This is a genomic window from Bradyrhizobium sp. CCBAU 45321, assembly GCF_028128975.1.
Classification (GTDB): Bacteria; Pseudomonadota; Alphaproteobacteria; order Rhizobiales; family Xanthobacteraceae; genus Bradyrhizobium; species Bradyrhizobium yuanmingense.
In genome coordinates, this window is the sequence record NZ_LFKZ01000016.1 from 283,451 (window position 1) to 339,537 (window position 56,087).

Sequence of the window (56,087 nt, forward strand, 5' to 3'; positions counted from 1 at the left end):
TATCCTAATACTTGAATTACGATACCATGCAGTGTCCGAAATGTCCAAGCCAATGGGTAGGTCTCGACCTGTCCTCCAACGGAGCTTATCCCCATGGATGACGTCATCATCATCGGCGGCAGCTTTGCCGGTCTCGCCGGCGCCCTCCAGCTCGGCCGTGCGCGGCGCAAGGTCACCGTTCTCGACACCGGCCTGCCGCGAAACCGCTTTGCCCACCACTCGCATGGCCTGCTCGGCCACGATCACAAGCCGCCGCTGGATATCCTGGCCGAGGCGCGGCAGCAGCTGGCGCGTTATCCCACGATCAGGCTGGTCAATGCCCGGGCCGACAGCGTCTCCGGCGCCATCGACAATTTCTCCGTCCTCACGTCCGGTGGCGAAAGCTTTCGGGCGCGACGCCTGATCCTGAGCTATGGCATCACCGACCAGATGCCTGATGTTCCGGGCTTTGCCGAAGGCTGGGGCACGTCGATCGTGCCCTGCCCGTATTGCGACGGCTTTGAAGTCGCCGGCCAGCATTGGGGCCTCGTCTGGTCCGGCCCGCAGTCGCACAATCAGGTCAGGCTATTCCGCGATTGGACCGACAGGTTGACGCTCTTCGCCGATGGTCACGATATTCCGCCCGATATCCGGGCCGATCTGGCGCGACGCAACATACCCGTCGTCGATGGCCGGATCACCGGGATCGCCCAACGCGGGGCCCATAACGCCACCGTCAAGCTCGATTCCGGCCCCAATGTCGCAGTCGACATCCTGTTCGCGCATCCGCGCAACAAGCCGTCCGCAAGCCTGCATGAATCACTGGGCCTCGCCACGGTCAAAACACCCCTCGGCATCATCCTCAAGGTCGACGAGCGCCGCGAAACCAGCATGCACGGCATCTACGCCGCCGGTGACCTCGCCAACCCCATCACGCCGCCATCGGTCACCCTGGCATCATCGCACGGCGCGATGGCGGGTATCTTTGCCCAGCAGTCGATGGTGGTTTGAGAGCACAGATGCAGGATGAGCATGGCCGTCGAACGAGACAGCGCGGGTGTGCGCTTCCCTCCGCCCTTCGTCTATCTGGGAGCGCTGCTGTTGGGGCTGGCGGCGGAGCGGTTCGTCACCCAGCGTTCTTTCGGCATCGACTGGCGGTTGCTGGTCGCGGCGGGCGCGCCGCTGTTCGTTGCCGGCGCGGCGATGATGCTTGCGGCGGCGGGGTTGTTCCGGCGGCTGGGCACCAACGTTCCGCCGTCGCAGCCAACGACCCTCATCGCAACGACCGGCCCTTATCGGTGGACCCGCAATCCCATGTATCTCGGCATGGCGCTTATCTATGCCGGCCTTGCGATCAGCTTCGACGGGCCGATCGCCTTCGCCTTGCTCCCGTTGGTGCTGATCGCGATCCAGACGCAGGTGATCGCCCGCGAGGAGCGCTATCTGGAAGCAAAGTTCGGCGACGACTACCGCCGCTACAAGGCCAAGGTTCGCCGCTGGCTCTGACTTCCGCCGCTGCCGCGTGTGGGGCCGGCCGTCAGCCAGCTGTCCCGACGGATCGCCGTCCTTACCCGGAGCAACTCTTCAGTGTCTGGAAAGTATCCATCCGTCTTGCAGGGCCGTCCAAACAACTGGAGGCATCAATGGTCTACAGTCAAATTGTCAAAAAAGAGATCCGCAGGAGCTTCGATCATGTCAACAACCAACGTTGGGATGATGCTGCAAAAGGCCTAACGCCAAACGCGTATCACTGGGTTGCCGGAGATCATGCGTTGGGGGGTGAGCGACATGGAAAGCAATCGGTGAAGCAGTGGTTCGAGCGCATGGGCCGTGTTTTCCCGAAGCTGCACATAGATATTGAACAGGTCGAGGTGACGGGTTGGCCATGGAACACCACAGTGTTCGTCAAGTGGCGGGCCAACGCGAGGCTACTTGACGGCCAAAGCTCGTATGTGAACAGGGGCGTCCACGTCTTCAAGTTGCGATGGGGCAAGGTTTATTCGATTGAGGAATACTTCGACTCGCAGGCTGCAGAACGAAGCCTCGCTATCCAGGCTCGTGCCGGTTTGGAGGAAGCTGCGGCTGGACCAATCGTGAGCTAACGCCGATCATTCGTGTGATGCCACCATCAGCTTGGCGTTAAACAGGCGTTGAGCACCTGAGCCGTTGCGTGGTGGCATTCGAAATGCAGAGTGACGCGCATTCCACACAAGGATGTACAGAGTATACTGTCACCATCGCGCCAAACCTATAGCTTGCGATACGTCACATGCGCCGTCGCGAACGGAATGCCCGCGCGCCCGGCGCTGCCCCGCACGATGCAGGCGTGGTCATCGACCGCATAGAACCAATCATCGAAGTTCAGCTTGAACGACTTGCCGTCGCCCTGGGGCGTGTCGCGCGTGTAGGTCCAATGGAATGCACAACCGGCCTGCTCGCCGGTGGCCTCGCCTTCCAGGCGGTTCTCATGGCCGGTGTATTGGCCTTCGCCCAGCTTGTGGATGGTCCAGCGCAGCGTGTCGCTGTGGCCGTCATCGAAGGTGTAAGTTTCGGTCAGGACGACGGTGTCGGTGTCCGCGTCCAGCTCGCCATGAGCGGCGATCGACGCGCGCTTCAAGAGCCCGCCGACGAGGCTCTCGACCACCGCCCAGCCTTCCAGGCGGCCGACGAAGAACTGCTCCGGGAGAAACACGGGCGTTGTGCCCGCGAACGCATCAATGGCCATGGCTTTTCCTCCGAAACCGGTGACGACATAAGCCGCCTCTCAGCACCAGGTTCCTCAGGAGGAAACTTGCCTGTATCGGCCGCGTGCTTGCAACGCGTGCAGACCCCGCGCCAATACCTCGCGTTCTCCACAGTCTGCCGGAACAGGTGGACAAGCCGAGTCCTGCCGTTTGGGAATCCCTGCCCCGTGCTAACCGCGGGGAACGAGTGGGTGGGCGGACGGATTCGTCCCGCAGGAGCGGCCTCGCATGCTGATGACCAGGGAAAGACGACCGGCGATCCGAACCCTGCGCGGCTGGGCCATCCACGTGCTGCACGAGGCCGGCGCGATCTGCGAATGCGAGGAGCACGGCTGGGCCAAGGATCGCGCCGACCCGCACGCTCGGAAACGCGCGGTCGAGCGTGCGCGCCAGGATCCGCCGGACGGCGTCTCGGCCGATGAGGCGATCGCGGAGATCAACGATGTCCTCGATTCGATCGGCGATACCTGTCCGGAGTGTCCTGACGAGGGCCTTTGAGGCCTGCTGCAAGGCGCTTCGCGTGCTTCATGCGGATTTCCGCCGCGCCCCTGAGGCCTGCTTCTTCGCGGACGTCTCCTTGGCGGCCGCCTTCTTGCCCGCGATCGGCATCAGCATCTCCTTCTGGCCGGCCGCCGCCTTCCTCGGCTTCTTCGCCGGCTTGTCCGCCTTCGCGGGCGCGGCCTGCTTCCCGGCGTCCTTGCCGACGCTGCGGCGCAGCGCCTCCATGAGGTCGACGACGTTCTCGCCCTTCGGCCGCTCCTTCGGCCGGATCACCTTGCCGGCGCGCTTCTCGTTGATCAGCTCGATCAGCGCGGTCTCGTAATGGTCCTCGAATTTCTCGGGCGCGAAGCGTCCGGCCTTCTGGTTGACGATGTGCCGGGCGAGATCGAGCATGTCCTTGGTGACTTTCACGTCCTGGATGTCGTCGAAATATTCCTGCTCGCTGCGCACCTCGTAGGGGTAGCGCAGGAGCGTGCCGACGAGGCCCTTGTCCATCGGCTCCAGCGCGACGATGTGCTCGCGGTTGGTCAGCACCACGCGCCCGATCGCGACCTTGTCCATCTCGCGGATGGTCTCGCGGATCACCGCGAAGGCATCGTGGCCGACCTTGCCGTCGGGGCGGATGTAATAGGGGCGGATCAGGTAGCGCGGGTCGATGTCCGATTTGTCGACGAATTCGTCGATCTCGATCGTGCGCGTCGATTCCAGCGCGATCTCCTCGAGCTCTTCCTTCGAGACCTCGATGTACTGGCCCTTCTCGAGCTCATAGCCCTTGACGATGTCCTCGTTCGGCACCTCGTCGCCGGTCTCCGCGTCCACCTTCACGTATTTGATGCGGTGGCCGGTCTGCCGGTTGAGCTGGTTGAACGAGATCTTCTCGCTCTCGGACGTCGCGGGATAGAGCGCCACGGGACAGGTGACGAGGGACAGTCTCAGGAAGCCTTTCCAATTGGCGCGCGGGGCCATGTACGCAGAACTCCGGTTCGAGGCGACTTGGATTCAAGACGAACGGCGGGCTCCGGTTCCGACATGGCATGGAACAGAAAATCGCGGGACTTCCGTTGACCGACCGCATCCTGCGATCGGCTCAATTCGGGCCGAAACGGCGCGAAACGCTTGTTTGGAAGCTTGAATAGCCGGAGCCTTCCATCCGGGCGCAGCCTCGCAAGGGCTGTCCAGCTCCGTCACCCCTCCACCCGCCACAGCCGCCACCGCTCCGGGACGCCCTTCAGCCGGTGCACGCCGTGATCCCGCAGTGCGATCGCCGCCTGCGCCGTCATCAGCTCCTTCACCGCACTCGACACCAGCACCTCGCCGGCGCGCGCTTTCGCGGCAATGCGGGTGCCGATGTGGAAGGCGAGGCCCACCATCTCGCCGCCGCTGATGGTGTATTCGCCGACGTGCAGGCCCACGCGGATTTCGAGGCCGAGCGTGCGCACGGCTTTCTGGACCGCGGTGGCGCAGGCGATGCCGGCGGCGGGCTTCTTGAAGGTTGCCAGCACGCCGTCGCCAGTGGTCACGACCTCCTTGCCGCCGCACGTCTTCAGCTCCTTGCGCACCGCCGCGTAGTAATGGCCCATGACCTTGGTCCAGCGCGCATCGCCGAGCTTGGCCGCCTTCGCGGTGGAGCCGACGATGTCGACGATCAGGATGGTGGCGAGCGCCTGCTTGAGCTCGGCCCCACGTGCGGCCGACGGCCGCCGGTTCGCGATCGTGCCGGTCAGCGGCTCATAGCGATGGCTGCGGCGCCGCGCGATCGCGGCTTTGGTGTAGTCCTGCGCGCGCTGCGCGGTGCCGCAACGAACGGTCTTCTCCTGCGGCAGACGCGACCAATAGACCTTGCGCGCCGCTCCGGTGCCATGCACCTCCACCGCGCCCCATTTCAGGAAGACCGCCGAGCCGACCCGCCTGACGCACCACGCCTTCGAGGTGTATCCGGAAACGTTCGACTGATGGACACCGATGCGGAGGAATTTGGGCATGAAGGCGCGGCCAGAGACCGTTTGGGCGTAGCTTCGGCAAAGCTAGTCGTACAATCCGGCCTTGGCAACCGGCCCCGGCCTGCTGACTCCAGCAGGACAAGTTCATCCGGGAGCGATGTCCAGATCGATGTGCTATCCTCTTGTGGGGCGGCAGATGAAGACCCGGAGAGAACCCATGGCAACGAGTGTCAAGCAAATGCTGGAAGCTGCGAACGCGGCGGTCCCGAAGATCACCTCGGAGCAGGCGGCCGAGATGATCAACCAGGGCAACACGCTAGTCGTGGACGTTCGCGATGCGCCGGAAGTCGCCGCCAGCGGCAAGATCGCCGGCGCCGTGAATGTCTCGCGCGGGATGCTGGAGTTTCGCGCCGACCCGGAGTCGCCCTATCACGACAAGGCGTTCGACAAGAGCAAGACCGTCATCCTCTATTGCGCATCCGGCGGCAGGTCGGCGCTGGCCGGTAAGCTCTTGAAGGATATGGGTTACGAGAACGTCTACAACGTCGGCGGCTTCAAGGACTGGACGGGCGCAGTCGAGAAGTAGCGAGATCAGCAGCGCGGTTCCGTTGACTGCGCTGCGAACTCCGATTGGCACTTTCTGCGGCAAGGCGCGTTGCGGTGTTGTCGAGGAGGCGCAGATGACCAAGACCAAGGCTGCCCACGCGCAAGACGCAAAGATTCCGACGCAAGCAGCGCTCAATCCCGGTGACGAAGCCCCGCCCGGAACCAAGGGCACCGGCGACGACGTCTGTCCCGATTGTCACGGCAAGGGACGCATCGACGGCGCGCCTTGCGCCACCTGCGGCGGGAGCGGCACCATCACGCGGGCAGTCGGCGGCGCCTGACGCCGCCTCGTCCAGCGGCTTCATCTTCGTAGCAACGATCGGCCCTTCACGTGTGTTTTCTCCAACTGGAGACAGTGAGGCGCACTATGAACAAGACGACCGGACTGACACCCGACGATTTTCCGATCGAAGTCGACAAGGACAAGCTGAAGACCCACAAGGGCGAGCCGGTGGGCTCGGCCGAGACCGAGCAGATTGCGGACGAGATCGCCGACCGGCTGAACGAGCACGCCCACCAGGAAGAGCAGGATCGCTGGTCGGCGTAGTTCAGCGGGGTTGCGACCGCCGGCAGGAATTGGAACGACCGCGCGTTCCCGCGCATTGGCCTTTCGCCGGCGTCTCACCATTCCGGCAAATGGCGGCCTCGGCTCAAGCCCCGCCCCCGGATGCCGGGCCGAGGCCGCCTAGAGAGCGATGCGATCAGGATGAACCGTCATCGCGCTCTAGGTTATTGTTTGAGCATGATCTTTTCGGAAAACCGCTGCGCACTTTTCCGGATCATGCACTAGGCCGAGCACAGGAGCGGACATGAAAGCACTCGTCATAGCAGGGCTCATCGCGGCGCTCGCCTCGTCTCCTTACGCCTTCGCGCAAAGCGGCGCGGGGCCGTCGAGGACGGGCTCCGGCATCAATTCGACCGGCACCGGCGGCACGACCGGCGCGGGCGCCTCCAGCCTCAATACGTCGTCGGACGCCAACAGCGGCGGCGCCAGTGCACCGGCGAAGTCGTCAACGATGAGGCCGGGCGACAACGATCCGGCCAGGCAGACCCAGGGCGGCCAGCAGGCCCTGCCGAACGCTCCCGGAACTAACCGGAAATAGCGCGAGCCGGATAGGCATACAGCTCGATCGGGGCGTTGAAGCCGCGGACCTCGTGCCGGCCGACATGCTCCAATGCGAACTCCTTTTCGACAAGCTCGGCGAAATCGCGTGACAACAGCACGTTCCTGCCGAGCGTCTTGGTCAGCGCCTCCAGGCGGGAGGCCATGTTGACGGCCGGGCCGATCACCGTGAAATCCAGCCGCTGGGCCGATCCGATATTGCCGTACATGACATCGCCGACGTGGACGCCGATGCCGTAGTTCAGCGGCGCGCGGCCGGTCGCGCTGTTCCGATCGTTGAGCGCGGCCATGGCTCCCCTCGCCTCTGCCACCGCGTGCAGAAGATTGGCGCAGGCGTTCGGCTGATGCAGCGGGAAGATGGCGAGCAGCCCGTCACCGATGAATTTCAGGATCTCGCCGCCGTGCCGCGCGATCGGCTCCGACATTGCGTCGAAATAGTCGTTGAGAAGGTCGATGACGTCATCGCGCGGCCAGTTGTCGGAGATCTTGGTGAAGTCCCTGAGGTCGCAGATCATGATCGCGGCGCGCACCGTCGTGCCGGTGCCGCGCCTTGTGGCGCCGGCCAGGATCAGCTCGCCGGCATGGGAGCCGACATAGGTCTCGAGCAGCGTGCGCGCCAGGCGATTCTTGATGCGAATCTCGCTGACCAGCGCCAGCACCGGCAACAGCTTCTTCAGACCGGCGACATGCGCGTCGTCGAAACCGCCGGGACGATCAGTGGCAAATGTGACGACGTGGCGCTTGCCGAGCGTGTGCAGCAGCGGCCAGGCCACATAATCGGTCATGCCCAGCGAGCGCATGTCGTCATAGAGAGCATGCTTGCGACCGAGCGAGGAATCCTGTTCGAGCTTTTCGCGGACCTCGTCGGCACCGTCATGGATCTCGTTGGCGGAGCTGCCGATATATTCGGACCGCTCGCGAACGTCATAGTCGGCCAGCGTGATCTCCGCCTCGCGCTTGCCGTCGGACCACATCATGCGGGCCCCCAGCCATTGCGGATGATGGATCATCACGTGAAGCGTCGATCGCTTGAGCGGGATGCCCGCCTGCTGCAGGCGGATGCACATTTGCGCGAAGATGTTGTCGATGAAGCGCTCGTCGCGCGTGCCGTTGGTCAGCCAGTCGATGACGCCGTCGGCCTGCGTGGGGGCGTATGTGTCTGGCGCGTTCATATTCTGCCCCTCGAGCTGACATCTTTAGCGAAGCAGATATCGTGTGCCGGCCGGGCGGCGTCAACCTGGCCAGTTGCATGGATTGTGCGCATCGGTCCGAGGTTCTAGACCAGAAGCCGGATCGACCCCAGCACCGCCAGACCCGCGACGAGCGCAAGCTGCGACGGCCCCGCCAGCTCGAGCTTCAGCGTGCCGGTGCGGGGAATCGCAAATTCCTCATTGTCGAGGCGGATGCGGCATTCGCCCCGCGGGGCGTAGACCAGATGCGTGCCGGCGGCGAGGTGCCGGTGATCGCCGGGCTGCTTCAGTGCGAGGAGATCGATCTCGGCCGCACCGCGCGCGCCATGAGGTTCACGACCTCGACGGGACCGGCCGCGAGCTCGGTCACGATCTCGAGCTCGCCGGTGAAACGCACCGTCGTAAAAGGTTCACGCTCGTCGAATTCCTGCGTCGGCGACTTCAGCACCAGCCCGCGCCCTTCGACGACCATCTGCAAGCGGTCGATGCCGGGCATGTGGGAGAAGGGACCGGGCGCAAAAATCGGCGTCGACGCAAAGCGCCAGAGCAGGCTGTCCCAGTCCTTGCGCGGCGCATCGGCCCGGTGCGCGTCGGCGATGTCGGTGAAGACGCCGCCGCCGTTCTTCCACGGCGAGCGGGTGTAGTTTTCAGGATTGAGCAGCGTGGTCTTCATGGAGATCCCCAATGCGATGAGGGTGCGGATCCAGGAACGGCTCGGCCTCCTTGCGCACCGTGTCCAGATGCGTGAACAGCGAGACGTGACCGCCATCGGGGAGCGCCAGCAGCTTCGCCTGCGGGATTGCCCGGCAGACGTTCTCGGCATGCGAGAACGCCACCACATCATCGGCGCGTCCGTGCACGACGAGAGCAGGCGCCGAGACCGTTCCTGCGGGCAACCGCTCGAGCGCGGCAAATTGCGCGATGTCGTTGACGGTCCCGGGGATCCTGGCGGCTAGATGCTCGAACACGCTCGCCTGCAAGGTGCGCAATAAGAGGCCTGCCTCGGGATGGCGCAAGGTTCGCTCGCGCATTGCGTCATCGGGAATCGCGCGGCGCGCACCAGCTTGCGGATTGCGTTCAGCCCGCCACTTCAGGACCCCTGGCAATCCGGGAAGACGCGCAAGATGGCGCATCATGCGCAGGCGCGCGGCGATGTCCGGCGGCGTTTGCAGTCGTCCCGTGCAGGCCGACACCAGCACCAACGCGCGGCAGCGCGAGGGATGCCGCGCGGCAAATTGCAGCGCCGAAGGGCCGCCGGCCGAGACCGCGACGACGGCCGCGCTGGAAATCCCGAGCGCGTCGAGCAGATCGCGATAGAGATCAGCCTGGTCATCGGGCGAGGCGCCCAGCTCCAGGCGCGAGCCGAGATAGCCCGGACGAGACACGGCAAGAACCCGCTTGTCGCCGAGCGTCGAAGTGAGTGCACGCGCGAGCAGCCACGATTGGTCGTGGCCGCCCATGCCACCATGGATGGCGAGGATCGCAGGCCCCTCGCCTGCGACCGAGCATTGGATGATCCCGCGGGAGGTCTGCACCGAGACCGGAGCAGGCCCGGCGAGCGGCAATGCGTCCGGATTTGCGGTCATGTTGCGCCTTCCACGCTTCCGGGTGCGCCGGCCTTGAGATGACGCAGAAGCTTCGCGGGACGCTGACGCCTGGGTGAACTGCAGACCCAGGCGATCCCTTACAATAGGCCCCCGGCTAGCTCAAGGGTTCGGCCTGCGGAATGCGCGGACGCGCGCATGACGCCCGCGGAATCCGCGCGGCTATTTCGACGCCAATGCCGCCACAGGCCGCCAGCTGACGTCGGGCGCAGCTGCAGCGAGCCGACGGCAGCGGTCGCGCATCAGCTCGGCCGGGCGATCGTCGCCGCGCTGCTTCAGCACCGCCTCGAAATCGGCGAGCGCATCGGCAAAGCGGCGGGCGCGATAGGCGGCGAGGCCGCGCTCGTAATCGGCGATCCAGCCGGTGCTGCCAACCGCCATCTCGTTCACCATCCCGATCAGCTCGTGAACGGAGAGTCCCTCCTCGCGTCCGTAGACCGCGATGCTGTCGACCTCGCGCGTGACGACGGCACCGTGCGCCAGACATTCGGTCGCCGCGCCGATCAGGATCTGCGTGCCGTAGGATTTGTTAGCGCCTTCGAGCCGGCTCGCAACGTTCACGGCATCGCCGATCACGGTGTAGTTCAGCCGCAGCTCCGAGCCGATATTGCCGACCAGCATGCGGCCGGAATTGATGCCGATGCGGATCTGGAGCGGCTGACCGAGATCGTCGACCAGGCCCGACTCGTCGAGCGCCCGGCGGCAGGCGAGCGCGGCGCGGCAGCATCGCGCGGCGTGATCGCCTTGCGGCTGCGGCGCACCCCAGAACGCCATCACGGCATCGCCGATGAACTTGTCGATCGTGCCGCCATTGGCGACGATGATCTCCGAGGTGAGGTCCAGATAGCGCGACAGCAGCGGCACGACGCGATCGCCGAGCCGCTCCGACAATCCGGTGAAGCCGGCAATGTCGATGAACATCACGCTGAGCTCCTGCACGCTGCCGCCGGGCTTCGCCTCGACGCCCTGGCGCAGCAGGCCGCGGACGAGATCGGCCGGGATGAACTTGCGGAATGCGGACAGGCCGGACGCCATCTCCGCGATTGCGCCCGATAGGCTTGCAATCTCCTTGAGCCGCGATGGATGGCGACGGACCTGCTCCAGCGCGAAGGCTTCGACATGGCGCAGTTCGCCGACCACGCGCGACAGCGGCGCCGCAATGACGGACCGCGCCATCATCGCCGAGGCCAGCGCCGCGAGCACCGCGCCGATGGCGAGGCCGAGGATCAGGCGATGCAATGTCGTCTCGACCGGTCCGAGAAATTCGGCCTCGGGGATCACGGTCGCGAGCGACCAGCCGGGAAACGGCAGCGGCGTCAGCGCGACCTCATAGGCCGCACCGCCCGAGGTGAGCCGACTTCGCCAGGCCTCCTTGCGGCCGCCTTCCCCCGCCTGGTCGAGCGCTGTGCGCGCCAGCGGCAGCAGCGCGGTGTCGCCGCGGGCCGGATGGAGCTCGTCGGCGTCCTTGTCCGGCGCTGCGACGAGCTCACCGCTGCCATCGACGATGAAGGCGGTGCCCGTGCGCCCGACCTCCAGCTGCGACAGGAAGCGCGCGAGCCTGGTATATTCGATGATGACGGCAAGCACGCCTTGCCGCTCCTGATAGACGTCGATCGGTCCGGCGAAGGCGATCGATGGCCGCTCGCCGGTCGCGTGGTCCATGACCCTGAACCATTGCGGGTCGTCCGCGCCGAGGCCGGCCTTGAACCAGGCCTGATCGGCGACGCGGAAATCGGTCGGCTCGAAGCGGCGGTTGGCGAATTCGATGTCGCCGGGCACCACGTCGTATTCGTCGACCCGGCGCTGGCCCGGATGATCCGTCAGCGAGATCTCCATCATCTCCAGACGACGATCGCCGAGCTTGTGCGCGGCGAAGAAGGAGCCGTCCGGCCAGCCGAACGCGACCCAGGAAATCGTCGCCTGCGATTGCAATTGCGAGAGAAAGACGAACTCGCGCTTGTCGGCCTCGCGGGTGTCGAGCACGTTCTGGAGGAACAGCGTGCGGATCGCGGTGTGGGCGGCGCGCGCCTCGTCGACGATGGCCGAGACCTCCTTGCGCACCGCCGCCACGATCTGCTCGTTGATGGTCGAGGCAAGCTGCCGGCTTGCGCCCTCCGCCGTGCGCCACCAGAGCAGGCTGGAGAGCGCCGCGGTCAGCAGGATCGCGGCCAGGACGAGCGCGGACACCGCAAGACGGATGCTGACCGTCAGCCCTGCAAGCGCACGAAGCTGGCGTCCGGGATCGACGTTCATGGTTGTATCCGCCTTTGGCTGGGTACGACTCTTGTGATCGCTACGCAGATGTCCTGCCGTCCGTTACCTCTGCCAACCTTGGTAGGAGGCATCCAATGCTCTCGCTCTAACGTGTCGATAGCGCCAAGGCATTGGATTTGGGCACCCACTTGCCCGCTAATCCCGTCCAAGCGCACCGCCCGTGCGCCCGATCCAACCGGTCTCACGTATTCGTGAGCAGCCCGCCGTAACGCGGGCGGCGCGCGCAGCGAAGGAGACCATGCGCGCATCCCAGGCGATGCCACCTCGAACAGGAGAACCTCGATGTCTGCCAAACATACCGTCACCTCCCTGGTCCTCGCCGGTGCGGTGTCGACCGCCCTCGCGACCCTTGCCTCCGCCGCCCCTCTGAGCAAGGCCGAAGCCGATGCCGCCGTCGCCGCCAAGAAAGAGAAGTGCTTCGGCGTCGCACTGAAAGGCCAGAACGATTGCGCGGCGGGACCGGGCACCACCTGCCAGGGCACCTCGACCGTGGACTACCAGGGTAATGCCTGGAAATTCGTCAAGGGTGGCACCTGCACCAGCATCGAGCTGCCGGGCGGCAAGAAGGGTTCGCTGAAGCCGATCTGACGGCCGGCGCAACGGCAAGCGCGAACGGAGCAGCACGATGAGCACAATCAAGCCGGCCCCGCCACCAGCACTGCCGCTCCGCTTCGCAACGCCGATCGGCGGCGTTGCCGGGACGAGCTTCAAGCCCGAGCACCTCCCGGCAATCCTCGAGGCAAAGAATCGGCGGGGCTTCTTCGAGGTCCACGCCGAGAACTACATGGGCGCCGGCGGGCCGCCGCATCGCGCACTGGAGGCGATCCGCCGCGATCATCCGCTCTCGCTGCACGGCGTCTGCATGTCGATCGGCGGGCCCCGGCCGCTCGACAAGGCGCATCTGGCGCGCTTCCGCGGCCTGGTCGCGCGCTATCAGCCGGCCCTGGTCTCCGAGCATCTCGCCTGGTCGACGCACGAGACCAGCTTCTTCAACGATCTGTTGCCCCTGCCCTATACCGCGGCGACGCTGGCTTGCGTCTGCGATCACATCGATCAGGTTCAGGAGGCGATCCGGCGACCGCTGCTGTTGGAAAACCCGTCGACCTATCTCGCCTTCCACGAATCCTCCATGCGCGAGACCGAATTCATCCGCGCCGTTGCGGAGCGCACCGGCTGCGGCCTGCTGCTCGACGTCAACAACGTGTTCGTCTCCGCGGCCAACCATGGATATTCGGCGCTCGACTACCTCGCTGATTTCCCGCTGTCGCGCGTCGAGGAAATTCATCTCGCCGGGCATGCGGAGCAGGCCGACGACGAAGGTGACCTGCTGTTGATCGACAGCCATGACGGCCCGGTGACCGATGCCGTCTGGAAGCTCTACGAGATCGTGATCCGCCGCCGCGGGTCGGTGCCGACGCTGATCGAATGGGACAGCAAGATTCCGGACTGGCCGGTGCTGCAAGCGGAAGCTGCTGCCGCCCAGGCGATCCTCGACCGCCATCAGTCCGCCGTGCCGGCAGGAGAGCGTCATGCCGCCTGAACCAGGTCTGTGCTTTGCCGCATCGTTCGCGCCGGCGCTGCTGGCTCCGGCGCGCAGCACGCCTGAGCTCGTGACCGGCCCGAACGGCAAGGCCGCCGGCCGGCGCTACGACGTCTACCGCAACAACGTCACGGTCAGCCTGATCGACGCGCTCGCCGCGATCTATCCGGCGGTGCAGCGCATCACCGGCATAGACTTCTTCCGCGCGATGGCGCGCTTGCATGTGCGCAGCAAGCCGCCGACATCGCCGCTGCTGTTCGAATACGGCCGCGATTTCCCGGAGTTCATCGAAGCTTACGAGCATGCGCAAGATATGCCCTGGCTCGCCGACGTCGCGCGTCTCGAGCGGGCCTGGCTCGATGCCTATCACGCCGCCGACGCCGTCCCGCTGTCGCCGGCCCGGCTCTCGGCGGTGACACCCGACCGCCTGGCTGATCTGGTTTTCATTCCGCACCCGGCCGCGCGATGCCTGCGTTCGGACTATGCTGCCGTGACGATCTTTACGGCTAACCGCGACGACGCACCGGTCATGCGGATCGACGCCTCGACGCCGGAAGATGCCCTGATCACGCGAGGCGAATTCGACGTCGCCGTGCGCCGCCTTCCACCCGGCGGCGCGGTCTTCGCCCACCATCTCATGTCGGGCCGCCCGCTCGGCGAAGCCGCGGCGGCGGCGCTGGAGGCGGCGAGCGAATTCGACATCGCCGCGAACATTGCCGGGCTGATCGAAGCCGGTGCCTTCACCTCGCCCTGTTGCGGCGACCCATCATGATCACGGAGCAACCCATGACGCCCGCCAGCGGCCTGCCGTCGCCCGGAGCAATCGTCGACAGAGCCAATCATCTGGTGCAGGCGCTCGCGGTGCCATCGCTGGTCCAGCTGGTGCTGCGCCTCGCGCTCGCCGTGCCGTTCTGGCGCTCGGGCCTGCTCAAATGGGACGGCTTCCTCAGGCTCAACGACACGGCAGTAACGCTGTTCAGCGACGAATTCATGCTGCATCTGCCCGGCGGTCCCTATCACTTTCCGGCCCCGACGGTGATGGCCTTTCTCTCGGGCTCCGGCGAGATCATGTTGCCGATCCTGCTGGTGCTGGGGCTGGGCACGCGGTTCGCAGCGCTCGGATTGCTGATGATGACAGTGATCGTCGAGCTCACGGTGCCCGACGGCTGGCCGATCCATCTCACCTGGGCGGCGATGGCGCTTGCCCTCATGGCTTACGGGCCGGGGCACATCTCGCTCGATCATCTGATCTGTCGCATCCGTAGCCCGGATGGAGCGCAGCGCAATCCGGGGCAGGTTGCACGGTGAGGCATCGGTCCCGGATTACGCTTGCGCTCCATCCGGGCTACAAAAGAGCACTTACATCCCGCTCAAGCCGCTATCGACCGCGAGTGTTTGTGCGGTGACGTAGACGCTTTCGTCGGAGAGGAAGAACAGCACGGCATAGGCGATCTCCCAGGCCGTCGCCTGACGGCCAAAGGGGATGTGGCCCTTGCCACGGCTGGGGCGCCCGGCGCCGGCTTCGCGGCCGTTGGGGGTGTCGACGAGGCCGGGATAGACGAGGTTGGCGCGGATGCCGCGGCGCGCTCCGAGATGGGCGATGTTGCGCATCAGGCCGCCGAGCGCGGCTTTCGAGGAATCGTACACCGCCATCTGCGAGCCCGCCTTCAGCGCCGCGATGGAGGAGATGAAGACGATGGCGCCGCCATCGTCGAACCTGGGCATCGCGGCGCGACAGCACAGCATGGGGCCGCGGACATTGACGTCGTAGATCTTGTTCCACTCCTCGGGGCTGACGGCATCGAGCCCGACCTTGCCGAAGGTGCCGATGTTCAGCACCATGCCGTCGAGCCCGCCCATGGCGCGGTGCGCCTCGTCGATCATGCGGACGACGTCGGCCTCTGAGGTGACGTCGGCCGCGATGGCAAAACCCTCGCCGCCTTCATCCGTGATGCGCTTCACCGTCTCTTCGGCGGAGCTGCGGTTGAGATCGGCGACCGCGACCTTGGCGCCCTCGCGGGCGCACAGGATGCTCATGGCACGGCCGTTGCCGATTGGATCGCTCGCTGCGTCGAACACGCGTTGGCCGCCGCCGACGATCAGGATGCGGCGCCCTTTGAGGCGCCCCCTGCCCGGCGCTTCGCCGGATGATTCCGCGCTGGGCGGACGGACATAGCGCTCCGGCTTGCCTTCGGTGTCCGCCATCTCAGCCGCCTGGCTTCTTGCCGCCGTCATAGACCTGCATGCCGGCCGCGGGATCGAGATCGGTTTCCGTTGCTTCGGTCAGGCGCGCCATCATCATGTAGAAGCCGAGCGCGACGATAGCCTCGACGATCTCCTGGTCGCTGAAATGCTTTCGCACGGCCGCGAAAGTCGCTTCCGCCACGCGGACGTTCTCGACCACCTCGCGGCCAAATTTCAGCAGCGCGCGCTCGGCCTCGCTCAGGCCGGCAGCGTCGTAGTGCTTGCGCTCGACCGCATCGATCTGCGCTTGCGTGCAGCCGACGCCGAGCGCGATCGGCACGTGCTGGCGCCATTCATAGGCGCCGCCTTCGAGCTGGGCGGATTGGAGGATCAGAAGCTCGCGGTTGACCGCGCTGAGCTTCTGCTTGTGCAGGATGGAATTGCCGAGCCGCATCGCCGGAATCATGTTGGCCTCGGCGTGGGCCATCATGCGGAAGATGTTGAGCTTGACCGGCATGCGGTCGAACGAGGCGCGGATATCGCCGCTCGTCGTCTCCGGATCAATCAGGGGCAGCCTTGCCACGCATTTCTCCCTTGGTCTTTCGTTTCTTGTTGTCGGCGTCACCGTCTGCCGCGATCAGCGACAGGAAGAAGGCAAGGTAGCGGTCGATCGCCTCGATCACCTTCGGCCGCGGCGACGGCACCGCGCCCATCACGTAATGCTCGAGGCGGATGTAGATCAGACCGGCGGCGAACAGCCGCGCGGTCTCGCGCGGGTCGGGTGTCGAGATCAGGCCGGCGAGCGCGAAGCCGCGGAAATAATCCGTCATCAGCCTCTGCTCGCGCGCGTAGAAATGATCGGCGAACTTGGCGCGGATGCCGGGCACGCGGTTGCGCTCGGCGGTGATGACCTTCTGGAACTGGTGCTCGCGCGGATCGGACCATTGCTCGACGAGGTCGAGCGCGAACTGCCGGCAGAACTCCGCCGGCTGCCGCGCCAGCTGCTTGTAGCGCGGCTCCTCCAGCCGGCTCGCCGAGCTGGCCGGACCGTGCTCGCTGACGATCGCCTCGAGGATCGCGGCCTTGCCGGAGAAATGGTTGTAGAGGCTGCTCTCGCGGATGCCGACGCGGCGCGCGAGCTCGCGCATCGACGCGCCGCCATAGCCGCTCTGCGCGAACAAATTGAGCGCTTCGGTGAGGATGCGCTCGCGCGTCGTGGGCGCAGCGGCTGCCGCCGCGCTGGAGGTATGGACAGCCATGATACTTGACTAACGAACGATCGTTCGCTAGTCAACCGCACGAACGATCGTTCGTTTCAACTCCGCTCGATAAGCGGAGAGCAATTGGGGGAAGAACGCCATGGCAAGCCACGCTCGCCTTTTGCCCGCGCAAACCATCGCAGCGCTTCGCATCGTCACATCATTGCTGCTGATCCTGTCTGCGGCGGCGTCCGCCCGCGCCGAGGATGCTGCCGCCTACCCCACCCGCAAGATCAGGATGCTGTTGCCCTATGCGGCCGGCGGCGGTGGCGACGTGGTCGGCCGGCTGCTTGCGGAGAGGATGGGCAAGACGCTCGGGCAGAGCATCTATATCGAGAACCACACCGGCGCCGCCGGCACGATCGGCACGCAGATGGTCGCGACTTCCGCGAATGACGGCTACACCATCACCGTCGGCGGCATGACCACGCATGTGCTGGCGCCCGCGATCTATCCAAAACTGCCCTACGATCCGATCAAGAATTTCACGACCATCGGGCGCGTCGGCGTCTCCGCCATCATGCTGGTGGCCACCAAGGACTTTGCCGCCAATGACATCAAGGATCTGGTCGCGCTGGCCAAGAAGGGCGAGCCGATCCAATACGGCAGCTGGGGCGTCGGCTCGACCGGGCAATTCTGCGCGGAAATCCTGATGCAGCAGACCGGCATCAGGATGGACCACGTGCCGTTCAACGGCATCGCAAAGCTGGCCGGCGATTTGCTCGGCCGCCACATTTCGCTCGCGACGCTCGACGTCGCCACCGCAACGCCGCTGGTGAAGGAGGGCTCGATCAAGGCGCTGGCCGCCTGCGGCGAGCGGTCGCCGAGCCTGACTGACGTCGCCAGCTACAAGGAGCAGGGCGTCGCGTTCGACCGCAGCCTCTCCTGGGCGATGTATGCGCCCGCCGGCGTGGCGCCGCCGATCGCGCAGAAGCTGTCGGCGGCGCTGAAGGAGGCCCTTGGCGATGACGTCGTGAAGCAGAAGCTGCTGGCGCTCGGCATCACGCCGCAATTCGTGCCCGGCGAGGAGCAACGCGACATCAACGCGCGCGACATCACGGCCTGGAAGCAGGTTGCCAAGGACGCGGGCATCGAGGTCAAGTGATCGACGTGACGAGGGGAGCGCGGGCATGAGCCGCATCTTCGGCGCGGTGCGCCAGAACGGATATGTGGTGCGGGACATCCACGCCGCGATGAAGCACTGGATCGAGGTGATGGGCGTCGGGCCCTGGTACTACATGGACCGGGTCAAGACCGACTGGTTCCGCCATCGCGGCCGGGATTCGGCCGTCGAGATGAGCATTGCGCTGGCGAATTCCGGCGATCTCCAGATCGAGCTGATCCAGCAGCGCAACGACGCGCCCTCGCTCTACAAGGAATTTCTCGATGCCGGGCACGAAGGCCTCCAGCATATGTCGTACTGGAGCCACGACTATCAGGCGCTCTACGACAAGGCGCTCGGGCTCGGCTACAGGCTCGGCCATGAGGGCCAGATCGGCGGCGAGAAGGGACGCTTTGCCTATTTCGACACGCAGGCGCATCCGGGCACGGTGATCGAGATCTCCGATATCAGCGGCACCAAGGGACCGTTCTTCGAAAAGGTGCGGCAGGCCGCGATGAACTGGGACGGCACGCGGCCGATCCGCGAGGTCGGCGGCGGGAGATCGTAGAACCGATTGCCCGCAATGTACGCCGTTGCTGGCTCTTGCGGGAAACCATGGTAACGTGGCCTCGTGTCCGAACCTTCAGCGAGGCTAGCATGCCCGACACTGACAAGGTCTTCGCCGGCTCGATTCCGAAAATCTACGACGAGTATCTGGTCCCGATGATCTTCGCCGTCTATGCGGAGGACATCGCAAGGCGCGTTGCCGCACGCTCTCCCGCTGTATTGCTCGAGATCGCAGCGGGCACCGGTGCGGTGACGCGGGCCGTGGCGGCGGCGCTGCCGCGCGGCGTTCGATACCTTGCAACGGACCTCAACGAACCGATGCTCGCGGTCGCAGCGCAGCGCCAGGCGAATGACGATCGCATCACCTGGCGTCAGGCGGACGCAATGGCCCTGCCCTTCGGCGACGCCGAGTTCGACGTGGTCTGCTGCCAGTTCGGCGCGATGTTCTTTCCGAACCGCATCAAGGCCTATGGCGAGGTCAGGCGCGTCCTGAAGCCGGACGGCACGTTCGTGTTCAACGTTTGGGATCGCATCGAGGAGAATGCACTCACGCATGAAGCAACGGTCGCGCTCGAGAAGCTGTTTCCCAATGATCCGCCGCGTTTCATGGTCCGGACGCCGCACGGCTATCACGACAAGGCCGTCATCAGGAGCGATCTCGAACGAGCTGGCTTCCGCGACATCTCGATCGAAACCCGATCCGAAATCAGCCGCGCGCCTTCAGCCGAAGATGTCGCCATTGCGCTCTGCCAGGGCACGCCACTGCGCAGCGAGATCGAGGCACGGGATGCCGGCAAGCTTCAGGCTGCGACCGATACTGTTGCGGAGGCAATCCGGGCCCGCCATGGATCCGGTCCGGTGGAGGGCAAGATCCAGGCGATCGTGATCGAGGCCCGCCCGTAGCAGGGGCGTTTGGCCGAGGCGGCGCGTCCTTTACCAGAAGCCGCGCTGGAACGGCTGCGCCGGCTGATAGTACTGATACTGGCTGCGCCGGCGCGGGTTGGCCGGCTGGACGTAGGGATCGCGGTAGAAGAAGCCGAAGCCGTTGTCCCAGCCGTCGTCGCTGGCGACCATGGCGGGCGCGGTCGGCTTGCGCGTGATGAAGCCGCCTTGCGGCTCGTTGCTCAGCACCGCGACGAACTCGGTCCGGTAATTGGTCTCGCTGCTCAGCGGCTCGTCCGAGATGACGATCGAGGAACGCGGCAACGCGGTCGGCCCGATGCGGTCCCATACGTCCTGCGGGATGGTGATGCGGTCGAGCGCGTTGCGGGCCTCATCGCCGTTCTCGATCGTGACAACGCTCCAGCGCAGCCCCGTCGCGGTCTTCGCCATCGCCGTGAAGATATGCGTGCCGATCGGCTGCTCGGGATTGCGGATCGTGACGGGGACCTCGATGCTGGTGTCGAAGACCTCGCCGCCGCCGTCGGGCGCCGGCTTGTGCGTGTTCCGCCGCACATAGAGCTTCTGCGTCGCCCGGCTGATGTAGACAGAGACCGGCTCGCCCGCGAGCTTCGCGTCGGTCGCCGCCTTCACGGCCTCGGTCTTTCTGGCCGCAGCGGTCTTCGCGGCTTCCTTGGTCGCAGCCACCGCATCGCGCTTCGGCTGCGCGGCGGCCCTGGCGGCCTCGAGCTGCGTCGTCGCGTCGGCAGCCTTGGTTGCTGCCTTCTGCTTCAGCTCCTCGGCCTTGGCGCGGGCCTGATCCGTCTTGGCATTTGCGAGCATTTTGTCGGCGAAGGCGAGCTCGGCATCGGCGCGGGTCTTCTGCTGTTCCAGCTTGCGCAGCGCGGCCGGCAGCGCGGAGGCCTCCTTCGCGGCGACGGACGCAGCCTTCTTGGCCTCGTCGGCCGCCCTTGTGGCTTCCTCCGCCTCGGCGGAGAGCTTGTCGGCCCGGCCGGGCACGGCCGCGATGGCCTCCGGCTTTGGCACGAACAGCGAGGGATGAGAGAATTCCGTCGGGACCGTGTCATGCGGCGAGACGATCACGCGCATCCCGATATAGGTCTTGTCGAACACATTCTCGGCGAAGCCGAACGGCATTCGCACACAGCCGTGCGAGGCGGCATAGCCGGGCAGCGGTCCGCCATGCAGGGCGATGCCGTTCCAGGTAATGCGCTGCATGTGCGGCATCCAGGCATCGTCATAAAGGCTCGAGCGATGCTCCCGGTTCTTCTCGAGGATGGCAAAGACGCCGGCCGGCGTCTCGCGTCCGGTGGTGCCGGTCGATACCGGCGCGCGCACGATCCAGCCATCGGCATCGTAGAACGTGACCTGCTGGCTCTTGATCGACACGATCGCCATGACCGGATCGCCGGCCGCCCGCGGCGCGACTGCCTCAGCCACCTGGCGCTGCTGCTTAGCCGCAATCGCCGGGGTGGCCGCCGCAAGGGTCGCCGCCGCCACGAGCGCCATGATTCCGGCAGGCCCCCGGCGCCCCACCGCCCTGATGGATTGCGCCGTCGTCGATCGGTTTTTCATGCCATCCTCGGTCGAGCTGCCAGTCGGCTGGTATCGCTCACGTGTCAGATTGGAATCGTTGCATTAAGAAATTGCAGTCGCCTTACGTTCCCTCTGTGGCGAGATTCGGCACGTTGCGGCGACAAATCTCTCATATACGACGCCTTGCGCAGGCGGAAGGCGGCCGTCAGCCGGGCTGGCCCGAAGCTGGTCTCGGCCACTGCGGCAGAATGTCCGGGAGAGCCGCCGGAGACGCGCCCACGGAAGCGCGACTAGACGCCCAACGCCTTGCGGTTCAACGTTCGCAGCACACGCAGCGACAAGGTGCGCACGTTCGCAACATTCAGCAGCCAGGCCGCGGCGGCATAGGCAAGGCCGCCGGCGAGGCTAACGATGACGAGCGGCACGAGGCCGGTGCCGCCCACTTGCGCCCGCGCAATCAGGATCGCGGCGGCCATCGCGGCCGCGGAGGCAGCGACGCCAGCGAGGCGATTGAGCTCGAACGGGACCGGATGGGCCCGATACATCAGGACGAGTGCGACGAGGAAGCCGATCGCCTCGGTCGCCAAGGTCGCCAGCGCCGCGCCGTAAAGGCCGTAGCCGCCGATCAGCGCGAACATCAGGATCACGCTGATCACCAGCGTGAGGAAAGATTGCGCCGCCAGCATGAACGGCCGCTCGGCGAGCTGGAAGCTGATCTGCACGTAGAACTGATTGGCGATGCCGAAAAGCCGCGCAAGCACCAGCGTCGGTAACAGGGCCGAGACGCCGGCGCGGAAGTCGATCCCGACGAGCGTTCCGGCCACCTGGTCCGCCGCGAGCGCAAGCCAGACCGCAACGGGCGCCACCACGACGAGCAGCAGCTCGAGGCTTTCCGTCAGCCGCTCCCGCGTCGTCTCGCCGTTGGTCTCAGACAATGACCGGAACACCAGCGGCACGGTCGCCGCGGCGACGCTGGATGCGATCATCACCATGAACTGGCGCGGCAGATCGGCGGCAACGCCGAAGATGCCGGCAGCATCCTTGCCGAGCAGATAAGCGACAATGAGGCGGTCGCAGGCCGAATAGACCGCCACGGACAATCCCGCCAGCGTCAGCGGCAGGCCGTAGCGCGCCAGCTGCATGAACTGGCCGCGCTGGAAGCGCGCGATCCCGGTGCGGTCGCCGACGAGGTTCAGGATGATGCCGGCGAGCGACCCCAGGCCGAATGCGGCGAGCAGCCCCAATCCACCCCAGCCGAGCCAGATTCCGACAAGACCGAAGCCGACGCTGGAGACGCTGCGCACGATCGAGATCGCCGCGAAGCGGTAGGGGCGCAATTTGGCGCGCTCGAACTCCTGGCCGACATCGACTGCATTGGCCATGATCGCGACGAACATGCTGGCGAGCAGCAGCTCGACGCTGACGTCGCTGCGGAACAGGACGACCAGCGGAGTGGTGGCGCAGAGCACGGCGGCCGTGAGCGCGAACGCCACGATCGCCGTGCCGCGAAAATCGACGTCCGCCGACATCGCCTGATAGCGCGACACCGACAGCTTGATCCAGGCGAAGAAGATCGCGCCCAGAATCCCGGCAAGGCTGATGCCGACGACATAGACGCCGTACTCCGCCGGGCTCAAGAGCCGCGTATAGGCCGTGACGGCGAAGAAGCCCACCGCCGCAGGCAGGATGTAGGCGACGAGATAGATCGAGAAATGGCGGTTCAGCATGCGAGCACGGGACCGTGGGCAGCCATCAGGATTAACGGGTCGTTAAGACGATTGGGCGCGACAATCGGGCTCGCCGCTGGCATTGCCAAGGATAGGTCAAGGATAGCCGGATAACCCTGCAAATCGGATCGCAAATGGAGCGAGCGCGCGGTTATCGCGCGTTAGCGTTAAATTTGCCCTGTTCTTGAAGGAGCGGGCGCGATCACAGAAAAGAAGTATTGATAGCGAAACGTCGCCCGACTCCTCCGACGCACTGATGTGACTGACATGGACGTTGTCGAACGAACACGGGCGAGATCGACCTCCCTCCCGCGTCGAACCGCCACTGCTCCCGCGGTTCCGGCGTATCCCGGCGCGAAAGGTCGCGACAGGATGGTTCTCAACCTCTTCTTCGAGGAACGAGACGACCGCTGGTTTCCCGGCGACCGTCACCTTCGGCCGCTGCTGCGCCGGTTGTTGATGGGCAAGTCCTTCATCAGCGGACAGCGGCGCGTTCTGCTCAATCTGTGCGCAGGCCTTGATCGGCTCGGCATTCGCTACCGCGTCAACGATTATCGCTACATTCGGAAGCATCCGGAGGAACTGGCCTGCATCATAGGCCGGCCGTTCGTGCTCGATTGGTTCAAGTGGAAGAATCCGCTGCTGCTTGGCGTCGCCATGTATGACCATCCGATCGACGCACCGGAAACTCTGAACGACCTCGACGTGAGGCGGGTGCTGTTGCCCTGCGCCTGGTATGCCGACATGTTTCGTCCGCACTGGCCCCATGTCGGTGCCTGGCCCGTCGGCATCGAGACGGATCTGTGGATCCCCACGCCGGCTGCGCAGAAGAAGGTCGACGTGCTGCTCTACGACAAGGTGCGCTGGGATTACGACCGGTACCAGCCGGAGCTGATCGAGCCGATCCGAAAGCTTCTCGAAGCCAGCGGCCGCACGGTCGAAACGATCCGCTACGGCCACTACAAAGAAGAGGATTACAAGACCGCGCTGGCTCGCTGCCGCAGCATGATCTTCCTCTGCGAGCACGAGAGCCAGGGCATCGCCTGCCAGCAAGCACTGTCGAGCGGCGTGCCCGTCTTCGCCTGGGATCGCGGCGGCCCCTGGCAGGATCCGAAATATTTCCCGGACAAGGTGCGATACGAGGGCAACGTGTCCTCGGTGCCCTATTTCGACGCGCGCTGCGGCATGACCTTCACTGATGCGGGCAGCTTCGCGGCGGGCTGGGGCCGTTTCTGGTCGCAGGTCGACGCAGGAGGCTTCGCGCCGCGCGATTATGTGCTGGACCACCTGACGCTCGAGAAGGGCGCGCTTCACTATTACGAAATCGCGGAAGCCGCGATGCAGCGGCACGCGTGACCGGGCTCGACCGACGCGAATTCCTGCTCGGCTGTACCGCCACGCTTGCGGCAGGCGCATCGGCGTCCGCGGTGCCGGCCTCGAAACGCGCCCAACGCCGCCCGGGCTACGGCGCAGCCGCCACGCTCTGGGACCTGCAAGCCGATCCGCGGCTCGGCGAGGCCATCAGCACCTATTGCACGCAGGTGGTGCCGGTGCTCGAGCTGAAATGGCCGATGCTGCGGCCGGACGCCCATACGTTCGCCTTCGAGCGCGCCGACGCGATCCTGGATTTCGCGCGCGACAACGATCTGACCATGCGCGGCCACGCACTCGCCTGGTATCACGACATTCCGGACTGGACCAAGCAGATCAAGGGCAGCAAGGGCGTCGAACGCGCGTATCTCGACCACATCGGCACCGTCGTTTCCTACTACAAGGACAAGCTGACGTCGTGGGATGTCGTCAACGAGCCGATCCCCGACAATCCGCGCAGCCCGAAGGACCGGCGCGACACCTTCTGGACGCAACATCTCGGCGATCGCTGGATTCCGCTGGCGTTCCGCACGGCGGCCGCGGCCGACCCCTTCGTCAAGCTCGCGATCAACGAATATGACATCGAATCGGCGAAAGATTCCTTCATCGCCAAGCGGGCCGCCTACCGCACCCTCATCATGGACCTGCTCGATCAGGGCGTTCCGCTCCACGCCGTCGGGCTGCAGGCGCATCTTCACGCCGAGCTCGAGATCGACACGCACGGGCTCGCCGAGTTCGTCACCGAGCTGCGCTCCTGGGGGCTCGAGGTGCTCATCACCGAGCTCGACGTCGACGACCAGAAGCTGGCGGGCAGTCCTGCGGAGCGCGACGCCGTCGTCGCCAAGCGCGTCGACGACCTGCTGACGGCCGTTGCCGCGAGCGGCCCGGTGCGCTCGATCCTGACCTGGGGCATCTCGGACCGTTACAGCTGGATCAACGGCACCTTCGCCCGCAAGGACAAGCAGCCGAACCGTCCGCTGCCGCTCGACGGCGAGTTCAAGCCGAAGCCGTTCATGGACGTCATCAGCAAGTTCACGAAGGACGCTTAGAAATCAGCGCGTCTTCGGCGTCTCGAACGCGGCCACATCGCCGATGTGTTCGGGGGCCAGGCTCGGCGCGCGCCGTTCGCGCGAGGAGAGGCGGAACACGTCGCGGATGTCGGCGATCGACGTCGACGAATAGGACTGAATGCAAAGCGCGACCTGCTCGGGCGAGGCCGTGCGCATCATCGCTTCGATGGCCGGGCGGTCGAGCGGCGTGTCGTCCCAGTGCGAAACCGCGATGCTGTCTTCGGTGAGCCGATGTCGCGCCAGGTGTTCCGGCGAGGTCGCGACGAAGTTTCCGTAAAGCAGATACTCCGAAAACTTCTTCTTCCGGCACAGCGCCAGCGCCCAGCTCAGGCCGGTCGCCGACTTGATCGCGTCCGTCATCGCACGCGCAGTGTCCCTGTCCCACACCAGCGCGTTGCCGACATAATCGTCCGCCGGGAACGCGCGCTCCTTGATGCCGAGAAGCTGGTCGACGGTGCGCAGCCACAGGCCGTGCAACGGGTGGTCGGCGGCGATCGCTTTGCGCGTGACGAACAGCGGCGTCGTCTCGGCGCCGGCATAGCGGCCGACGTCGAATTCGCGGAAGAACAGATTGTCCGAATCCAGGATGCAGACGCGCTGCTCGGGCGCGTTGAGGACGCCGGCGACCTTCAGGATCTGCTGGATGTGCCAGCCGTGCACGGGCGAGGACAGCAGCGACAGCCAGACGCGCCGGCTGCCGAACTGGAGCGCCGGCGGCAGCGCGAACAGCCATTTTGGCAGATAGCGCGAGGCCGGAACGATGACCCGCTTGTCGGACGCGAAGCGCGCGAACAGCGGCACGTCCTCATCGTTAACGAGCACATAATGGCGCGTGTATCCTGACAGCCAGGTGTCGATGCTCTCGCTAAGCAGCGAAAAGCGTTCGATATCCTTGGCGTAGCTGGCAGTCAGCAGGGCAACGGAATGCATGGAGCACGCTCAAATGGCCATCAGACCCGCACTGATAGCGGCAATGCGAGATGCCGGAAACTCACGATCGAAATCAAGGTAAAGCGAAACGAAGTGTTAGCCATCCGACGGCAGCCCCTGCTCCAGCTCGCGAAAGCGGAGCGGTGCCAGGGCTGAGGCGCGCTGCCACCAGTCGGCGACGCGGTCGTCGAGGGCGGTCACGCCGCGGCCCCGGCCGGGGAAGATCCGGATCTGCTGGATCGCCTCTGCCTCGAATACCCTGGCCCTCCGCGTGATCTTGAGGGCGGCGCCTTCGCGGTCGCGCTGGGTCAGCGGCACCAGAAGACGGCCGCGCGGACGGAGCGACCGCAGCCAGAGCGGGTGCGGGTGCGGGAAGCCGGCGTGGACGATGATCACATCGGCGGGCTCGCCCACGTCCTTGCATCCATCGCCGTGGACGACCGTGACATTGCCATAGCCGCGCAAATAGCTCGACGCCCGGGCGGCGAGCCGCTCGTCGCATTCGATCGCATGGACGCGGCCCTTCTTGCCGACCATCATCGACAGCACCGCCGAGAAATAGCCGAGGCCGCAGCCGATCTGCACGACACGGTCTGCCCGCTTGACGTCGAGAATGTCGATCAAATGCGCCCACAGGCTCGGCAGGCCGGTGTCGAGCTTGCGGCGTGCATCGATGGCGACCAGCACGTTGTCGTAGAGATGAACGGGATCGGCGTCGGGCGTCAGCCGGTAGCTGCGCGCTGCCTCGCCTTTGATGCGCCAGGGCCCCCTTGGCAGAAATTTCTCGCGCGGAACGGCGGCGAGCGCGGCGAGCAGACGCTTCGAGGCAATCCGCTCGCGCCTGGCGATCAACTCCACGTAGTGCGCCCGCGCGGCGGCAAGCTCGCTCATGTCACAGACCGGCCTGCTCGCGCACCGGCGCGTCCATGCCGAGTTCGTCGACGAGCTGCAACGCCTGCTTCAGGTCCGGCGTGTAAAAGCCCTCGCTGAATTTGCCGACGATCGGCATGAGCAAGAGTCTTGCGTCGTCGCGCTTGCCGGCCTGTTGCGACAGGCGCGCGAGGCCGAGGGCGGTGCGAAGCTCCCAGGACAGCGCACCCTGTTTGCGCGCGGTCTCCAGCGAAAGGCCGAACAGGTCCTCCGCCTCCTGTACCGACGCCGGGTCGCCACCCGCCAGCGTGATCTCGCCTTGCAGGCGATAGACCTCGGCGAGATAGAAGTGATCGCCGGTCCGCCTTGCAGTCGCAAGCGCACCATCCAGCGCGCGCAAGGCGGCGTCGCGCATCCCGACCTTGGCGTAGGTTTCCGCGAGCAGACAGCGGAACCAGCAGCCGGCGAGCCAGGAATCCATCGCCTCGTACTCGTCGAGGCCGAAGCGCATCTGGGCGAGCCCTTCGTCCGCTTCGCCGAGCTGAGCCAGCGCCCAGCCGCGCAGGATCGCCGCCTGCTGCTTCCAGTGCAGGAAATTGTGCTCGGTGGCAATGATCATGGCGCGGTTGGCGTAGTCGCGCGTGCCTTCGACGTCGCGCAAATGCTGGCGGAGATAGGCGCCGAACACCAGCGCGAAGGCGAGCGTGAAAGGATGACGGATCTTCTCGGCGTTCGCGATCGCCTGCTCGCTGTGCTGGCGCGCCGCGTCGGGCCGGCCGAGGAACCACAGGAGGTAACCGAGATAAGACAGCGAAACGACACCGGGATCGATGCCGTGCCGTTCCATCAGGTCGGAGTGCAGATCGGGGCTGAACAGGTTGATGCAGCGGTGCAAATGGTGCTGCGAGGCTGCGAAGCGGCCGCGATAGAGCATGGTCATCGCGATCGCGCGGTGCGCCTCGATCAGATAGCCGGTCTGCTGCGCCGGCTGCGTCCGCTCGTTCAGCCGCTCGCGCTTGGCAAACTTCAACAGCTCGACGCTGAGATCGTGCGCGCGGGTGAGATCGGCGCGGATGAAATGGCACACCCAGAGCCCGCGCGTCGCAGCGAAGACCTTTTCGTCGTCATCGAGCTGACGGCCGAGCTCCAGCGCGCGGATGTAGTTCTCCTCGACCTCCTGCACCGCGTAGCCCTTGGCGGCGATCAGCGCGTTGCCGAGCGCGATGCGCAGCTTGAGCTCCATCTCGTCGGCGCCCTGCATGCGCGCATTGGCCTGCACGACGTTAAGGCCGCGGCGCAGGTGGCCGATCGCCTCCAGATTGGCCCCTGTCTTGGCCGCCTGCTTGCCGGCCTTGAGCCAGAAGCTGGCGGCGCCCTCGCTCTGGCCGGATTCGGTCAAATGATGGGCGAGCAGCTCCGGTTCGCGCTCGGTCCTCTCCGGATACATCTCGGCGAGCACCTGGGCGATCCGCGCATGCAGCTTGCGCCGCTCGCTGTGCAACAGGCTCGCATGCGCGGCGTTCTGGATCATCACGTGCTTGAAGGAGTACAGCGCATCCGGCGGATGGCCGCGGCGCATGATCAGCCCGGCCTCCTGCAGATGACTGAGCGCCGCCTCGATCTGCTCGGCCGGCGTATTGGCGACGGCATGCAGCGTCTCGTAGGAGAACTCGCGGCCGATCGTGGCGCCGATCTGCGCGATGCGCTTGAAGGGTCCCATCCGATCGAGCCGCGCCATCAGCGAGTCGGTCAGGGTGGCCGGGATTGCGAGCTGCCGCCACGGTCCCGACAGCACGTAGCGCCCGTGCCGCTCGGTCAGCAGATTGGACTCCAGAACCGTCTTGGTCAGCTCTTCCAGGAACAGCGGCACGCCGTCGGTCTTGACGATGATCTCCTCGACAACCTCCTTGGGCAGCTCGCGTCCCGCGACGCGCTCGACCAGCGTCGTGCGCAACTGCCGGCTCAAGCGGTTCAGGACCAGGGTCGTGATGTGCGAATGCGCGTTCCAGCTCGGCTGGAATTCCGAGCGCGCGGTGATGATCGCCAGGATCGGCTGGTTCTGCACCCGATCGACCAGGAGGTCGACCACCTCGCGGGAGGTCGGGTCGATCCAATGCAAATCCTCGAACGCGATCACCAGCGGCATCTCGCGCGCAAGGCCGAGGAAATGGTTGACCAGCGCCACGACGGTCGAATCCTTCTGCTGCTGCGGCGACAGCTCGAGCGGCGGATAGCGGTCCTCGGTCGGTATCGACAGCAGCGCGGCAAACAGCGGGGTGACCTGCTCGACGTCGCCATGAGCGGCCGCGATCGCGTTCTCCAGGCTCGCCAACGACAGCGCGGACGAATCCTCGCGATCGAGACCGAGGGAGAATTTGAGCTGCGCGACGAAGGGATGGAACGCGGTGGAGGTGTAATAGGGCGAGCATTGCAGCGAGACCTGTCCATGGCGGTCGTCCGATATCCGCTCGAATATCTCCTGGATGATGCGCGACTTGCCGATGCCGGGCTCGCCGAACTTGACCACGACCTGGCCGTCGCCGTCCTTGACCTGCTGCCAGCGTCCCATCAAAAGCGCGATCTCCTCCTCGCGGTTGACGAGCGGTGTCAGCCGCGTACCCATCGCCGCAGCGAACCGGGTCTCCACCCGCGAGGCGCGCACCACGTGCCAGGCCTGGGCCTTCTCGGGGATTCCCTTCAAGTCGTGGACGCCGAGATTGCGGTAGTCGAACTTCCCCTTCAGCAGCGCCTGCGTCGAGGCCGAGATCACCACGCCGTTGGGCGGCGCCAGGCCTTGCAGGCGCGCGGCGAGATTGACGGTCTCGCCCACAGCGGAGTCGCGTTCTTCGGTGCCCTGCCCGACCAGATCGCCGACCACGACGAGCCCGGTCGCGATCCCGATGCGGACGGCGGGCGGATGGCTGAGCGCACCGCGCGACTCGACCGCGTGCGCCGTCGACAGCACCCGCACGATCTCGAGCCCGGCGCGCACCGCGCGCTCGGCATCGTCCTCATGTGCGGTCGGATAGCCGAAATAGACCAGGATACCGTCGCCGACAAAACGGGCGGCAAAGCCCTCGTATTGCTTGACGACCCGGACGCAGGTCTCGCGAAAATCCGCGATCATGTCGCGGACGTCCTCCGGATCGAACTGCGCGGACAGCGAGGTGGAATCCACCATGTCGCAGAACATCGTGGTGAGCTGGCGCCGTTCGGCTCCGACCTCCGCCCGGATTTGCGGACGCGGCGCCTCCGCCTCCGTGGTTTCCGCTTGAAACAGCGCCGCCATCGCCCGCTGCAGCCGCTTGCGATCGCCGAGCGGCAATCCGAGCTCGACCAGATCGGCTTCGGTGAGATCCGCGATGACGTCGAGATCGAGGCGGTGCTGCGCGAAAAGATCGGTGTAGTGCCCGAGGCCGATGCTTTCGAGCCAGTGCTTCAGCCCACCTTCCAAACTCGTGCTCGGCTCGTTCTCCAGCATCGCGATTCTGCCCGACCCTTACTCCGTCGAAGGGCTCGAGGGCCCCTCAACCACAGATTTTGGGGTCCAAACTTCACCTCGGACTGGACGCATTCCCCAACTTCTTGGAAGAATAACTTAATCGGACCAAAAGGGAATGGCGTTGTCGGACATTGCATCCGGAGCGGACGAAGCATCAGCCGGCACCACGGCCGAAACGAAGGTGTTCGCGCATATCAGCGGCCTTCTTGAATTCTACGCCCGCAGGACGCCGGCGGCACCCGCACTCCTCGCTCCCGGCCGGCCGGCGCTCAGCTATGGCGTGCTGGCCGAGTCGATCCGGCAACTGGTCCGTACCTTGCGTGAACTCGGCATCGGTCCCGCAGACCGCATCGCGGTCGCGCTGCCGCGCGGCGCCGATACTGCGCTGGCGCTGATCGCGGTCGCATCAGGCTGCGCCTGCGTCCCCATCAACCCGGATCTGACGGCGGACGAGCTGCAACGCTATTTCAGCGAACTGAAGCTGACGGCGCTCGTGACCCGGGCCGACATGAACTCGGCGAGCCGCGACGCCGCCAGAGTGCTCGACATCGCCGTGATCGATTTCGTGGCGGGGCCCGCCCGCGATCTCGGCGGCTGCGCGTTCATCGCTCCGGCGATCGGGCCGGCCAATGCCGGCGGCTCTTCGCGCGGCGACGACGATGCGTTCATCCTGCTGACGTCAGGCACGGCGGCGCGGCCGAAAATGGTGCCGCTGACCCACCGCAATGTCTGCCTCTCCGCCTACAATGCCGGCCATGTGCTGTCGCTCACGACGCATGATCGCCTGCTCAACGTCCTGCCGCTGTTTCATGCCCATGGCTTGATCTCCGGCCTGCTCACGGCGCTGGCCGCGGGCTCCAGCGTGATCTGCACCGACGGTTTCGACGCATCGTCGTTCTTCGGCTGGATGCGGGAGTTGCAACCGACCTGGTACACGGCGGTGCCGACTATTCATCGCGCATTGCTGACGGCGGCGGAAGTAAACCCGGACCGCGCCCGACCATCGTCGCTGCGCGTGATCCGGTCGGCTTCGGCCTCGCTCGCGCCGGCGATTCTCGCCGGGCTGGAGACAACGTTCGGCGTGCCCGTGCTCGAGACCTACGGCATGACCGAGGCGGCCTCGCAGATTGCGGCCAATCCGTTCGAGCTGCGCAAGGTCGGGTCGGTCGGCCGCGCCGCCGGCCCGGAGATCGCGATCATGGACGAGACCGGCCGCACGCTCGCAAGCGGGGCGCACGGCGAGATCGTGCTGCGCGGGCCGAACATGAGCCGCGGCTATTATAATGACGAGCCGGCGACGCGGGCCGCATTCCGCAACGGTTGGTTCAGGACCGGCGACCTCGGCAATCTCGATGACGACGGCTATCTCTTCATCGTCGGCCGCATCAAGGACGTCATCAACCGCGGCGGGCAGAAGATATCGCCGCTGGAGGTGGAAGACGTCCTGCTCAGCCATCCGGCGGTGCTGGAAGCCGGCGTGTTCGCGGTCCCGCACGACAAGCTCGGCGAGAACGTCGCGGCCGTCGTGGTGCTGCGGCCGAACGCCGAGGCGACCTCGGACCAGCTGCGCCAATTCGCGCGAAAGCGCCTTGCGGCCTACAAGGTGCCGAGCCTGATCCGCAGCGTAGCGGCGCTGCCGAAGGGCGCCAGCGGCAAGGTCAAGCGCAACGCCCTCGCCGAGCTGATTGCAACGGTCGACGCGGGCGACGAGCCCCGGCTGCCGCGCAATGCGGTCGAGAGCCAGCTCGCCGAGATCTGGGCCGGCCTGGTGGAGCTGCCGCAGATCGGCGCCGACCAGGACGTCTTCGCGCTCGGCGCGGATTCGCTCGCGGTGACACAGATGCGCTCGCGCTTGCGCGACCGCTTCGATGTCGACTTCTCGTTCGAGGACATCTTCGATTGCCCGACGGTCGCAGCGCTTGCGGCCCGGATCGAGACCGCCGCAAGCCGGCGCGAGACGGCGCTGCCGGGCTGGCGCCGGCTTGCGGGCACGGACGCACCGCTGTCGTTCCAGCAGCAGCGGATGTACGTGCTCTCGCGACTGGACCCGACCCGGTACAATTATAACGTCGTCGAGATCGCCGTCCTCAAGGGCCCGGTCGACGCCGCCGCGCTGTCTGCGAGCCTCGCTGCGATCTCAACGCGCCATGAGGCGCTGCGCTCGGTGTTCGTCGAGCGCCAGGGCGAGCCGATGCAGCTTGTGCTGTCATCGGCGCCGCGGCTGGAGCGCATCAAGCTCAAGCCATGCCCTGCGGGCAGGCGGCCTGCGGCAATCCGGCGCGAGGCGCTCAGGCTTGCGCAACATCAGTTCGACCTGGCCCACGCGCCGCCCCTGAAGACGACACTGCTGTCGTTCGACAGGAACAACCATGCGCTGGTGGTCAACGTCCATCACCTCGCCACCGATGGCTGGTCGCAGCAGCTGTTCTGGCAGGAGCTCGCCGTCCATTATGCCGCGGCGCGCAAGAAGCATTCGGCCGCACTGCCGCCGCCCGCTTTCCAATATCGCGACTTCGCACTCTGGCAGCAAAACTGGGCGCAGACGCCCGCGGCCAGGGAGCAGCTCGATTATTGGCGGACCCAGCTCGACGGCGTCACCATGCTGCCGCTGCGAACTGACAGGCCGAGACCTGAGATCTGGAGCGGACACGGCGCGCGTCACTACCTTGAATTCTCAAAGTCCCTCTCGTCCGAGCTGCGCGCGCTGAGCCAGAACCAGGGCGTCACGCCGTTCATGACGCTGCTCGCCGCCTTCCAGTGCCTGTTGTTCCGCCACACCTCGCATGAGGACGTCGCCACGGGATCGCTGATCGCCAATCGCAACCAGATCGAGAGCGAACGCCTGATCGGGCTGTTCGCCAACACCCTGGTCCTGCGCAACGATTTCAGCGGCGATCCGAGCTTCGGCGAGATGTTGCGGCGGGTGCGGCAGGTCACGCTGGACGCCTACCGCAACCAGGACCTTCCGATCGAGGAGGTGTTGCGCGCATTGCAGGTGGCGCGCCGCAGCGACGGCAATCCGCTGTTCCGGACCATGTTCATCCTCCAGAACGCCTCGATCGAGGCGGCGCGCTTTCCTGGCCTGTCGACCCGGCGGCTGGAAGTCGATCCCAGGGTGGCGCGGTTCGACATCACGCTCGAACTGGTCGAGGCCGATGGCCGCTTCACCGGCTTCTTCGAATACGCCACCGATCTGTTCGAGGCCGCGACGATCGAAGCCATGGCGGCCCAGTTCAAGACGCTGCTCAAGGCCGTCATCACCAATCCGGAGCAGCGCATCTCGCGCCTGCCGCTCCTGACCGAGGCCGAACGCCGGCAAGCGCTGGCAAAAGGCCGGGGCATGCCGGCCAATTTCACCACACGCGGCAACTTGAGCGAACGCTTCGAGCGCCAGGCGAGGAAGACGCCGAACGCCGTCGCGGTCTCGGACGATCGCACGTCCCTGACCTATCGCGAGCTGGCGCGCCGCAGTGGAGCGGCCGCGCGCTGGCTGGCCCGTGAGGGCGTCGGCGCGGAGAGCGTGGTTGCCCTGCTCGCGGAGCGCGGGCCCGACCTGCTCGCCGCGATGATCGCGGTGCAGCGTGTTGGCGCGGCCTTCCTCAATCTCGATCCCGACCAGCCGACGGCACGGCTCTCGACCATCCTCGGATCGAGCTGTGCCCGCGTGCTGCTGACCGGGCGGGCTCAGTCTGCCATGGTCGAGGCCTTGCTCGAACCGCTGGTCGAGCGCATCCCGGTGGCCGAGCTTGACGACGTGGTCGCGACAAGGGCAGACAAGCCGGCCCACGCCGCACGGCGCGCCGCCTCGAGCCTTGCCTATCTCGTCTATACGTCCGGCTCCTCCGGCGCGCCGAAGGGCGTCATGATCGAGCAGCGCGGCCTGTCGAACCATCTGGCCTCGCTCATCTCCGAGCTCGGCCTCTCGCCTAAGGACGTGATCGCGCAGACCGCGCCGCAGAGCTTCGTGATCTCGGTCTGGCAATTCCTCGCCGGTCCCATGGTCGGCGCGCGCGTCCATGTCTGCGGCAGCGCGATCGTGCAGGACCCGATGCTGCTAGCGCGCGAGATCGAGGGCGAGGGCATCACGGTGCTCGAGATCGTGCCCTCGCTGCTGCGCCTCATTCTCGAGCGTATGGACGAGGCGCCGATCCGGCGCGCCTTCGCGAAGCTGCGGCTGCTGATCTCGACCGGCGAGCCGTTGCCCGTCGAGCTCTGCCGCGCCTGGTTTGCGCGCTGCCCGAGGGTGCCGCTAATCAATGCCTATGGCGCCTCGGAATGCTCCGACGACGTCTCCCTGCATCGCCTGACCAAGGCGCCGGCGATCGCGACGGCCAACGTTCCGATCGGGGCGCCGCTGCCGAACACGCAGCTTTACGTGCTCGACGCGCAGCTCCAGCCGCAACCGATCGGCGTGACCGGCGAGCTCTGCATCGGCGGCGCCGGAATCGGCCGCGGCTATATCAACGATCCCGCGCAGAGCCGGCAGCGTTTTCTGCCCGATCCGTTCTCGCGCCAGGCCGGCAGCCGGCTCTACCGGACCGGCGATCTGGTCCGGCGCCGCGCCGACGGGACGATCGAATGCCTCGGCCGCGCCGACCATCAGGTCAAGGTCCGTGGCTATCGTATCGAGCTCAAGGAGATCGAGAACGCGCTGGCCGAGCATCCAAGCGTGCGCGCCGCCATCGTCGAACCGCGCCGCGAGGCGAGCGGCGACATCAGGCTGATCGCCCATGTCGTCGCCAAGCCCGGCAGCCGGAGCAGCGCCAGCGAGCTGCGCGACTTTCTGAAGAGCCGCCTCTCCGTCCACGCCATCCCCGCCGCCTTCCTGTTCCTGGATCAGGTGCCGCTCAACGCCCATGGCAAGATCGACCGCTCGGCGCTGCTGGCATCCGTCCCGCCGGAAACGTCCGGCGCGGATGCCGTCGTCCCGGCGCGGCGCTTCACCGAAAAGGTGCTCTCCGACATCTGGATCGACCTGCTGAACGTCGAACGCATCGGTGTTACCGACAATTTCTTCGACCTCGGCGGCCATTCGCTGCTGGCCGGCCAGGTGATGGCACGCATCGCGCGGGCGCTCGGCGTGTCGCTGCCGATCAAGGCCATCTTCGAGGCGCCGACGATCGAGGGGTTGGCGCGGCGGGTCGAACAGACCGTGGCCACGAAGCCGAACAAGCCTGCCGCAAGCTTGCCGCGATCGGCTGCGGGCGGGCCGCCGGCGCCTTCCATCGGGCAGGACCAGATGCTGCAGATCGAGCGGAATCTGCCGGGGCTGCCGCAGTTCAATCTGCCCTTCGCCTTCCGCCTGCAGGGCCCGCTCGATTCGGCCGCCCTGGCAAAGGCGATCGACGACGTGGTGCGCCGACACGAATCGCTGCGCACCGCGTTCGCCTGGAACGGCGATGAGCCGGAAAGCCGCATCGCCGCGCCACGCACGATCGGCCGAATCATGACGGTCGAGACGATCGGCGACGGTCATCCCCACGACAACAAGCGCCGCAAGGCGCTCGAGCTCAGGAAGATCGATCTCCTGATCGAGCAGGAGGCCTATACCCCGATCGACACCAGGCGCGCGCCGCTGTTGCGCGCCCGGCTGTTGCGGCTCCACGACGACGACCACGTGCTGCTGCTGACGTTGCATCACGCCGTCGTCGACGGCTGGTCGATCGGCGTGCTGTTCGAGGAATTGTCGAGCCGCTATGCCGCGCTGGCCGGATATCCGTCTGCGCCGCTGCCGAGCCCGCCGCCGGCCTTTTCGGACGTGGCACGCTGGCAGCGCTGGTGGTGCGGCACCGACGCGGCGCGCCGCCAGGCTTCCGACTGGATCCTGAATTTGCGCGGAGCGGGTCCCCTCTTCGACGGCGAAGCGAGCCCGGGCGCCTCCACCGGGCATCATCCGGTCTGCCTCGAGCGCGAGCTGATCGACCGGCTGACGGCGCTTGCCGGTCAGCACAATTGCACGCTGTTCATGTGCATGCTCACCGGCCTGAAGGCCATGCTGCTGGCCCGGACGGGCCGCACCGACATCGCGGTCGCGACCGCGATGGCCAATCGTGCCCAGCCGGACACCGACCGGATCATCGGCCCGTTCGAGAACACGGTGATCGTCCGCACGACAATCACGCCGGACCTGTCTTTCGCGCACGCCCTGCTGCGGGTGCGCCAGAGCGTGCTCGAGGCGCATGCGCGGCAGGAGCTGCCGTTCAACGTCCTGGCCCATCGACTGGAGCAGGAGGGGATCGATCCGGCCTCGCTGCTCCAGGTCTATTTCACGCTGCAGAATCCGTTGCGCCGGCCGCTCGATCTCCCGGATCTCGCGACGGAATCGATCGGCAACGTCGCGCGCGAAGGCCAGCCGGTGCTGCCGATCGACCAGACCTGGCTGTCGCTGATGCTCAAGGAGCGCCCGACCGGCATTACCGGCTCCTGCAATTACAAGCGCGATTTGCTCGAGGGCCGAGCGGTCGGCGAATGGATGGAGGACCTCGTCGCCCTGCTGACGGCGGCGATCGCCCAGCCCAACGCACCACTCGGCAGATTGCTCACGCGCAGGGCCGCTAGATGCCGCGACATCGCGCCGGAATACGGGTTCACGCCCCAAAGCTGTGAATGATCAAGTTGCAGCTTGATTATTTGGCGTCGTCGCGCAAGATTATTCTCGGGTTTTGATTAGGATGATCATTTTCAACCGGGGGAGTGTTATGGGTTTCATCAAATTTACCAAGAAGACCTCGCTTAGCGCAGAGGACCGCAAGGCGCTGCAAGACCTGCTCAATTTCGAGAAGCAAAAACTTCAGCTCGCGCTGAAGGATGTCGACGCCAGCCTTAAGGCTCTGCGCGGGTCCAAGAAGAAGTCCAAGAAGAAGAAGTAAATTCGTCGGTCGGGGACGGCCGTAACGAATCTTCGCAGAGCGGCCGCTTGCGTGTTGAGCTTGGGGGCTCGCACAAGCTTACGCCTGTAAACCGGCCTGCAAATCGACAAGAATTCGCCCGGGTGGACCGCTAGGTACGGTCCTCTCGGCTGATTCTTGCGCAGTTGTTTCTTCCGTCGGGACCGAGGGATTTGGCCTCGCCCGACGCCATGGGCCCAATTGATGGCAGACGACAGAATCGAACTCTTTGTCGGACTGATCGAGACCATTGACGTGCCGGGCGCGGCCGAGGCGTGCCGACGCCTGCTCTCGGTCGACGAGCGGGCCCGGGCCGATCGCTTCGTGTTCGAGCGGCATCGGCGGCAGTACATCTTCGCACATGCGATGTTGCGCCTCGCGCTGTCGCAGGTCGCTTCCAACGTGGCGCCGACCGACTGGACGTTTGGCGCGGGCCGCTATGGCCGGCCGTTCGTCGCAGCACCGGCTACCTCGACCGCGCTGCATTTCAGCCTGTCGCATGCCGACGGCTGCGTCGCCTGCGTAGTGTCGCGGCATGAGGCCGTCGGGGTCGACGTCGAAACCGTGTCGCGGCGCGTCGCGCCGCTGTCCACCGCGCTTCGCTTCTTTGCGCCGGAAGAGGTCGAAACCTTGCGCGGACTGCCGGAGCCCGCGGCGATCGAGCGCTTCTTCGACTATTGGACGCTCAAGGAGGCCTATCTGAAGGCCAGGGGCTTCGGGCTCAATCTGCCGCTCGACGCCTTCGCCATGCAGGTGTCACGCGAGGCCATCGAAATCAGCTTCAAGCCCGACATCGTCGACGATCCGGACGCCTGGCGCTTCTCGCTGTGCTCGCCATCGCCCGCGCATCGCCTCGCGATCGCCGACGGCTCCCGCGCGAACGGCGGCCTGCCCATCAGCCGCCATCCCTGGCCTCTCCGTCAAGCGACTGAATGAAGCGCGCAAGCGGCGAGGCGCCGCGCGCCGATTGGATTATTTTGGAGTCGCGAGCGATGCGGCTCTTCTCCCTCTCCCCGTTCCTACGGGGACGCGACGAGCTTCGCTCGCGCTGAGAGGGTCGGGGTGAGGGCCTCTCTCCGCACGGGGGATCGCTGTGAGACCTGTATCCCCTCACCCGGAATTTGCTGCGCAAATTCCGACCTCTCCCCGCAGGCGGGGAGAGGTAAGCATCAGCGCGCTTCTTCGAAGCCCGCCAGCACCGAGGTCAGGTTGGCGCCGAGGATATCCGAGAGATAGCCCCCTTCCTGGACCAGGACGGTCGGCAGCCCCATCTTCGCGATGGCCTGGCCGATGCGGCGGAAGCCAGGCGTGGTGACGGCCAATCCCTTCAGCGGATCGTGCTCGGAAGCATCGAGGCCGAGTGCGATGACGAGGGCGTCGGGGGCAAAGGATTCGATCGCCTTGCGCGCGATGTCCAGCGCCTGGAGATAGCCATCATCGCCGGTGCCGATGGGAAGCGGAATGTTGAGATTGGTGCCGAGGCCGGGTCCTTCGCCGCGCTCATGCTCATAGCCCCAGACGTAGGGATAATACGCAACGGGGTCGGCATGGATCGAGATCGTGTAGACGTCGGGCCGGGCATAAAAGATGCCTTGCGTGCCGTTGCCGTGATGGACGTCGACGTCGAGGATCACGACGCGCTCGTGCTTCTGCCGCAGATGCGCCGCCGCGATCGCGCTGTTGTTGAGGAAGCAGAAGCCGCCGGCCATGTCGCGATAGGCGTGATGGCCGGGCGGACGGCAGAGCGCGTAAGTTGCGTCCTCGCCGTCCATCACCATCTGCGCTGCGGTCACCGCAACATCGGTGGCGGCGCAGGCCGCGGCCCACGTGCCCGGGCCGATCGGCGCTGCGGTGTCGGCGGTATGCCAGCCGAGTTTGCCGACGATGTGGGTCGGATAGGTCGCGGCATGGCGCACGGGATGGATATTGCCGATCATCTCCGGGCCGGAATCGCCGAGCGCCGTCCAAGCGTCCCAGGCTTCGCTGAGGAACGACAGGTATTCCGGGCTGTGAATGCGTGCGCGCGGCCCGGGCCCGAACTTGGTTGGCTCGACCAGCTGGTGCTTGCCATCCCGCAATCCCCTGAGCAGGCGGTCGGCGCGCTCGGGCTGCTCAGTGGTGCGCTTGACGACACCGCGCACCAGAAAGAATTGCGGATCGTGGCTGCGGTGCAGCTCGGTATGGACGGCTTTCACTCAAACACTCCGTGGTCGCATGGACGTGCCGCAGAGTCTTGATCGCCACGGCCGCCGGATGCAAGCAAGAAGAATGCCGCCCAGCGTCGCGCTGCCCTGCGCCGAGAGCAGAGCGCGTGCGAAGCTCAGCAACGGCCTCGCTGAAGACAGTGCTCGCGGCCCGGCTGGTCGGTGCGGAAGGACTCGATGAAGCCACCCTGGCGCTGGGTGACGAAGATGGTCTTGCCGTCGCTGCCGCCGAAGGCAATGTTGGTCGGCTCCTTGGCCTTCAGCGGGATCTCGCGCTCGACCGCGCCGGTCGGCTTCATCAGCGCGATCGTGCCCTTGAGAATGCGCGCGACGTAGAGGCGGCCGGCAACGTCGGTGCGCAGGCCGTCGATGGTGTCGGGCTGAAACGCCTTGACGAGTTTTGCAGCCGTCAGCTCGTTGCCGCTGATCGCATAGGACCAGATCTGGCCGCTGCTGGATTCGCCGACATAGAGCGTCTTGCCGTCAGGGCTGAGGTCGATGCCGTTGGTGGTGCCCATCGCGCGCGGCGCCGGCATCACCTGCCCTCGCACCGTACCGTCCGCTCCCCTGGCGATGCGCCAGATGTGGCCTTCGCGCCCCTTCCAGTTCGGATCGCTCGCATAGATCGTGCCGTCCGGCGCGATCGTGATGTCGTTGGGCTGGCTCATCTCGCCGGAGTGAAACCACACCGCGGGTTCGGTCGCACCCTTGGGAATCGCGAAGATGTTGTGCTTCTTGTAGTCGGCGATGAACATGGTGCCGCTGCGATCGAAACGAATCGCATTGCCGACGCTGCCTTCGGGGAGCGTCGTGAACAGCTCCGAGGCGGCGCCGCCGGCGGGCAATTTGCCTATTGTGCCGGGCTTGCCGAGATTGACGACGAACAGATTGCCGTCGAGATCGGCGGCGGGCCCTTCGATGCCGAAGGTGTATTCGCTGGCGGGCGTCACCTGTGCGCTTTCGAACAGTTTTGTTTCGGCAGCGGCCGGCAGCGTGACCAGCAGGATGCTACTGCACAGGCACCAGAAGTTCCTGCCGGATGTAATAGCCATCGCCGTCGGTGCACTCGCCGTTGAGATAGGGATCGGCTGGCCGGAAGAGTCGGCTGAAGCCGGGTCTGTCTACAGCGTCCCTTTGTGTCACGACGACGACCTTTCCGGCCGGTATTTCGCCGCATTCCTTGTTGGCCTTGCTGAAAAACTTCCGCTGCGGCGGGCCCGGCTTGATCCGCATGCGCGTGCCCGGAACCATTTTGGCGACGAACAGGTCCGCGGTATCGAGCAGGCGCGTGTAACCGGGTTCCAGCTTCGGCAGGCTCTCGCCGCCCGGCGGCATCAGCTTCTCGGCGCCAAGGCCGCGCAGGCGCGTCCGCAGCCTGCCGGCGTCGGGATCGCCAGGATAGATCCAGCCGTCCTGCGCCAGCATGAAGTGCAACACCGCCCTGTCCTTCTCCGCATCCGATTGCGCCGCGCTCAGGCCGAAATCCGAATGGCAGCCGGTGCAATGCTTCTCGACGAGGCCCTTGCGTAAGGTGGTGAGGCGAACGCTGTTCTGCGCGTCTCTGGCGACGAAGGCTGCGAGCTGGTCGATCATCGCCTGGCTGCGGGTATCGCAGGGGAGCGGCTGAGGTCGCTCGCCGGCCGTGCGATCGATCCGGATCACGGTCTTGTTCTTGTCCTCGACCAGCCAGATCGCGCCGTCCTCCGTCACCGTCATGCCGACCGGCGCACCTTGCGGCCGCGCGCCGTTGACGCGGTGCCAACCGGCGATCAGCTCTTCGAACGGCGCGGCGGCGACCTCGCCGGCATCGGTCCGGAAACTGCGGGTCGGCTCGGCCGCGCAGCTGACGTGATAGCGCACCGGTGCCGCGCTGGGCTCTGGAAAGCCGTGATCGTCGACGTCATAGACCAGCAGCCGGCTGCCGGTCGGCCGATAGCCGTGCAGGCCGACCAGGAGCTTGCCCTCAAGCTCGGGGAATTTCGCGCCGTGGTAATACAGCATCGCGAGCGGCGCGCCGTGCGGCGGCAGCAGCGAGAGCGGCGCCTTGTAAAGCGCATTGGCCGAGCAGAACGACTTGTACGCGCCCGATTGCAGCACGAGCCTGAATTCGGGGCTCGGCGTCGACAAATCGTAGCAATAGGGCCAACCATAGTGCCTGCCCTGCTCGATGGCGTTGATCTCCTCGTTCGGCTTGAAGAGATCAGGGAGGTCGCGGGCGTTCTCGCCCTGGAGAAAGGCGTAGCCGGCATCCGGAAACTTCGGGTGCAGCGCCAGCGCCATCGAGTTGCGCAAGCCGCGCGCATAGACGCTGTGCGGCGGGTCGGGATCGCCGGGTTTCAATGCCGGGAAGACGCCGCCTGCGGGCGGCGTGAACAGCCAGATCGATGCCAGCGCGGACGCGCCCTCGGCCGCCGCACAGGGTTTTGTGATCGGCGCCGGCGTGATGCAATCGTCGCTGTGCGAGCCGACATTGACGAACAGCCGGCCGTTCCGGTCGAACACGAACTGCTTGAGCGGATGCGCGCTCTCATCGAGCCTCTTACCATCGGGCAGCGTGATCCGGCGGCCGGGCATGTGGCGGATGATGGTCTCGACCGTGCTGCGTGGATTGTCCGCGAGCGGGTCGAACCGGAAGATCGTCTCCGCGGTCGAGGCGTAGAGCTTTTTGTCCGGGCCGATGACGAGAGCGAACGGATATTCTATCCCCGTCAGCAGCTCCTTGAGGCGTTGCCCCTGCGGGGCGCGCGGATCGAGCAGCAGCAGCCGCCCGTCGGTGTGGCCCCAGCCGCCCATGTCGGCGACCACCAAAAGGTCGCGGCCGGGCACCTGGACGATCGAGCGCGGAAATTTGAGGCGATCCTCTTCGTCGGCAACGAGGCCGGCGCAAAATCCCGCCTTTATGTCGATCTGGATCCTGGGAAAGGCGAGATCGCCGCTGCCGCAGGCTTCGGTGCCGATCACATAGCCGCTCTTCCTGACCGGCTCGGACGAGGCCGGGGCGAAGCCGAGCAGCGCGGCAGCCAAGCCCGCTGCAACAACGGCCGCTGCAGGCAAGCGCAGATTTCGCCGTTCGCGCGCGAATGTGAACTCGTTCACGGTGCCCCCGCCTTCCCGCCGGCGTTGTTCCATGCGCCGCCGCGCCGTCCAGTCATCACCCGCCTGTGATTAAACCTGTAACGACCTTGGGCCCGACCAATATCCGTAGATTCCCTTACCGGGCTCGACCCGAATGTTTCGCGAATGCTTGGGGTGGTATCCGTTTGCCGTCCCCAATCGCTTTCTACAGGAGGCGCCTATGGTCCAGGTCTATTTTCACTGCTCCAACACCGAGGGCACGCTGATCGACCGCTACGGCGCCGCAGTCGCCAATCTGACCGAGGCGCGCGACCGCGCCGCTCAGATCATGAACTCGATGATCCAGACCCCCGGCGCAGAAGACTGGCGCGACTGGGTGATCCATGTCAGCGGCTCCGACGGCGAGGATCTGTTCGACCTCCCCTTCACCGCCCTGCTCGGCAAGCCGCATTGAGGTGATGCCATGTTGCTCGCTTCCCTGACCCTGCTGCGCCAGCCCCTCAGCTTCGTCGCCACCCGATGGCAGACGCTGATCCGCGTCGCGGGCAACCCCTATCGGCCCGAGCTGCACTACATGCGCGGACCCGGCCCGAAATGGCGCGCCAAGTACCAGGCCAGCCGGCTGGATCGCTCGCACTGAGGCGGCGCTTACCGCGCTTTTTCGGACATTTGTATCTTCCGTCATGGCCGGGCTTGTCCCGGCCATTCACGTTTTGGGGGGCGCGGATACGAAGACGTGGATGCCCGGGCCTTCGCCTCGCCGAAGCAGCTTCGGCCGCGCAGCGGGTCAAGCCCCGGGCATGACGGGCTTGGGGGCAGCCCCGCACCTCATTGCCAAGAGTATCGCATATGACTCGCGAGGGCGCCTGCGTGCACGCCTCGTCCTTCGCGACGGCGCTGACGCGCCTCCTCAGGATGAGGCTCCTTGGCATCAGTGTCCCGTGAAACTGCTGCCGCGCACTCCGCCCTCATCCTGAGGAGCCCGCCTCAAGCGGGCGTCTCGAAGGATGGCCGCAGCGAAAAGCTCTCATCCCGCGCCTGTTTCACACCAGCCATGCCGCGCCTGCCTTTGGATGTTCTCGATGGCGGCAATGTGCCATTGTCCGCGCGCTTCGCCAGTCGCGGAGCCTCGCATTCAACGCAGCGAAGCCATCGACGAGCATCAAGACGACACCATGCCTCACCAGTTCAGCCTCAACCAGACCGTCCGCAAGCCCGCCGTCACCTCCAAGGGCGGCATCGTCGCGTCGCAATCGCGGCTGGCGGCCGAAGTCGGGGCGCAGGTGCTGGCCGCGGGCGGCGATTGCGTCGACGCAATCATCGCGACCACGTTTGCCCTCAACGTCCTGGAGCCCTGGAACAGCGGCATCGGCGGCGGCGGCGCGATGGTGCTCTACCGCGCCAAGGAAAATCGCTATGAGGTGATCGACTACGGCATGTGCGCGCCGCAAAGCCTGCGCACGGCCGATTATCCGCTCAGCGGCGAAGGTCCATCGTCCGACCTGTTTCCCTGGCCAAGGGTGAAGGACGATCGCAACACCCACGGCCCCGGCTCGATCGCCGTGCCCGGCGTCGTCGCCGGAATGGAAGAGGCGCACCGCCGCCATGCCAAAATGCCGTGGAAGGATCTGGTCGCGCCGGCAGCTCAGCTCGCCGGCGAAGGCCTGCTGGTCGATTGGTGGACGACGGTGACGATCGCGGGCTCGGCCGCCGATCTCAGGCGCTACTCCGCGAGCGCGGCCGCATATCTGAAGGACGGCCTGCCGCCGACCGCGCCCTGGGGCATCAAATTCGAGACGCGGCTGCCGCAGGACGCCCTGAAGGCGACGCTGTCACATCTTGCGGACGCGGGCGCGCGTGATTTCTATCAGGGCGATCTCGCCAGGAGCATTGCTTCCGACATCAAGGCCGACGGCGGCTCGCTGTCGGTGGAGGATCTCGCTGCATTCCGCGCCCATCTGCGCGAGCCGCTGGCGATCCCCTATCGCGAAGGCAAGGTGTTCGCGACCCCCGAGCTCACCGCGGGCCCGACCATGGCGCATGCGCTGCGGCTGTTGCAGCAGAGCTTGACGCCGGCAGACGCGCCGGATGCCGGCGCCTATGTCGAATATGCGCTCGCCCTGCAGGCCGCCTTCCGCGAGCGTCTCAAGGATATGGGCGATGCCGACGGCAAGCGCTCGCTCGGCGCCGAATATCTGGCGCCGGCCTGCACCACGCATTTCTCGGCGGTCGATCGCCACGGCAACATCGCGGCGGTGACGCAGACGCTGCTCTCGTCCTTTGGCTCGCGATATGTGACACCGCACACCGGCATCACCATGAACAACGGCATCATGTGGTTCGATCCGACGCCTGGTACCACGAACTCGCTCGCACCGGGCAAGCGCTGCCTCTGCAACTACACGCCCGTCATCGCCGAGACCAAGGACGGCAAGCGCCTCGCAATCGGCGCCTCCGGCGGCCGCCGCATCCTGCCCGCGGTGATGCAGCTCGTGTCCTTCGCGATGGATTATGGGATGGACCTGGATGCTGCCATTCACCAGCCGCGCATCGACGCCAGTGAAGGCGCGGTGGTGATTGGCGATGCGCGCCTGCGGGCGGAGGTGCGCGAGGCGCTGGCCGCGCGTTTCGACTATGAAGAGACCCGGCTGCAGGCGGTACCGCAGAAGTTCGCCTTCCCGAGCGTCGTGATGCGCGAGGGCGCGGTGAATTCCGGCGCGGTCGAGATTTTCCAACCCTGGGCCGATGCGGTGGCGGAGGCTTGACTCGCTCGACATGCCAGCGCGCGTTGAGCGCGAGCGCGATTACGCATCCAGGCGAGCGTCACGACTCCTCCACATTCGCAGGGAACTTACTCTCCCACCGTTCGTTCACTGAACGGACAAATGCGCTCGCCCACTGGAGGACATCATGAAGAAACTTGCGCTCGCCGCCTCGCTGATCATTGCGGCCGGCTTCACATTGACGAGCCCCGCGCTGGCGAAGGGTGGTCATGGCCACGGACATGGCCACAAGATCGGCCATCATCACCATGGCAAGTCATTCGGATGGTACCACGGTCGCAAGGTCGGCTGGCGCGGTCACGCGTGCCCGCCCGGACTTTGGAAGCAGGGTCGCTGCTAAAGCCGATCCAGGATTCAAGCAAGGCGTCGCTCCTCACCGAGCGGCGCCTTCTTCATATGCCGAGCCGGTCCCGGACCCGGCCCGCGATCACGGCGGTGGTCACGCCGACCGGCCAGAAAGCGTGCATCGGGATCGGCTTGATGCCCGTGATGGGCATGTCGATCTCGGCCTTGGCGCCGCCGATCAGGCGGCGGGCGAGCTGCGCGCCCATCGCAGTCGAAAGCGCGACACCGCGGCCATTGCAGCCGAGCGAGATCAAAACGCTCTCGGCGGGCTCGTGCACGTGGGGGTAATGATCCCCGGTGATGGCGAGCCGGCTGTTCCAGCCGTGGGTCCAGACGACGCCCTTGAGCTGCGGCCAGAGTCGCTCCGCATAACGCATGAGATAGGCGACGTCATGCGGCGACTTGATCCAGCGCATCGGGCCGCGCCCGCCCATCAACAGACGGTTCTGCTGATCGATGCGATAGTAGACCGTGATGTGGCCGCTCTCGTAGAGGACGGGGCGCGTCGGCATGATCGAACGGGCGACTGCGTCGGAAAGCGGCGCGGTGGCGGCGATCGACGAAAACACCGGCACGATGGTGCGGCGGAGCGCCGGCCAGAGATCGTCGGTGAAGCCGTTGGTGGCGAGCAGGACCTTGTCGGCGTGAACAATCGCGCGCGGCGTCTCGATGCGCCAGCGCGTTCCCTCGCGGCGGAGCGATAGCGCCGGCGTCTCGCCATGAACCTTCGCGCCCGCCGACATCGCAGCGCGCGCAAGACCACGGGCGTAGCTGAGAGGATGCAGATCGCCGCCGCGCGTGTCCAACATCGCGCCGATGTAACGATCGGTGCCGGTCATGTCGCGGAGCTGCTCGCGGTTCAGATAAGTCACCGGCATGCCGCGGCGGATGCATTGCTGCGCGGTCTTCTCGATCGCAGCGGCGCTGCTCTCATTGTAAGCTGCGCGCAACGTGCCGTTCTGCCGCGCCTCGCACGGGATCTGGTAGCGGCGGATCAGATCGTGTGTGAAGTTGGTCGTGCCGTAGGCGAACGCGATCATGCGGCGGCCGAGCTCGCTGCCGAAATCGGCCTCGATCTTGTCGGGGTCGTGCTTCAGGCCGGGATTGGTGTGGCCGCCATTGTTGCCCGACGCGCCCCAGCCCGGCTCCTGTGCCTCCAGCACCAGCGCCTCGACGCCCTGTTCGGCCAGATGCAGCGCGGTGGAAAGGCCGGTGTAGCCGCCGCCGACGATTGCGACCGAGACGCTCTTGTCGACGTCGAGCGGCGGCGTGGCAACCGGCGCGACGGCAGTGTCGGCATAGAGCGAGGGCGGCAGAGGCAGGCGCGTCATGGCGAGTCCGGTCAGAGCGGATGCAGCACGCGGCGCAAGAAGTCCTGCGTCCGCGCGTGCTGCGGTTGATTGAGCACCGATTTTGCCGGCCCCTGCTCGACAATGACGCCGCCATCGATGAACAGAACACGATCGGCGACGTCGCGCGCGAAGCCCATCTCGTGGGTGACGACGACCATGGTCATGCCGTCGTCGGCGAGCTTGCGCATGACGCCGAGGACGTCGCCGACCAGCTCGGGGTCGAGCGCCGAAGTCGGCTCGTCGAACAGGATCGCCTTCGGCTGCATCGCCAACGCCCGCGCGATGGCGACGCGCTGCTGCTGCCCGCCGGAAAGCTGCGGCGGATGCGCGTCGGCCTTTTCCGCAAGCCCGACCTGAGCGAGCAGCGCGCGGCCGCGCTCGAGCACCTGGGCGCGCGGCTCCTTCTTCACGTAGAGCGGACCTTCGACGACGTTCTCCAGCGCGGTGCGATGTGGAAACAAATTGAAGCGCTGAAACACCATCGAGACCTGGGTGCGGATGTTCACGATCGACGGCGCGTCGCGGTCGACCTTCAAGCTTTCGACGCTGATCTCGCCGCGGTCGTAGCTTTCGAGACCGTTGATACAGCGCAGGATGGTCGACTTGCCGGAGCCGGAGGGGCCGATGATGCAGACCACCTCGCCCTTCTCGACCGAGGCCGTGATGCCCTTGAGCACCTCGACCTTGCCAAAGCTCTTGTGGACGTCGTTCAGCTCGATCATCGCTTGCCGGCCCGCTTCTCGAAGTGACGGACCAAGAGGATCAGCGGAATGCTCATGGTGAGATACATCAGGGCGACCAGGGTGAACACGCTGGTGTTCTTGAACGTCGAGGACGCGATCAGCTTGCCCTGCAGCGCGAGCTCGGCGACCGTGATGGTCGAGGCCTGCGAGGAATCCTTCAGCATCATGATCATCACGTTGCCGTAAGGAGGCAGCACGATGCGCACCGCCTGCGGCAGCACCACGCGGCGCATGGTGAGCCACCAGCCCATGCCGATCGACTGCGCCGCCTCGATCTGCCCCTTGTCGATCGCCTCGATGCCGGCGCGGAAGTTTTCGGCCTGGTAGGCCGAATAGGCGATGCCGAGCCCGAGGATCGCGGCCTGCAACGCGCTGAGCGTAACGCCGAGATCGGGCATCACGAAGTAGAGGTAGAACAACAGCACGATGATCGGGATGCCGCGGATCACGTTGATCAGGCTGGCGCTGAGCATCGACAGCGCCTTGATGCCGGAGACCCGCATCATCGCCCAGACGAGGCCCAGCACCGTCGACAGCAGCAGCGAGCCGATCGTGACGATGATCGTCAGCGCGACGCCGTTCAGCAGGATCGGGAAGAACTCGACGGCGTCGCGCCAGAAGCCTTTCATCGGCAAGCCTTCACTAAGGAGCCTTCATCGATCAGACGCTGACGATCAACCTTGTGCCTTCAGGCCCCATTTATCGAGGATCTTGTCGATGGTGCCGTTGGCTTTCAGCTTCGCCAGCGAAGCGTTGATCTTGCCGAGCAGTGCGCTCTCGCCCTTGCGCACGCCGATGCCGACAGAGCCGACCGTGACCGGCTTGTAGCCGTCGACCAGGCGCACCTCGGGGAAGCCGCCCTGCTTCAGATTGTAGGCGAGGATCGGATAATCGGCGTAGCCGGCCTTGAGGCGGCCAGTGTTCACGTCGCGCAGGATGTCCGGGATGGTGTCATAGGCCTTTACCTCGGCGAACAGCCCGGTCTTCTTCAGTGCGTCGACAAAGGCGGTGCCGACCTGGGCGCCGACGGTCTCGCCCTTCAGGTCCTCCTGCATGGCGTAAGTCTTGGTGTCGGCCTTCGGCACCACCAGGCCTTCGCCATAGGTGTAGATCGGGTCGGAGAAGTCGACGACCTCTTTGCGCGGCGGCGTGATGAACATCGCGGCCGCAATGATGTCGATCTTGCTCGAGGTCAGCGAGGGGATCAGCGCCGAGAACTGCATCGGCTCGATCTGCACGTTGAAGCCGGCATCCTTGCCGACCTCGGTGATGAGATCGACCATGATGCCCTGGATGGTGTTGGTCTTGGTGTCGAGAAAGGTGAAGGGAATGCCTGTCGGCGTCGAGCCCACCTTCAAAGCCTGTTGCGCCGAAGCCGGCGCGACTGCGGCAATGGCGAGCGCCGCGATTGCGGCCTGAACAAAACGCTTCATCGCATCCCCCTGTTGGGCCTGGCCGGCGGCGCGCGCATGTCGCGATCAGGCGTTGCGGGCCGGCCCGTTTCGGCCTATTTTCACCAATATGAAAATTTGGTCACACTTTTGCGAACGATGCAAGCAGTTTTCATGCACATGAAGGAAGCGGTTTGACGTGAGCGGTGGCAAAAGAATGCGCAAACCGGCCGCCGCGAAGCCGGCCATGAAAAAGCCGGCCAGGGTGAAAGCCAAACCGGCCGAGCCGGCGATGGACGTCGCAGTCGGCCGCCGCATCCGGGATCTCCGGCGGGTCAGGCAATTCTCGCTGGAGACGGTCGCCGCGCGCACGGAGCTGTCGATCGGCTTCCTCAGCCAGATCGAGCGCGGGCTGTCGTCGCCGTCGCTGCGGGTGCTGGCGACGCTTGCCGACGTGCTCGGTGTCGGCATCGCCGCATTGTTCGGCGCGAGCCCGAGCGCCGACGGCGCGTCGGATCAGGTGGTGACGCGCGGAGTGCAGCGGCCCGAATTGAAACTGTGGCGCACCGGCGTGTCCAAGCAATTGCTGAGCCCGGCGAGCAGCGACAACAAGCTCAATCTGTTTCTGGTGCATCTGGAGCCCGGCGGCTCCACCGGCGATGAGCTCTACACCCACGACGGCGAAGAGGCCGGGCTCGTGCTGGAAGGCGAGATGATGCTGACGGTGGACAGTCAGACGTGGTCGCTGAAGACGGGCGACAGCTTTCGCTTCGCGAGCCGCAGGCCGCACCGGTTTTCCAATCCGGCGCAGGATGCGAAGGCCGTGGTGCTGTGGGTGAATTGCGTGACGGGGGCGGGGTAGCTGCTTTCAAAGCACGCGGCGGGTGGAAGAAATCCGCGGCGTCTCCACGCCGTCATTGCGAGCGCAGCGAAGCAATCCAGAGTCTCACCGCGGAGACAGCCTGGATTGCTTCGTCGCAAGGGCTCCTCGCAATGACGCGGATAGAGCCTAGCCGAACCGGTGCTTGTACCGCTCCACCGATAGCGCACTGACGTCGATCTCCGGCTTCTTGCCCGACAGCATGTCGGCGAGCACGCGGCCCGAGCCGCAGGACATGGTCCAGCCCAGCGTGCCGTGGCCGGTGTTGAGGTGGAGGTTGGCGTAGTGGGTCCGGCCGATCACGGGCGGGCCGTCCGGCGTCATCGGACGCAGGCCGCTCCAGAACGTCGCCTTGGACAGATCGCCGCCGCGCGGGAACAGGTCGGTCAGCGAATGATCGAGCGTGGCGCGGCGTGCGTCGTAGAGCTTGTCGGAATAGCCGGAGATTTCGGCGGTGCCGCCGACGCGGATGCGATTGCCGAGCCGGGTGATCGCGACCTTGTAGCTCTCGTCCATCACAGTCGATTCTGGCGCGCCGGAGGCGTCCTTGATCGGCACCGTGATCGAATAGCCCTTCACCGGATAGACCGGCAGCGAAATACCGAGCGGCGCCAGGAGCCGCGACGACCAGCTGCCGAGCGCGAGCACGTAAGCGTCCGCCTGCAGCAGGCCGGCGCTGGTGGCGACACCGCTGACGCGCGCGCCATCGGTGACGATACGGTCGATCGAGGTGTTGAACAGGAAGCGCACGCCGAGCGCCTGGGCGTGCCTCGCCAGCGCCTGCGTGAACATGTGGCAGTCACCCGTCTCGTCCTGCGGCAGGCGGAGCCCGCCGACGAACTTCTCCTTCACGCCGGCAAGTGCCGGCTCGACCGCAATGCAGCCCTCGCGGTTCAGCACTTCAAAGGGAACGCCGTATTGCTTGAGCACGGCGATGTCTTCGGCCGTGCCGTCGAGCTGGGCCTGGTAGCGAAACAGCTGCAGCGTGCCCTGCGAGCGCTCGTCATACTGAATGCCGATGTCGCGGCGCAGATCGCGTAAAGAGTCGCGGCTGTATTCCGCGATCGGGATCATCCGGCTCTTGTTGACTGCGTAGCGCGCGCTGGTGCAGTTGCGCAGCATCTTGAGCAGCCAGACCCACATGACCGGATCGAGCTTCGGCCGGATCACCAGCGGGCCGTGCTTCATCAACAGCCACTTGATCGCCTTCACCGGCACGCCGGGGCCGGCCCAGGGCGAGGAATAGCCGGGCGACACCTCGCCGGCATTGGCGAAGGAGGTCTCCAGTGCCGGCTCCGGCTGGCGGTCGACGACCGTCACCTCATGGCCGGCACGCGCGAGGTAGTAGGCAGAGGTGACACCGATGACACCGCTGCCGAGGATCAGAACTTTCACGCTTCGTCAAACTCCCGCGGCGCTCGCCGCTGCAAGGACACAACTCGCTGGCGGCGAGAGCAATTATCAGGCCACCTTCTTGATGGCGTCGCCGAGGATCGAGACCATCTGGTCGATATGGCTCTTCTCGACGATGAGCGGGGGCGACATCGCGAAGCTGTCACCGCTCATGCGCAGGTAAAGGCCGGTGTTGAAGCAGTCGACCATCACGTCATAGCCGCGCGCGCCGACGACGCCGTCGCGCGGCGCCAGCTCGACGGCGCCCATCAGGCCGCAATTGCGGATGTCGACGACGTTCGGCAGGCCTTTGAGCGAATGCAGCGCATCGCGCCAATATTCGGCAATCGAGGCACCGCGCGTCAGCAGGCCCTCGTCCTTGTAGATGTCGAGCGTGGCGATGCCGGCGGCGCAGGCGGTCGGATGCGCCGAGTAGGTATAGCCGTGGAACAGCTCCATCTGGTTCTCGGGACCGACCATCAATCCGTCATGCACCTTGCGGCTCGCGAACACGGCGCCGCAGGGAATGGTGCCGTTGGTGATGCCCTTCGCGGTGGTCATCAGGTCCGGCGTGACGCCGAAGAAGTTGGCGGCGAACGGCGTGCCGAGGCGGCCGAAGCCGGTGATGACCTCGTCGAAGATCAGGAGGATGCCGTGCTTGTCGCAGATCTCGCGCAGGCGCTGCAGATATCCCTTCGGCGGCGGCAGCACCGCGGTCGAGCCCGGCACCGGCTCGACGATGACGGCGGCGATGGTCTCGGCGCCGTGCAACGCGACCAGACGCTCGAGATCGTCGGCGAGCTCGGCGCCGTGCTCGGGCTGGTCCTTGGCGAAGGCGTTACGGGTGAGATCGTGGGTATGGCGGATGTGGTCGACGCCCGGCAGCAGGGTCGCAAACGCACGACGATTGGCAACCATGCCGCCGACCGAGGTGCCGCCGAAGCCGACGCCGTGATAGCCGCGCTCGCGGCCGATCAGGCGGGTGCGGCTGGCCTGGCCGTTGGCGCGGTGATAGGCGAGCGCGATCTTCAGCGCGGTATCGACCGACTCGGAGCCGGAATTGGTGAAGAAGATGCGGTCGAGACCCTTGGGCGCGATCTCGGCAAGGCGCTCGGCGAAGTCGAATGCCAGCGGATGGCCCATCTGGAAGGACGGCGCGAAGTCCAGCGTCATCAGCTGGCGCTCGACGGCGGCGGCGATCTGCTTGCGGCCGTGGCCGGCATTGACGCACCAGAGCCCGGCGGAGCCGTCGATCACCTTGCGGCCGTCGACGGTGGTGTAATGCATGCCCTCGGCCGAGGAGAACAGGCGCGGCGCCTTCTTGAACTGTCGATTGGCCGTGAACGGCATCCAGAACGAGTCGGTCTTGATAGTGTTCGGAATCTGATGAAGGGTCACGGCCGCGCTCCTTTGCTGACCCGCCAGCAGAGCCACGGCTTGGAAACCGCAACAAGTCCTTTTCTGATGACCTGCAAGCCATTGATTTGACTGGGGCTGCCGGTCCATATTTGCGCGATCCGCAACACCTGCAACACGGGACTTGGGCATGAGCGTCGACATCGGTGGACGGCTGCGATTCATCCGGGCCCGTCACAAGCTGTCGCAGCGCGAGCTCGCCAAGCGCGCCGGCGTCACCAATTCGACGATCTCGCTGATCGAATCCAACCAGATGAACCCGTCGGTCGGCGCGCTCAAGCGCATCCTCGACGGCATCCCGATGGGCCTAGCCGAGTTCTTCGCCTTGGAGCCGGAGTCCAGGCGCAAGATCTTCTACCGCGCCGAGGAGCTCACCGAGGTCGGCAAGAAGCCGATCTCCTATCGGCAGGTCGGCGACAATCTGTTCGGCCGCAGCCTGCAGATCCTCAAGGAGCGCTACGAGCCCGGCAGCGACACCGGGCGCGTCCATCTCGTCCATGACGGCGAGGAGGGCGGCATCGTGATCTCAGGCAAACTCGAAGTCACGGTCGAGGACGAGCGCCGCATCCTCAATCCCGGCGATGCCTATTATTTCGAGAGCCGCCGCCCGCATCGCTTCCGCTGCGTCGGCGGCAAGCCCTGCGAGGTGATCTCGGCCTGCACGCCGCCGACGTTCTGACGCGAGATCGGCGCATCCGGTGCGGCTCATTCACCTCTCCCGCTTGCGGGAGAGGTCGCGCCCACCGGGTAGCGCCGAAGGCGCGCCCGATGACAAGCTCCGGCGCGGGTGAGGACTCTTTCCTCTGGGGGATTGTCCCATTGCGGAGACACCCTCTCCCCGACCCTCTCCCGCAAGCGGGAGAGGGAGCGCACCTCCGTCGCTGCAGCGATGTGGCCCATTTCAATCGCGCTTCAGCGCTGCGTCAGCAACTCCTCGATCCGGATCGGGAATTTGCGCACGCGCACGCCAGTTGCGTGCCAGACCGCATTGGCGACCGCGCCGGCGCTGCCGGTGATGCCGATCTCGCCGACACCCTTGATGCCAAGCGCATTCACGTGCGGATCGTGCTCCTCGACGGTGATGACGTCGAGCGGCGGCACATCGGCATTCACCGGGATGTGGTACTCGCCGAGATTGGAATTCATGATCCGTCCGCTGCGCCGGTCTGTGACGGCCTCCTCATGCAGCGCGAAGGACATGCCCCAGATCATGCCGCCGAACAGCTGGCTCTGCACCATGCGCGGATTGATGATGCGGCCGGCGGCGAAGGCGCCGACCATGCGACTGACGCGGACTTGGCCCAGCTCGGGATCGACCTTTACCTCGGCGAACACTGCGCCGTGGGCATGCATCGCATATTGCTCCATCGCCGCAGGGTTCGCCGCGCCGGTGCCGCGGGCCTCGACCTCGGCAACGCCCGCGCGCGCCAGAATCCCGGCATAGCTCTCGCTGCGGCTCTCGTCGTCGCGGCGGATCAGCCTGCCGTCGCGCGCGATCACGCCGGCATTGCCGGCGCCGAACAGCGGCGAGCGCTCGTCGCTGGTGGCGAGATCGGCGAGCTTTCCGATCACGGCCGCGCCGGCGCTGTGGATCGCAGCGCCCGCCGTTGCGGTGTGCGCCGAGCCGCCCGCGATGCCGGCGTCGGGCAGGTCGGACGTGCCGGACTTGAAGTCGAGCCGGTCGATGTCGAGGCCGACGGCATCGGCCGCGATCTGCGCCAGCGCCGTCCAGGCGCCCTGCCCCATGTCGTGCGCGCCGATCTCCATCACGCCGGAGCCGTCGCGGCGGATCGCCGCGCGCGCCTCGGCTTGGAACATCAGCGCCGGGAAGGTCGCCGTGCCCATGCCCCAGCCGACCAGGAGGCCGGCATCGTCGCGCATCTGCCGCGGCTGCAGCGGACGCTTGGCCCAGCCGAAGCGCGCGGCGCCCTGCTCGTAGCAGGCCCGCAGCGCCTTGGAGGAGAAAGGCCGGCCCGTCATCGGCTCGACCTCGGCGTAGTTTGCGAGGCGGAAGGCGAGCGGATCCATGCCGCAGGCCCACGCCATCTCATCGATCGCGCTCTCGAGCGCGATCGAGCCGGTCGCCTCGCCCGGCGCTCGCATGAACAGCGGCGTGCCGGTGTTGACGCGCACGGCATCGTGCGAAGTGCGGATCGCGGGCGCCGCATAGAGCGTGTGCGAGGCGTCGGCGGCAGGCTCGTAGAAATCGTCGAAGGTGCTCGACACAGTTCGGGCGTGATGATCGAGCGCAGTCAGACGCCCCTCGCCATCGGCGCCGAGGCGGAGGCGCTGGCGCGTCGGCGCGCGGTGGCCGACCGGGCCATACATCTGCTCGCGGCGCAGCACCAGCTTGACCGGCCTGCCGACCAGCTTCGCGGCCATGACGCCGAGGATCTGCGGCCCGGTCAGGAAGCCCTTCGAACCGAAACCGCCGCCGAGGAACGGGCTGCGGATGTGAATCTTCTCCGGCGCGAGGCCGAACAGCTCGGCGACGCGGCCGCGAGCCATCACCATGGCCTGGCTCGGCGTGTCCAAGAAGAGCTTGTCACCATCCCAGCGCGCCACGATCGCGTGCGGCTCCATGGCATTGTGATATTGCGGCGGCGTCTCGTAGATCGCGTCGATCTGCTTGTCGGCCGCGGCGAGGCCCGCCTCGACATCGCCGCGATGGCTTTCCGTGGGATTACCGACGCCGACGACCGGCGGCACGAAGCTCTCGCCGGCATCGAGGCCGACGAGCGCAGGCTGCACCTCGTAAGCCGGGGCCAGCAGCGCCGCACCTTCCGTCGCGGCCTCCAGCGTCTCGGCGATCACGACCGCAATCGCCTGATTGGCGTAGCGGATATCGTTGCTCTGCAACACCTCCATCCGGAACACGAACGGATTGGTCTTGAGGTCGGGGTCGATCGCGAGCGCTGGTTTGTGGTCGGGCGTCATGACGTCGACGACGCCGGGATGGCGCTTTGCGGCAGCGACATCGAGCGAGACCACACGGCCTCGCGCGATGCTCGAGACGGCCATCACCGCAAACAACATGCCGGGTGGATGGTTGTCGGCGGCGTAAGTCGCCTGCCCCGTCACCTTGAGGATGCCGTCACGG

General features: G+C 66.0%; 50 protein-coding genes and 1 pseudogene (1 of these 51 cut by a window edge). 26 read left to right on the forward strand and 25 right to left on the reverse strand.

The features are described 5' to 3' along the window. The first annotated feature begins 93 nt into the window (after positions 1–93). From ACM43_RS05510 to ACM43_RS05520, 3 genes are all read left to right on the forward strand, one after another. Positions 94–990, forward strand: coding sequence for an NAD(P)/FAD-dependent oxidoreductase (locus tag ACM43_RS05510; protein ID WP_271538697.1), 897 nt, complete (start codon positions 94–96; stop codon positions 988–990). A 21-nt stretch (positions 991–1,011) separates the two neighbouring features. Continuing rightward, positions 1,012–1,485, forward strand: a complete 474-nt coding sequence (locus tag ACM43_RS05515; protein WP_271538851.1) for a methyltransferase family protein — start codon at positions 1,012–1,014, stop codon at positions 1,483–1,485. A 137-nt stretch (positions 1,486–1,622) separates the two neighbouring features. Then, the gene (locus tag ACM43_RS05520) at positions 1,623–2,081 is read left to right on the forward strand and encodes a nuclear transport factor 2 family protein (RefSeq protein WP_128262808.1); all 459 of its coding nucleotides are present in this window, start codon (positions 1,623–1,625) and stop codon (positions 2,079–2,081) included. 146 nt (positions 2,082–2,227) lie between these two features. Here ACM43_RS05520 and ACM43_RS05525 read toward each other — a convergent pair whose 3' ends face one another. Continuing rightward, positions 2,228–2,704, reverse strand: a complete 477-nt coding sequence (locus tag ACM43_RS05525; RefSeq protein ID WP_271538701.1) for a DUF3833 family protein — start codon at positions 2,702–2,704, stop codon at positions 2,228–2,230. A gap of 247 nt (positions 2,705–2,951) precedes the next feature. On the opposite strand from ACM43_RS05525, the gene ACM43_RS05530 reads away from it, so the two are divergent. Then, a complete protein-coding gene (locus ACM43_RS05530) occupies positions 2,952–3,221 on the forward strand; it encodes a hypothetical protein (RefSeq protein WP_157285235.1) in 270 nt (89 codons plus the stop codon). Positions 3,222–3,248: 27 nt separating this feature from the next. On the opposite strand, the gene ku is transcribed toward ACM43_RS05530, so the two are convergent. Then, complete coding sequence (gene ku, locus ACM43_RS05535; protein ID WP_271538704.1) at positions 3,249–4,190, reverse strand: non-homologous end joining protein Ku; 942 nt, start codon at positions 4,188–4,190, stop codon at positions 3,249–3,251. Positions 4,191–4,408: 218 nt separating this feature from the next. Then, complete coding sequence (locus ACM43_RS05540) at positions 4,409–5,206, reverse strand: adenylate/guanylate cyclase domain-containing protein (RefSeq protein ID WP_271538706.1); 798 nt, start codon at positions 5,204–5,206, stop codon at positions 4,409–4,411. 175 nt (positions 5,207–5,381) lie between these two features. Here ACM43_RS05540 and ACM43_RS05545 point away from each other — a divergent pair, with 175 nt between their 5' ends. From ACM43_RS05545 to ACM43_RS05560, 4 genes are all read left to right on the forward strand, one after another. Further along, complete coding sequence (locus ACM43_RS05545; protein ID WP_157285238.1) at positions 5,382–5,750, forward strand: rhodanese-like domain-containing protein; 369 nt, start codon at positions 5,382–5,384, stop codon at positions 5,748–5,750. Between the two features lie 94 nt (positions 5,751–5,844). Next, positions 5,845–6,051 (forward strand): hypothetical protein, encoded by a 207-nt coding sequence (locus ACM43_RS05550; RefSeq protein WP_050991724.1) that lies wholly within the window; start codon positions 5,845–5,847, stop codon positions 6,049–6,051. A gap of 86 nt (positions 6,052–6,137) precedes the next feature. Continuing rightward, positions 6,138–6,317 (forward strand): hypothetical protein, encoded by a 180-nt coding sequence (locus ACM43_RS05555; protein WP_271538709.1) that lies wholly within the window; start codon positions 6,138–6,140, stop codon positions 6,315–6,317. A 262-nt stretch (positions 6,318–6,579) separates the two neighbouring features. Further along, on the forward strand, positions 6,580–6,873 hold the full coding sequence (locus tag ACM43_RS05560; RefSeq protein ID WP_128262803.1) for a hypothetical protein: 294 nt from the start codon (positions 6,580–6,582) through the stop codon (positions 6,871–6,873). Here ACM43_RS05560 and ACM43_RS05565 read toward each other — a convergent pair. From ACM43_RS05565 to ACM43_RS05580, 4 genes and pseudogenes are all read right to left on the reverse strand, one after another. Beyond that, positions 6,860–8,065, reverse strand: a complete 1,206-nt coding sequence (locus ACM43_RS05565; protein WP_271538713.1) for an adenylate/guanylate cyclase domain-containing protein — start codon at positions 8,063–8,065, stop codon at positions 6,860–6,862. The genes ACM43_RS05560 and ACM43_RS05565 overlap by 14 nt on opposite strands. Positions 8,066–8,169: 104 nt before the next feature. Continuing rightward, positions 8,170–8,756, reverse strand: a pseudogene (locus ACM43_RS05570) (HutD/Ves family protein). Continuing rightward, a complete protein-coding gene (locus ACM43_RS05575) occupies positions 8,731–9,669 on the reverse strand; it encodes an alpha/beta fold hydrolase (protein WP_271538715.1) in 939 nt (312 codons plus the stop codon). The pseudogene ACM43_RS05570 and the gene ACM43_RS05575 overlap by 26 nt, the downstream one beginning before the upstream one ends. Before the next feature lie 180 nt (positions 9,670–9,849). Next, on the reverse strand, positions 9,850–11,940 hold the full coding sequence (locus tag ACM43_RS05580; protein ID WP_271538717.1) for an adenylate/guanylate cyclase domain-containing protein: 2,091 nt from the start codon (positions 11,938–11,940) through the stop codon (positions 9,850–9,852). A 303-nt stretch (positions 11,941–12,243) separates the two neighbouring features. Here ACM43_RS05580 and ACM43_RS05585 point away from each other — a divergent pair, with 303 nt between their 5' ends. From ACM43_RS05585 to ACM43_RS05600, 4 genes are read left to right on the forward strand one after another with little or no spacing between them, the layout of a single operon-like run. Then, positions 12,244–12,549, forward strand: coding sequence for a BufA1 family periplasmic bufferin-type metallophore (locus ACM43_RS05585; protein WP_036026732.1), 306 nt, complete (start codon positions 12,244–12,246; stop codon positions 12,547–12,549). A 37-nt stretch (positions 12,550–12,586) separates the two neighbouring features. Beyond that, the gene (bufB, locus tag ACM43_RS05590; RefSeq protein ID WP_271538720.1) at positions 12,587–13,501 is read left to right on the forward strand and encodes an MNIO family bufferin maturase; all 915 of its coding nucleotides are present in this window, start codon (positions 12,587–12,589) and stop codon (positions 13,499–13,501) included. Next, entirely contained in the window at positions 13,491–14,273 is a 783-nt protein-coding gene (locus tag ACM43_RS05595) for an HvfC/BufC N-terminal domain-containing protein (protein WP_271538722.1), read from the forward strand. The genes bufB and ACM43_RS05595 overlap by 11 nt, the downstream gene beginning before the upstream one ends. Continuing rightward, positions 14,270–14,809 carry a DoxX family protein gene (locus ACM43_RS05600; protein WP_157285245.1) on the forward strand — a complete coding sequence of 180 codons (540 nt, stop codon included), beginning with the start codon at positions 14,270–14,272 and terminating at the stop codon, positions 14,807–14,809. The genes ACM43_RS05595 and ACM43_RS05600 overlap by 4 nt, the downstream gene beginning before the upstream one ends. Before the next feature lie 51 nt (positions 14,810–14,860). Here ACM43_RS05600 and ACM43_RS05605 read toward each other — a convergent pair whose 3' ends face one another. From ACM43_RS05605 to ACM43_RS05615, 3 genes are read right to left on the reverse strand one after another with little or no spacing between them, the layout of a single operon-like run. Continuing rightward, complete coding sequence (locus ACM43_RS05605; RefSeq protein ID WP_271538725.1) at positions 14,861–15,706, reverse strand: SDR family NAD(P)-dependent oxidoreductase; 846 nt, start codon at positions 15,704–15,706, stop codon at positions 14,861–14,863. A gap of 1 nt (position 15,707) precedes the next feature. Further along, positions 15,708–16,268, reverse strand: a complete 561-nt coding sequence (locus ACM43_RS05610) for a carboxymuconolactone decarboxylase family protein (protein WP_271538727.1) — start codon at positions 16,266–16,268, stop codon at positions 15,708–15,710. Next, complete coding sequence (locus tag ACM43_RS05615; RefSeq protein WP_271538729.1) at positions 16,246–16,944, reverse strand: TetR/AcrR family transcriptional regulator; 699 nt, start codon at positions 16,942–16,944, stop codon at positions 16,246–16,248. The genes ACM43_RS05610 and ACM43_RS05615 overlap by 23 nt, the downstream gene beginning before the upstream one ends. A gap of 100 nt (positions 16,945–17,044) precedes the next feature. On the opposite strand from ACM43_RS05615, the gene ACM43_RS05620 reads away from it, so the two are divergent. The 3 genes from ACM43_RS05620 (at position 17,045) to ACM43_RS05630 (ending at position 19,516) form a co-directional block, all read left to right on the forward strand. Beyond that, a complete protein-coding gene (locus tag ACM43_RS05620; protein ID WP_271538731.1) occupies positions 17,045–18,049 on the forward strand; it encodes a Bug family tripartite tricarboxylate transporter substrate binding protein in 1,005 nt (334 codons plus the stop codon). Between the two features lie 25 nt (positions 18,050–18,074). Further along, entirely contained in the window at positions 18,075–18,614 is a 540-nt protein-coding gene (locus ACM43_RS05625; protein WP_271538733.1) for a VOC family protein, read from the forward strand. Positions 18,615–18,703: 89 nt separating this feature from the next. Further along, complete coding sequence (locus tag ACM43_RS05630; protein WP_271538735.1) at positions 18,704–19,516, forward strand: class I SAM-dependent methyltransferase; 813 nt, start codon at positions 18,704–18,706, stop codon at positions 19,514–19,516. A 30-nt stretch (positions 19,517–19,546) separates the two neighbouring features. Here ACM43_RS05630 and ACM43_RS05635 read toward each other — a convergent pair whose 3' ends face one another. Then, the gene (locus ACM43_RS05635) at positions 19,547–21,088 is read right to left on the reverse strand and encodes a L,D-transpeptidase (RefSeq protein WP_271538737.1); all 1,542 of its coding nucleotides are present in this window, start codon (positions 21,086–21,088) and stop codon (positions 19,547–19,549) included. A gap of 251 nt (positions 21,089–21,339) precedes the next feature. Next, positions 21,340–22,776: a lipopolysaccharide biosynthesis protein gene (locus tag ACM43_RS05640; RefSeq protein WP_271538739.1), complete on the reverse strand. Its 1,437-nt coding sequence runs from the start codon at positions 22,774–22,776 to the stop codon at positions 21,340–21,342. A 267-nt stretch (positions 22,777–23,043) separates the two neighbouring features. On the opposite strand from ACM43_RS05640, the gene ACM43_RS05645 reads away from it, so the two are divergent. Continuing rightward, entirely contained in the window at positions 23,044–24,132 is a 1,089-nt protein-coding gene (locus ACM43_RS05645; protein WP_271538743.1) for a glycosyltransferase family 1 protein, read from the forward strand. Beyond that, positions 24,129–25,196 (forward strand): endo-1,4-beta-xylanase, encoded by a 1,068-nt coding sequence (locus tag ACM43_RS05650; RefSeq protein ID WP_271538745.1) that lies wholly within the window; start codon positions 24,129–24,131, stop codon positions 25,194–25,196. The genes ACM43_RS05645 and ACM43_RS05650 overlap by 4 nt, the downstream gene beginning before the upstream one ends. A gap of 3 nt (positions 25,197–25,199) precedes the next feature. Here the strand turns inward: ACM43_RS05650 and ACM43_RS05655 are convergent, their stop codons facing one another. The 3 genes from ACM43_RS05655 to ACM43_RS05665 all read right to left on the reverse strand — a co-directional run bounded on the left by ACM43_RS05655 (position 25,200) and on the right by ACM43_RS05665 (position 30,498). Continuing rightward, positions 25,200–26,147, reverse strand: coding sequence for a DUF6492 family protein (locus ACM43_RS05655; protein WP_271538746.1), 948 nt, complete (start codon positions 26,145–26,147; stop codon positions 25,200–25,202). A gap of 96 nt (positions 26,148–26,243) precedes the next feature. Next, a complete protein-coding gene (locus ACM43_RS05660; RefSeq protein WP_271538748.1) occupies positions 26,244–27,038 on the reverse strand; it encodes a protein-L-isoaspartate O-methyltransferase family protein in 795 nt (264 codons plus the stop codon). A gap of 1 nt (position 27,039) precedes the next feature. Then, positions 27,040–30,498 carry an ATP-binding protein gene (locus ACM43_RS05665; RefSeq protein ID WP_271538750.1) on the reverse strand — a complete coding sequence of 1,153 codons (3,459 nt, stop codon included), beginning with the start codon at positions 30,496–30,498 and terminating at the stop codon, positions 27,040–27,042. 136 nt (positions 30,499–30,634) lie between these two features. Between ACM43_RS05665 and ACM43_RS05670 the strand changes: the two genes are divergently transcribed. From ACM43_RS05670 to ACM43_RS05680, 3 genes are all read left to right on the forward strand, one after another. After that, positions 30,635–37,129, forward strand: a complete 6,495-nt coding sequence (locus ACM43_RS05670; protein WP_271538752.1) for a non-ribosomal peptide synthetase — start codon at positions 30,635–30,637, stop codon at positions 37,127–37,129. An 88-nt stretch (positions 37,130–37,217) separates the two neighbouring features. Then, a complete protein-coding gene (locus ACM43_RS05675) occupies positions 37,218–37,388 on the forward strand; it encodes a hypothetical protein (RefSeq protein ID WP_225114011.1) in 171 nt (56 codons plus the stop codon). A gap of 222 nt (positions 37,389–37,610) precedes the next feature. Then, positions 37,611–38,342, forward strand: a complete 732-nt coding sequence (locus ACM43_RS05680) for a 4'-phosphopantetheinyl transferase family protein (protein WP_271538757.1) — start codon at positions 37,611–37,613, stop codon at positions 38,340–38,342. Between the two features lie 233 nt (positions 38,343–38,575). On the opposite strand, the gene ACM43_RS05685 is transcribed toward ACM43_RS05680, so the two are convergent. From ACM43_RS05685 to ACM43_RS05695, 3 genes are all read right to left on the reverse strand, one after another. Beyond that, positions 38,576–39,601 carry a histone deacetylase family protein gene (locus ACM43_RS05685; RefSeq protein ID WP_271538759.1) on the reverse strand — a complete coding sequence of 342 codons (1,026 nt, stop codon included), beginning with the start codon at positions 39,599–39,601 and terminating at the stop codon, positions 38,576–38,578. Positions 39,602–39,726: 125 nt separating this feature from the next. Then, on the reverse strand, positions 39,727–40,662 hold the full coding sequence (locus ACM43_RS05690; RefSeq protein WP_271538761.1) for an SMP-30/gluconolactonase/LRE family protein: 936 nt from the start codon (positions 40,660–40,662) through the stop codon (positions 39,727–39,729). Next, on the reverse strand, positions 40,619–42,706 hold the full coding sequence (locus ACM43_RS05695) for a PQQ-dependent sugar dehydrogenase (protein WP_271538763.1): 2,088 nt from the start codon (positions 42,704–42,706) through the stop codon (positions 40,619–40,621). Before ACM43_RS05695 ends, ACM43_RS05690 begins: the two co-directional genes overlap by 44 nt. Positions 42,707–42,905: 199 nt before the next feature. Here ACM43_RS05695 and ACM43_RS05700 point away from each other — a divergent pair, with 199 nt between their 5' ends. The 4 genes from ACM43_RS05700 to ACM43_RS05715 all read left to right on the forward strand — a co-directional run bounded on the left by ACM43_RS05700 (position 42,906) and on the right by ACM43_RS05715 (position 45,808). Continuing rightward, positions 42,906–43,139, forward strand: coding sequence for a DUF6894 family protein (locus ACM43_RS05700; RefSeq protein WP_157285260.1), 234 nt, complete (start codon positions 42,906–42,908; stop codon positions 43,137–43,139). Positions 43,140–43,148: 9 nt separating this feature from the next. Further along, positions 43,149–43,325 carry a hypothetical protein gene (locus ACM43_RS05705; RefSeq protein ID WP_198399843.1) on the forward strand — a complete coding sequence of 59 codons (177 nt, stop codon included), beginning with the start codon at positions 43,149–43,151 and terminating at the stop codon, positions 43,323–43,325. Positions 43,326–43,860: 535 nt separating this feature from the next. Beyond that, positions 43,861–45,450 (forward strand): gamma-glutamyltransferase family protein, encoded by a 1,590-nt coding sequence (locus ACM43_RS05710; protein ID WP_271538769.1) that lies wholly within the window; start codon positions 43,861–43,863, stop codon positions 45,448–45,450. 145 nt (positions 45,451–45,595) lie between these two features. Further along, complete coding sequence (locus tag ACM43_RS05715; RefSeq protein WP_271538771.1) at positions 45,596–45,808, forward strand: hypothetical protein; 213 nt, start codon at positions 45,596–45,598, stop codon at positions 45,806–45,808. A 52-nt stretch (positions 45,809–45,860) separates the two neighbouring features. On the opposite strand, the gene ACM43_RS05720 is transcribed toward ACM43_RS05715, so the two are convergent. The 4 genes from ACM43_RS05720 to ACM43_RS05735 are packed head-to-tail and all read right to left on the reverse strand — an operon-like array spanning position 45,861 to position 49,341. After that, positions 45,861–47,144 (reverse strand): NAD(P)/FAD-dependent oxidoreductase, encoded by a 1,284-nt coding sequence (locus tag ACM43_RS05720; protein ID WP_271538773.1) that lies wholly within the window; start codon positions 47,142–47,144, stop codon positions 45,861–45,863. Between the two features lie 11 nt (positions 47,145–47,155). Beyond that, entirely contained in the window at positions 47,156–47,887 is a 732-nt protein-coding gene (locus ACM43_RS05725; protein WP_271538775.1) for an amino acid ABC transporter ATP-binding protein, read from the reverse strand. Further along, positions 47,884–48,537: an amino acid ABC transporter permease gene (locus tag ACM43_RS05730; protein ID WP_024341720.1), complete on the reverse strand. Its 654-nt coding sequence runs from the start codon at positions 48,535–48,537 to the stop codon at positions 47,884–47,886. The genes ACM43_RS05725 and ACM43_RS05730 overlap by 4 nt, the downstream gene beginning before the upstream one ends. Positions 48,538–48,582: 45 nt before the next feature. Further along, on the reverse strand, positions 48,583–49,341 hold the full coding sequence (locus ACM43_RS05735; RefSeq protein ID WP_271538778.1) for an ABC transporter substrate-binding protein: 759 nt from the start codon (positions 49,339–49,341) through the stop codon (positions 48,583–48,585). Positions 49,342–49,516: 175 nt separating this feature from the next. Between ACM43_RS05735 and ACM43_RS05740 the strand changes: the two genes are divergently transcribed. Beyond that, entirely contained in the window at positions 49,517–50,161 is a 645-nt protein-coding gene (locus ACM43_RS05740) for a helix-turn-helix domain-containing protein (protein ID WP_271538780.1), read from the forward strand. A gap of 147 nt (positions 50,162–50,308) precedes the next feature. Here ACM43_RS05740 and ACM43_RS05745 read toward each other — a convergent pair whose 3' ends face one another. Both ACM43_RS05745 and ACM43_RS05750 read right to left on the reverse strand, forming a co-directional pair. Further along, the gene (locus tag ACM43_RS05745) at positions 50,309–51,574 is read right to left on the reverse strand and encodes a D-amino acid dehydrogenase (protein ID WP_271538782.1); all 1,266 of its coding nucleotides are present in this window, start codon (positions 51,572–51,574) and stop codon (positions 50,309–50,311) included. 66 nt (positions 51,575–51,640) lie between these two features. Further along, positions 51,641–52,969: an aspartate aminotransferase family protein gene (locus ACM43_RS05750; protein WP_271538784.1), complete on the reverse strand. Its 1,329-nt coding sequence runs from the start codon at positions 52,967–52,969 to the stop codon at positions 51,641–51,643. A 148-nt stretch (positions 52,970–53,117) separates the two neighbouring features. On the opposite strand from ACM43_RS05750, the gene ACM43_RS05755 reads away from it, so the two are divergent. Continuing rightward, positions 53,118–53,666: a cupin domain-containing protein gene (locus ACM43_RS05755; protein ID WP_018646206.1), complete on the forward strand. Its 549-nt coding sequence runs from the start codon at positions 53,118–53,120 to the stop codon at positions 53,664–53,666. 233 nt (positions 53,667–53,899) lie between these two features. On the opposite strand, the gene ACM43_RS05760 is transcribed toward ACM43_RS05755, so the two are convergent. Beyond that, a protein-coding gene (locus tag ACM43_RS05760; RefSeq protein ID WP_271538788.1) for a xanthine dehydrogenase family protein molybdopterin-binding subunit crosses the window boundary here: on the reverse strand, positions 53,900–56,087 show its 3' portion. The gene runs 74 nt beyond the window's last position; 2,188 of the gene's 2,262 nt are visible here — the last part of the coding sequence; its start codon lies off the right edge, out of view — the gene reads right to left on this strand; its stop codon occupies positions 53,900–53,902.

Excerpts from the sequence above, each read along its gene's own strand:
- ACM43_RS05730 (WP_024341720.1), bottom strand. The coding sequence starts at position 48,537 with ATGAAAGGCTTCTGGCGCGACGCCGTCGAGTTCTTCCCGATCCTGCTG.
- ACM43_RS05515 (WP_271538851.1), top strand. The coding sequence starts at position 1,012 with ATGGCCGTCGAACGAGACAGCGCGGGTGTGCGCTTCCCTCCGCCCTTC.
- ACM43_RS05600 (WP_157285245.1), top strand. The coding sequence starts at position 14,270 with ATGATCACGGAGCAACCCATGACGCCCGCCAGCGGCCTGCCGTCGCCC.
- ACM43_RS05680 (WP_271538757.1), top strand. The coding sequence starts at position 37,611 with ATGGCAGACGACAGAATCGAACTCTTTGTCGGACTGATCGAGACCATT.
- ACM43_RS05740 (WP_271538780.1), top strand. The coding sequence starts at position 49,517 with ATGCGCAAACCGGCCGCCGCGAAGCCGGCCATGAAAAAGCCGGCCAGG.
- bufB (WP_271538720.1), top strand. The coding sequence starts at position 12,587 with ATGAGCACAATCAAGCCGGCCCCGCCACCAGCACTGCCGCTCCGCTTC.
- ACM43_RS05540 (WP_271538706.1), bottom strand. The coding sequence starts at position 5,206 with ATGCCCAAATTCCTCCGCATCGGTGTCCATCAGTCGAACGTTTCCGGA.
- ACM43_RS05645 (WP_271538743.1), top strand. The coding sequence starts at position 23,044 with ATGGACGTTGTCGAACGAACACGGGCGAGATCGACCTCCCTCCCGCGT.
- ACM43_RS05710 (WP_271538769.1), top strand. The coding sequence starts at position 43,861 with ATGCCTCACCAGTTCAGCCTCAACCAGACCGTCCGCAAGCCCGCCGTC.
- ACM43_RS05520 (WP_128262808.1), top strand. The coding sequence starts at position 1,623 with ATGGTCTACAGTCAAATTGTCAAAAAAGAGATCCGCAGGAGCTTCGAT.
- ACM43_RS05545 (WP_157285238.1), top strand. The coding sequence starts at position 5,382 with ATGGCAACGAGTGTCAAGCAAATGCTGGAAGCTGCGAACGCGGCGGTC.
- ACM43_RS05720 (WP_271538773.1), bottom strand. The coding sequence starts at position 47,144 with ATGACGCGCCTGCCTCTGCCGCCCTCGCTCTATGCCGACACTGCCGTC.
- ACM43_RS05555 (WP_271538709.1), top strand. The coding sequence starts at position 6,138 with ATGAACAAGACGACCGGACTGACACCCGACGATTTTCCGATCGAAGTC.
- ACM43_RS05655 (WP_271538746.1), bottom strand. The coding sequence starts at position 26,147 with ATGCATTCCGTTGCCCTGCTGACTGCCAGCTACGCCAAGGATATCGAA.
- ACM43_RS05635 (WP_271538737.1), bottom strand. The coding sequence starts at position 21,088 with ATGAAAAACCGATCGACGACGGCGCAATCCATCAGGGCGGTGGGGCGC.
- ACM43_RS05565 (WP_271538713.1), bottom strand. The coding sequence starts at position 8,065 with ATGAACGCGCCAGACACATACGCCCCCACGCAGGCCGACGGCGTCATC.
- ACM43_RS05585 (WP_036026732.1), top strand. The coding sequence starts at position 12,244 with ATGTCTGCCAAACATACCGTCACCTCCCTGGTCCTCGCCGGTGCGGTG.
- ACM43_RS05705 (WP_198399843.1), top strand. The coding sequence starts at position 43,149 with ATGTTGCTCGCTTCCCTGACCCTGCTGCGCCAGCCCCTCAGCTTCGTC.
- ACM43_RS05660 (WP_271538748.1), bottom strand. The coding sequence starts at position 27,038 with ATGAGCGAGCTTGCCGCCGCGCGGGCGCACTACGTGGAGTTGATCGCC.
- ACM43_RS05725 (WP_271538775.1), bottom strand. The coding sequence starts at position 47,887 with ATGATCGAGCTGAACGACGTCCACAAGAGCTTTGGCAAGGTCGAGGTG.
- ACM43_RS05605 (WP_271538725.1), bottom strand. The coding sequence starts at position 15,706 with ATGGCGGACACCGAAGGCAAGCCGGAGCGCTATGTCCGTCCGCCCAGC.
- ACM43_RS05670 (WP_271538752.1), top strand. The coding sequence starts at position 30,635 with ATGGCGTTGTCGGACATTGCATCCGGAGCGGACGAAGCATCAGCCGGC.
- ACM43_RS05510 (WP_271538697.1), top strand. The coding sequence starts at position 94 with ATGGATGACGTCATCATCATCGGCGGCAGCTTTGCCGGTCTCGCCGGC.
- ACM43_RS05640 (WP_271538739.1), bottom strand. The coding sequence starts at position 22,776 with ATGCTGAACCGCCATTTCTCGATCTATCTCGTCGCCTACATCCTGCCT.
- ACM43_RS05550 (WP_050991724.1), top strand. The coding sequence starts at position 5,845 with ATGACCAAGACCAAGGCTGCCCACGCGCAAGACGCAAAGATTCCGACG.
- ACM43_RS05675 (WP_225114011.1), top strand. The coding sequence starts at position 37,218 with ATGGGTTTCATCAAATTTACCAAGAAGACCTCGCTTAGCGCAGAGGAC.
- ku (WP_271538704.1), bottom strand. The coding sequence starts at position 4,190 with ATGGCCCCGCGCGCCAATTGGAAAGGCTTCCTGAGACTGTCCCTCGTC.
- ACM43_RS05525 (WP_271538701.1), bottom strand. The coding sequence starts at position 2,704 with ATGGCCATTGATGCGTTCGCGGGCACAACGCCCGTGTTTCTCCCGGAG.
- ACM43_RS05755 (WP_018646206.1), top strand. The coding sequence starts at position 53,118 with ATGAGCGTCGACATCGGTGGACGGCTGCGATTCATCCGGGCCCGTCAC.
- ACM43_RS05615 (WP_271538729.1), bottom strand. The coding sequence starts at position 16,944 with ATGGCTGTCCATACCTCCAGCGCGGCGGCAGCCGCTGCGCCCACGACG.
- ACM43_RS05580 (WP_271538717.1), bottom strand. The coding sequence starts at position 11,940 with ATGAACGTCGATCCCGGACGCCAGCTTCGTGCGCTTGCAGGGCTGACG.
- ACM43_RS05700 (WP_157285260.1), top strand. The coding sequence starts at position 42,906 with ATGGTCCAGGTCTATTTTCACTGCTCCAACACCGAGGGCACGCTGATC.
- ACM43_RS05625 (WP_271538733.1), top strand. The coding sequence starts at position 18,075 with ATGAGCCGCATCTTCGGCGCGGTGCGCCAGAACGGATATGTGGTGCGG.
- ACM43_RS05735 (WP_271538778.1), bottom strand. The coding sequence starts at position 49,341 with ATGAAGCGTTTTGTTCAGGCCGCAATCGCGGCGCTCGCCATTGCCGCA.
- ACM43_RS05690 (WP_271538761.1), bottom strand. The coding sequence starts at position 40,662 with ATGGCTATTACATCCGGCAGGAACTTCTGGTGCCTGTGCAGTAGCATC.
- ACM43_RS05575 (WP_271538715.1), bottom strand. The coding sequence starts at position 9,669 with ATGACCGCAAATCCGGACGCATTGCCGCTCGCCGGGCCTGCTCCGGTC.
- ACM43_RS05530 (WP_157285235.1), top strand. The coding sequence starts at position 2,952 with ATGCTGATGACCAGGGAAAGACGACCGGCGATCCGAACCCTGCGCGGC.
- ACM43_RS05560 (WP_128262803.1), top strand. The coding sequence starts at position 6,580 with ATGAAAGCACTCGTCATAGCAGGGCTCATCGCGGCGCTCGCCTCGTCT.
- ACM43_RS05715 (WP_271538771.1), top strand. The coding sequence starts at position 45,596 with ATGAAGAAACTTGCGCTCGCCGCCTCGCTGATCATTGCGGCCGGCTTC.
- ACM43_RS05595 (WP_271538722.1), top strand. The coding sequence starts at position 13,491 with ATGCCGCCTGAACCAGGTCTGTGCTTTGCCGCATCGTTCGCGCCGGCG.
- ACM43_RS05630 (WP_271538735.1), top strand. The coding sequence starts at position 18,704 with ATGCCCGACACTGACAAGGTCTTCGCCGGCTCGATTCCGAAAATCTAC.
- ACM43_RS05665 (WP_271538750.1), bottom strand. The coding sequence starts at position 30,498 with ATGCTGGAGAACGAGCCGAGCACGAGTTTGGAAGGTGGGCTGAAGCAC.
- ACM43_RS05620 (WP_271538731.1), top strand. The coding sequence starts at position 17,045 with ATGGCAAGCCACGCTCGCCTTTTGCCCGCGCAAACCATCGCAGCGCTT.